Here is a 56679-nt window from a genome sequence, read left to right on the forward strand (position 1 = left end):
GGCAGGCTGCGGTTGATGCGCCTCAGCCTCGGCCAACATGCGGGCCATGAAGTCATCGCTGACCTGCGCCTCTGGTGCGTCTTTTGCCTCTGCGAACAGATCGTTTAGCAGGGCGTCCATATCGTTTTTCTCAGTCATCCGAATACCCTAGTTCATCTTTGCGTCCTGCCAAGATTTTGGCCAAGGCGCGTTTTCCTCGCGCGGTCAAACTTTCGACCGCTTCGACCCCGATGTCCATAATCTGAGCGATCTCGGGGTTGCTCATGCCTTCGATGTGCCGCAGCACCACCGCCTGTCTTTGCCGATCAGGCAGCTCCATCAGCGCCTCTTGCAGCGCCGCTTGCCGCGACTTTTGCTGCATCGCCTCAGCCGGGCTTTCTGCGTCATCCTCAGGTTCCGGGATCGCATCCAACGCTACCCCGCGACCCTTGCGCAGACGATCCGTGCAGAGGTTTGCCACCACCCGATAAAGCCAGGTTGTGACCTTGGCCTCGCCTTGCCGCCAATCGGTTGCTTGCTTCCAAAGACGGATCAAAGCCTCTTGCGCGACATCTTCTGCCTCGGCACGATCCCCCAGAACACGAAAGGCGTGCCCATAGACCTTAGGCGTCAGCCGCAGGGTCAAGGCACGGGCCGCGGATGCATCTCCGTTGGCATAAAGCACCAACAAAGCGTCATCGCTCACGTCCTGAAATGTGTCTCGCGGCATCTCCATGTCCCGTTTGGCCTAGCCGTTTCGCCCTTGTGAGGCAATCTTAATCCCATGCCCCCTAAGTCGAGCGGGGGGCATGGGCCTGATTAGGATCAGTTGTTTTCAGTCTCGGCGTCGCCGTCACGACCGCCCTTGCGCTTGCCTTTTTTCATAGAGGCAAACTCTTCTTCAGAGATCTGGCCGTCGCCGTTGTCGTCCAGACGGTCAAACATACGCGCGGCACGGTCGCCGTTTGGCTGCATTTCTTCCTGGCTCAGCAGGCCGTCGCCATTGGTGTCACGCTTTTCAATCATCTTTGCGACACGATCAGAAATGTCGCGATCTGCTTTCGCGGCAATTTCTTCGGCGCTCAGAAGTCCGTCACCGTTGGTATCGGTTTCTGCAAAGCGGGCCTGGCCCTGCGCTTGCAATTCCTCGATGGTCACAAAACCATCGCCATTGGCGTCAAGTTGCTCAAAGCTCACCCGTTCGCCACGGTGGCCACCACCTGGCTTGGCGGTTACGGAAGCTGCGGTCAGAGCCAGCGCGATTGCGGTGACACCAGAGATAAGTACTGCACGTTTCATTTTAGGTCTCCATTTTCTCAGTTTGAAACCGGTGTGTTGCCCGTTTTCATAAGGTCAAACGCGGGGGCGGAGCTTTTCCGTCGCGGAATTTGCATTTTTTTGCGAGAAACTTGGTTGCCCTTTGCCAAAGCCCTTAGTTTACTGGGAAAAATTGATGCGATAGGGGCCGAGATGACCGTAGACAAAACAGCAATCCGCGATGCGGCGACGGTCATTGTGGTGCGCGATCCCGAGACAAACCCGCGAATTTTGATGGGACAGCGGGGATCCAAAGCCGCCTTCATGCCCAATAAGTTCGTCTTTCCCGGAGGCGCTGTGGATGCTGAGGACTATGATGTGCCCCTTGCAACGCCGCTTTCAGATCAGTGCTGCGACCGCCTGCTGGATGACATGCGGCCTGAAACGCCAGACTCTGCGGTTCATGCGCTCGCGGTGGCCGCGATCCGCGAGCTTTGGGAAGAAACCGGCCTTATTTTGGGCGGCAAGGGGAATTGGGACATACCCCCAGCCGCGGATTGGACGGATTACGCCGCGACGGGCCATGTGCCTTCCGCGCAGTCTATGCAATTCGTGTTCCGCGCCATCACCCCTCCTGGCCGTCCGCGCCGTTTTGATGCACGGTTCTTCCTGATCAATGCCGATATTTTGTCAGGCGATCTCGACGATTTCTCTCGGGCGAGCGAAGAGCTGTCGCACCTTCAATGGGTCGGACTGAAAGATGCACGCAGCTTTGATCTGCCTTTCATCACCGAGGTCGTTCTGGCCGAGATCGAAGGGCAACTGCCTGACTTGTCCGCCCCTGCGTCTGTGCCATTCTTCAAAAACGACGACGAAGCCGGCTGGTTCAAACGCCTACATGGCCGCGCGCCAAGTGAAGCGGACTTGGGCGGCTAGACCCAGAGCACCAAACCCAGAACGCTTAGGCTGATAAATCCGATCCCGACAAACTCGCGCAGCGTGATCTTTTCTCGGAACACCAGTGTGGTCGCGATGATCGAAAAGATCAGTTCGATCTGCCCAACGGCCTTCACGTAGGCTGCGTTCTGCAAGGTAAAAGCCGTGAACCAGCAATAGGATCCGGCAATGCTGGTCAGGCCCACCAAGCCTGCGGTTTTCCAGACGCTCATAACTCGGCCGATTTCGGCGCGATCTCGCCAGAGCAGATAGATCAGCATGCCAATAAGCTGCATCGAGGTTACAGCCGCCAAAGTAATGAAGGCACGTTCAAAGGGATCAGGGGCTTCGATCATCAGGCTCGCCGCGCGATAGGTCGTTGCAGAAATCCCGAACAGAGCCCCCGCCGACAGACCCAGCAACGTCGCCGGGCTCGTGAGGCTCGCGCGCCAATTCGTGTCTTTGCCGATCGCGCCAGACAGCACAATGACGCCCGCAAAACCGATCACCATCGCGATGACGCCCATGCCTGTCACCGCTTCTCCAAAGAGGATAAGGCCGATTAATGCCGTCTGCAGGACTTCGGTCTTCTTGAACGTCACCCCGACCGCGAAATTGCGGTAGGCAAAGGTTTTAACTGTGCAGATCGTCGCCAAAACCTGCGCTGCACCACCCAAAGCTCCGTAGAGCCAGAACGTCGCCGATGGCATCACGAAGCTGCGGTCATTCACCTGCAAATAAATCGCGGCCAGCGCCACCACCAACGGCGCGGAATAGAGAAACCGCGCCAACGTCGCCCCTGTCGCCGTCAGCTTAGTCTGGCTTAGCTGTTTTTGCAGCATAAAGCGCAGCGTCTGGAAAAACGCAGCGGCGATAGAGAGAAAGATCCAAAGCTCCATGCCGCCTTATGACCATTCTTTAACGTTTTGGCCAGAGGGGGTGCGGCACCGGGTCTTTGGGGGTGAAAAAGTAGCGTTTCAGGATCGTCCAATACGAGCTGTAGTAATAGCCGTCGTTGCGTCCCAGATAGCGGTCGCGATTGTCTTTGAAAGCCACGGGCAGGCGATACCACGGCAGTTTCGGATGCATGTGATGCACCACATGCAGCGAATTATACAGGAAGAGCCATGCAAGCGGGCCGTGGTCTTCGATGATCACCGTACGGCCGCGATATTTTTCATGGGCTTGGTGCTCGAGGAAGGTGCGGATTTTAAGGACGCCATAGGCGATATAGGCGCAGATCAGATAGGCCCAGACGGGCATCGCCGAAACACTGGCGACAAACCAAAAGACCAAGGCGAGACCGGGGATATGCAACAGCCAGCCCGCTAGAACGCGGCGGTTGCCTTTCAGAATTTGCGTCGCGTCGCATTTCATGAACACGATCTGCCCAATCGCGGGCCCCAAAACGATCCGCCCAAAAAGCGTGTTATTGACCGTCAAAAGCGCCTTGCAGATGAAGCTCAGCTGGCTCCAGGCCTCGGGATCCATGTAGTTGCTTTCGGGATCATCATAGGGATCGGTCAGTTTGGAATCCTGATGGTGATCCAGATGCGTGTCTTTGAAGCGCAGATAGGGGATGAACACGCCAAGGACCGGAAACACCGTCGCCTCGCTGAGCAGCTGGCTGCGGAATGGATGCCCGTGCACCACTTCATGCGTCAGCGAGGAATGCAGCACAATCGCGATGGTCGTCACGGCCATGCCCAAAGGCAACCAAACCGAGCTCGCCCAGATCGTGCCTAGCGCAAAACCTGCGTAACAGAGGACCAACAGTAAAAACGTTGGCCACTCGATCAAAGGGCGACATTTACGCATGGCGGCCCCAGCTGACCTGCGCCCAGACCCGCTCGTAGATGACATAGCAGGTCAGACCGATCACTGCATTCACCACCGCCATGGCGCCACCGACTGTCAAGGAACCCGTCGCAACATAGCCCACAAAACACATCATCAAGAGGCCAATCATATTCCAGATGATCGCCTTAACGATTGATCTTGCTCGGGTTTCCATGTGGGGCTCCTTTTGTTTTTGTTGCTATCAAGCCCTAGTCAAAAACTGGCAGGAGGGGCATTCTGAATGTAATTAACATTTTTCACCAAATGTGATATTTCTCACATTATGAGTGATAAAATCGACAAACGCGCCCGATCTGAACGATTCCGTCAACGTCTGGACCAGGCGATGGGCACCAGCGGGATTAACCAAAGCGCCCTTGCGCGGATGACGGGCGTAGACCGCTCGACCATCTCGCAACTGTTGAAAGACAAAGGCGCGCGGCTGCCCAACGCGCAGGTGGTCGGGGAATGCGCCTCAGCCCTCGGGGTCTCTGCGGATTGGCTTTTGTCCCTGACAGACAACCCTGAGCGCGCCGAAGATATCGTCGCAAATGCGCTTACTCTGACTGAGGCCCCACGTGCCTTGGTCGATGAACAGATCTTTGCTTGGCACCAAGAGGCCGCGGGCTACAAAATCCGCCATGTGCCTGCTGGCCTGCCCGACATGCTCAAGACGCGCGAGCTGCTCAGCTGGGAATACTCCCCCCATTTGGGCCGTACGACTGAACAGGCCATCGGCGCCAGCGAAGACCGCCTGAATTGGATGCGCGACAGTTCTTCCGATTATGAAATCGCGTTGCCCATGCATGAAATGGCCAGCTTCGCGCGCGGCGAAGGCTATTACTCGGGCCTCCCGGACGACACGCGCCTCGCCCAGATCGCCCATATGCGTCAGCTAAGCGAACAGCTTTATCCGCGCCTCAGGCTCTATCTCTTTGATGCGCGACAGCTTTACTCGGCACCCGTCACAGTTTTTGGCCCCTTACTCGCGGTGCTCTATCTTGGACGCAATTACCTTGCCTTCCGCGACACAACGCGGGTGCAAGGGTTTACCGAACATTTCGATGCCTTGGTGCGTGAGGCGACTGTCACGGCGCGCAGCTTGCCTGATTACTTGGACAGCCTGACCTAAACCTTAGGGTCCGGGTTTTCAGTGTGCCCATCCACGGCAATCACCTGCCCCGACACCAGCCGCGCCGCATCAGAGCCTAAGAACACGGCCATATTGGCAATATCCTCAGCCGTCACAAAGGACCGCATCGATGTGCCCGCCGCATAGCCCGCATAAACCTCATCCCGTGTCATGCCTTTGATCGCGGCTTCGCGCTCTAACACGCCTTCCATCCGCGGTCCCTCCACGGCCCCCGGGCAGATCGCATTGGCGCGGATGCCCTCGGGGCCCAGTTCCATCGCGACGGTTTTCATGAGGCCAATGATGCCCCACTTCGCCGCAGCATAAGGCGCGCGATTGGGGTAGCCATAGATGCCAGCCGTTGACGACGTATAAACGATAGATCCCCGCCCCGACGCGCGCATCATGGGGCTCGCGTATTTCGTCGCCAAAAACGCGTCTTCAAGGTTTACGGACACACAACGCTGCCACTCCGCAAGGTCGATATCACCAATGGCATTGGTCGGCCCCGCGATGCCAGCGTTGGCACAGAGCACGTCCAGCCCACCCCACTCGGCTTCAATTTCGGCAAACAAAGCGGCCATCGTGGCCTCATCAGACACATCCGCACGGGTCTTGCGCCACGTGTCAGGACAGTCCGCCAATGACGCGCCGACAACATCCGTGATCCACACGTCATACCCGGCCGCGGCAAAGCCCTCGGCCATGGCGCGCCCGATCCCGGACGCGCCTGCTGTTATCAGAACCCGCCGGCTCAGCGCGGTTGCCCCACATAACGGCCAACGCCCTCAGAGGCTGGCAGTTTCGCATGGGCATCTTGCAACGCTGCGAGGTTGTCCATGATCTCTTGGCTCGGCTCGCTTGGGCGACGGGTTTCCAAGGACACATGCAACAAGAAATGCTCGCCGGTCGCCAAGAGGCGGTCGCCTTCATACATCTCATGCCACAGTTGCATCTTCTTGCCTTCGCCCTTCAGAACCCGCGTGCGGATCTCAACGACTTGGCCCAGATGCGCCTCGTCCAAGTAGCGGATATGAGTCTCTCCGGTGAAATAGCTACCACCGGTGGCGATGTACTCTTTGGTGCAACCAATGATCTCCATCAAACGATCGGTCGCCTCGGAAAACGCCGTGCCATAGCAGGCCTCATTCATGTGGCCATTGTAGTCCAGCCAATCCGCTGGCACCGCACGACGCCCAGTCACAACCAACTCATCTAAAGACGCGATATCAGACATTTTGCGCGGCAGATCGCTATTCGCAATCAGACGCTCGTCGTGCTTGTTCAGCACCTCACCCGCACCCCAATTATTGGCTTTCAACGCGCGCATCATACCGACACAGTTGTCGTCGCGAATACGTTCCAGCTCGCGGATCGAGAGGTGACCGGATTGTTCGTCCGACTGATCCGCAATCAGATCGACCAGCTCGTCGGTAAACTCAGGCACATCCATCAGCTTGGTCCATGGCCACTTCAGAGCCGGGCCAAACTGCGCCATGAAGTGCTTCATACCTGCTTCGCCGCCTGCAATCCGATAGGTCTCAAAAAGACCCATCTGCGCCCAGCGAATGCCAAAGGCCATGCGGATCGACTCGTCGATCTCTTCAGTGGTCGCGATACCGTCTTTCACCAGCCACAGCGCCTCGCGCCACACCGCTTCAAGGAAACGGTCCGCAATATGCGCATCAATCTCTTTGCGCACTTTCAGCGGGAACATCCCGACAGAGCTCAGGATTTCTGCAGCGCGCTCCACGGTTTCCGGCGCGTTTTTCTCGGTCGCAACCAGTTCCACCAGCGGCATCAGATAGACCGGGTTAAACGGATGCGTCACCACGATCTGCTCAGGACGGCTCGCGCAGTTCTGCAACTCTGACGGCTTGAACCCAGAGGTCGAAGACCCCAGGATCGCATCCTTCGGCGCATGCTCCTGCAGCGTCTGATAGACCTTCTGCTTCAGCTCAATCCGCTCTGGCACCGACTCTTGAATCCAGGTCGCGCCCTGAACGGCCTCTGACATGGTTTCATGAAAGCTCAGCTTGCCCTCTGGGGGCAAAGCCGTATCCGACAGGCCCGGCAACGAGCGCCGCGCATTGTCCAGAACTTCCCCAATCTTGCGCTCTGCCTCAGGATCCGGGTCAAACACCCGCACATCCCAGCCATTCAGCAAAAACCGTGCGGCCCAGCCGCCGCCAATCACACCACCGCCAACAATCGTTGCAATCTGCGTCACGATGCTCTTCCTTTTTCTCTTGTCAATAATATCCCGGGGGTCTGGGGGCTGGCCCCCAGTCCGCCTCGGAACACAGACTTACTTCGCGACCGGCGCGCGTTTGGTCAGACCCAGCTTCTCGCGCACTTCTTCAGGGCCAATCACCCGCGCACCCATGTTGGACACGATGGTATTCGCGCGCTCAACCAGCTGCCAGTTCTCGGCCAGAACACCTTTGTCGAGCCAGAGGTTGTCCTCAAGACCAACCCGCACGTTGCCGCCCGCCAGAACAGCCGCCGCCGCATAAGCCATCTGATCACGACCCAGCGAGAAAGCCGAGAAGGTCCACTCATCAGGAACCGCATTCACCATCGCCATGAAGGTGTTCAGATCGTTTGGCGCACCCCAAGGCACGCCCATGCAAAGCTGCACCAGAGCATTCGGCTCAAGGATACCTTCGGCCACCAGCTGCTTGGCGAACCACAGATGGCCTGTGTCAAATGCTTCGATTTCCGCCTTCACACCCAGATCGGTCATCATCTGACCCATCGCACGCAGCATGCCGGGCGTGTTGGTCATCACGTAATCGGCTTCGGCAAAGTTCATGGTGCCGCAATCCAGCGTGCAGATCTCTGGCAGACATTCCGCAACATGCGCCACGCGCTCGGTTGCGCCGATCATGTCGGTCGCGGCGGCATTCACCGGGAAAGGGTTTTCCGTGTCGCCAAAAACGATGTCACCGCCCATGCCTGCGGTCAGGTTCAGAACCACATCGGTGTCGCTGTCGCGCACGCGGTCGGTCAGCTCGCGATAGAGAGCCAGATCGCGGCTTGGCGCGCCCGTCTCTGGGTCACGCACGTGGCAATGCACCACCGCCGCACCTGCTTTGGCCGCAGCAATCGCGCTTTCGGCGATCTGCTTGGGCGAACGTGGAACATGCGGGCTGCGATCCTGAGTGCCACCAGAGCCGGTGACAGCGGCTGTGATAAAGACCTCGCGGTTCATGGACAAAGGCATAGCTGATTCCTCTATTTAGCTTTCATCCACTATGCCGCGCCTTGCGCAGAAATACTTTTCTCAATACGAAGTAAAATTGATGAAACCCGCGAGAGATCTCTTTCTTCCTGACCCAAAGCCGCTAGATACGGTGGTTCTGGTTCTGGACCAAAGCAACACGCTGTCCTTTGCGGCCGCGACCGACCCCATGCGCGCCGCCAACCGTAAATCCGGCGCGCCTTTGTTTCGTTGGCGCTTTGCAACAGCCGAGGGTACGGCAGCGCGACTGACAACGGGTCTCACTGTCGAAGGGCCTCCGATTGCCAGCATCGAGACCTGTGATCTGCTGATCGTCGTTGCGGGGTTTAACTTGCTAAACCACGCAACCCCGCGCCTATCCTCAAGCCTCAGGCGGCTGAAAAACCAAGACACCGGCATCATTGCGATTGACGGCGGCCCCTGGCTTTTGGCCAGCGCGGGCCTGCTGAACGGCCACCCGGCCACCACCCATTGGGAAGATCTCGACGAATTCGCGAGCCGCTTTCCCGAGGTCGAAACCCGCCGCGACCGCTATTGCCTCTCGCCGCCTTTTGCCACCTCGGGTGGCGCGTCGCCAGCGATCGACCTCATGCTACATCTGATTGCCAACCGCTGGGGCGGAGACCTCGCCCGCCGCACCGCTGGCGCCTTTCTCTATGATCCGGTTCCAGAAGGGCGCTGGCAAACCCCCAGCTCCCTGCCCCGCGATCCGCGCAGGCCACCCGTGGTGACTCAAGCGCTCGATCTGATGGCACAGACCTTGGCCGATCCGCTGCCGATTCAAGAGGTCGCCGAACAGACAAACCAATCCCCCCGCCGTCTGGAACAGCTCTTTGCCGAGCACGTCGGCCAGCCCCCGCAAAGCTATTACCTGCACCTGCGCCTCACCGAGGCCCACAGGCTTGCAACAGACACACCGATGCCCGTCAGGGACATCGGCTTTGCGACAGGCTTTGCTAGCCTGTCGAGCTTTTCACGTGCGTTTAAGGCGCAGTTTGGCCTATCCGTCAGTCGCCTCAGGCGAGGAAGCCATAATGAGGACGAGCGCCCCTAGGCTGCCTGCGACCAGCGAGGCGATGAGGATCGCGAGTTTGACGCTTTCCAGCTGCTCGCCCGAAAAGGCCGCCGAGCCGATAAAGATCGACATGGTAAAGCCGACACCGGCCAAAAGCCCCGCTCCGACAACCTGTGTCCAGGAGATCTCTGGCGACAGTTTCGCGAGCCCCAAACGCACGCCCAGATAGCAGATCAGGAAAATCCCAAGCGGCTTCCCGATCACGAGCCCTGCCATCACGCCCAGCACCTCTGGCGAGCCCAGCGCAAAGCTCGACCCGATGATCAGAATACCCGTGTTAAAGAAGGCGAACAAAGGCAGGATCAGGAAGTTCGACCAGCCTTCGAGTGCGTGCTGCAGGTGGAAACCTGGCTCGCGCAACCGCTCGACGGCAGACTCAAGCCGCGCCAATGCGCCAGCCCCGATAGCCGTGTTCGCGCGTTCCGCTTCAAAGACCGATGCCGCTTGTTCCGCTACGCCCTCAATGCTGGCCGAACGGCGAGAGGGGATCGCCAGCGCGGTCAGAACACCTGCGAGTGTCGCATGCAGGCCGCTTTCATAGACAAAGTACCAAAGCACCACACCCAACAGCAGATACGGCGTTCGCGAATAGATCCGCGCGCGGTTCAGAACCAACATGATCGCCAGAATGCCAACGCCGAAGAGGAAGGCGTCCATATGGAAGCCATGCCCATAGAAGAGCGCAATAACGAGGATCGCGCCAAGGTCATCTGCAATCGCGAGCGCAGACACAAAGATCTTGAGCGAGGTCGGCACACGGCGGCCCAGCAGAGCCATAATCCCGAGCGTAAAGGCGATATCAGTCGCCATAGGAATACCCCAGCCATGCAGCGTATCTGGGCTGTTCCAGTTGATCGCCGCATAGATCAACGCGGGCATAGCCATGCCTCCGATCGCGCCAAGGATCGGCAGGGCGGCGCGGGACATATCGGAAAGCTCTCCGTCGACCATCTCGCGTTTGATCTCGATCCCGACAATCAGGAAGAACAGCGCCATGAGGCCGTCGTTGATCCAATGCTCCAGTGACAGCGAAAATTTCGCGTCAGCAAAAAACAGGCCCATCTTTGTGTGGCGCAGATGTTCATAGGCTTCGTGGAAACCGACATTCACTACAATCAACGCCGCGATCGTTGCCGCCACCAGAACCATGCCCGCCGAGGCCGCCCAGTGGAAAAAGTCTTCGCTCGCCAAGCGCAACCGCAGACCGAGCGGCTTCTCGATTGCTTCAGTGACAGCGGCCTCATCCCAAGCGCCAACATATTGACGATTATCAATGAATACGAGCGGGCCGCCATGGGCATCCGAGGCAATCGCGCTGTCATGGTCGTCTTGCAGACGCTGCGTGGTCTCATCCGAGAACATATCGTCGCGCAGCTTGTCCTGATCCATATCAAGCGCTTCGGCAATCGCCATCACGACGCCAACCGTATAGCGCGGAGGACGCGAAAACAGCGCGTTGCGCATATCGTCAAACCGGCCCTGTGCCGCCGCCGCGATGGCTGCGCGCGCGGCGATGTCGGACCCGTTCTCATTGCCGACTGCGGGTAGGAACCGATAGGCGAAACTCACGTTTTCAGGCAAGGCCCGCAGCCGCGTGCGCCGCATGATATCGCGGATCCTGCGCATCCGTTCACTGGTGAAATCAATGTACCAGACAATCGAGACCCTGCCGTTCTCTTTGCCTTCGACAATGTCACGAGAGGTGTCGAGCGGGTGCTTTAGATAGCCATTCATGCGTAGGGTTCATCCGTTCTAAGGTCGCGCGCGATACTAGTGATAGTGACGCATTAGACAAGAGGCATCGAAACGTCCAACTAGGTACCCACATCGGCCTGCGCAACCGACACCGACTTAACAATCGCAAAGACCATCTGACCTTTGGCAAGCGCCATAGTTTTGGCAGACCGCTGCGTGACCCGCGCCAAGACATGGGCGTCTCCGCACGCCAGGCGCACCAAAACGCCCGGCCCCTGCCCTGCAAGGATGTCCTCAATGCGGGCTTCCATCACATTCAGCGCAGAGATGCCGTCTGGGCGGGTCAAAGACAACATGACATCGCTGGCTTTGATCCGCAGGCGCACATCATCTCCAACCGAGGCCATTACGCGTGGCAAATGAAGCTTTGTGCCCGCGCCGCTCAGTTCGGTGAGCCCATCCTCGTGATGCGCCGTGACCCGCGCGCGCAGTACCGCTCCGCTTTCGCGCAATCCCAATACGGCGGCGGAGCTTGTGTCAGAGAACACCTCCTCCACGGGCCCCGCCTTCGCCACCTTGCCATCTCTCAGCAAGATCACGTGATTTGCCAAACGCGCGACCTCAGACACCGAGTGGCTCACATAGAGGATCGGGACCTCCGCGTGGTCTCGAAGACGTTCGAGATAGGGCAAAATTTCCTCTTTGCGCGCGGCATCCAGCGCGGCCAGAGGTTCGTCCAATAGCAACACCTCGGGCTTGGCCAGCAACGCCCGCGCCAGGGCGACCCGTTGTTTTTCTCCGCCAGACAAGGCCTGAGGGCGGCGGCCCAGCAAGTGGTCAAGACCTAGCATCGTTACGATCTGCTCTTGATAGCCGTGATCCACAGCTTGCCCGCGCGCCTTGGGTCCGTAGGACAGATTGCGCACCACGCTTAGATGGGGAAACAGCCGTGCCTCTTGGAACACATAGCCGACGTTTCGCTTTTGCGGCGCAAGGTTGATCCCCGCTGTGCGGTCCAGCACTTTGCGACCCGACATCGTGATCTGCCCGTCGTCCGGCGTCAAAAGCCCCGCGACCGACTGGATGATCGAGGTTTTGCCCGCGCCAGAGGGGCCAAACAGCGCAGTCACCCCAGCCGGTGCTTGAAACGCTACATCCAGATCAAAGCCTTGGAAATGATGAGAAATCTGAACCTCGATGCTCATGACTCACCCCTATGCGCAGCCCGACGCGCGAGCAGTTCTGAGGCAACAAGGGCGATGACCGCGATCACGGTCGAGACAATTACCAGCCGAAAGGCTTGGGGCTCCTCTCCGGGGATTTGAAGCATTGCGTAGATGGCCGAGGGCAAAGTCTGGGTCTGGCCGGGGATGTTTGAGACAAATGTGATGGTGGCCCCGAATTCTCCGATGGCTTTGGCGAAGGCCAGCACCGCGCCTGCGATCACGCCCGGCACCATCAAGGGGAGAGTCACGGTGACATAGATACGCCAGCGGCTTGCACCAAGCGTGGCGGCGGCTTCTTCGAGTTTTGGGTCCACGTTTTCCAAGGCCAGCCGGATCGCGCGCACCATCAAGGGAAACCCCATGATCGCCGCCGCAAGCGCCGCGCCTGTCCAGCGGAACGCGAGCAAGAGACCAAAGGTGTCTTCCAAAAACTGTCCGACAGGCGCGCGTCGTCCGAAGGTCACCAACAAAAGATAGCCGGTGACAACAGGCGGCAAGACCAGCGGCAAATGCACCGCGATATTCAAAAGCTCTCGTCCCCAAAAGCGTTTGCGCACCAAAAGATGCGCCACCCAAAGCGCCAATGGCAGGCTAAGAGCCGTCGCCCAGAGGCTGACCCAAATCGACAGTCGCATGGCCGCAAAGCCTTCGGGGCCGAGATAGTCCGCAAGCCAGGTCATGGCGCGATGTCCTGAAACCCATGCGCTCGAAAGATGTCGCGGGCGGCGGGGCTTTGCAGAAGGTCAAGGTAGGCGTTTGCGGCTTCGCCCCTAGTCAATTGAGCGACGCGGTAGATGATTGGGCTATGGTCCTCTTCGTCAAAGCGATGCACCACGTGGACCGCCGGATCAGCAAGCGCGTCTGTTGCGTAGGTCACGGCAAATGGCGCTTCGCCCAGCGCCACAAGGCGGAGGGCGGCGCGGACATTGTCGGTCTGAATGATGCGGTCCTGAAGTACGTCCCAAAGACGTAGGCTGCTCAGGGCTTCTTTGGCGTATATGCCGGCGGGGACCGCCCGCGTGTGACCCACCGCAAGAAACCCATCGCCAAGAGTTTCGGGTAACGCCGTGATGTCAAAGTCTGGATCTGCCTCAGATGCAATCACCACGAGCTCATTGCGCAGGATATCCTGTGCGGTGAAGGTCTCTTTTACCGCTTGGTCGTCCAGCCACGTCGCCCAGAGTTGGTTGGCCGAGAAGAACACATCCGCAGGTGCTCCCTGAGCAATTTGACGCGCGAGTGCTGCGCTGCTGGCGTAGGAGGCCGTCACTTTGATCGGTGCGCTTGCGTGAATTTCATCCAAGACACCCCGCAGGCTCGCTGCCGCAAAGACCGTGATCTCGGCCAGCGCCACTGTCGGTACAAGGAAGAATATACAGGATAGAAAGCGCAGCATTTTGGTGTCCGAAGTTCGAAAGGACTATGGGCGAGCTCTGCGCCAGTGGCAAGCGTTCAGGGGGCCAGCCCCCGTCGCCCTGAAGGGCGCCTCCCCCGGAGTATTTTGGGCAAGATGAAACTAGCTCGCGGCGGCGAGAATGCCCTCAACGTCAAGATGTTCCTCGATGTGATCCGCGAGAGAGTCCAGAGTGGTTTCGACGGTTTGGTCGTAGCTGGTGTCTGATGCCTTGGCGCCAAGGCTTGCAAGAAACGCGGCGCGGAACGCATCGTCGCGGAACATGCCGTGCAGGTAACTGCCTTGGATTTTGCCGCTTTCGCTGGTTGCGCCTTCGGGACGGTTGTTGATCGAGGCAAAGGCGCGGGCACGATCGGGGCCGTCGGTGCGCCCGATGTGGATTTCGTAGCCCGTGAAATCGATGCCGGAGCTTGCGTGTTTGGCGTTCACTTCGGTCAGGCTCTTGTTTGGGGTCATCAGGGTCTCCACATCAAGGAACCCGAGGCCTTTGGTGTCGCCAGCAGGGCCTTCGATGCCTTCAGGGTCTGAGATCTTGGTGCCAAGCATCTGATATCCGCCGCAAATCCCGAGGACATGGCCACCACGCCGCACATGCGCTTGCAGGTCGATATCCCAACCTTGGGCGCGCAGGAAAGCGAGGTCTCCGATGGTGGATTTGCTGCCGGGGATGATGACGAGTATCGCGTCTGCCGGGATCGGCTGGCCTGCGCGCAGCATGGTGAGGCGAACGCCGGGTTCTTGGGCGAGAGGATCCAGATCGTCGAAATTCGCGATGCGAGAGAGGCCGAGGCAGACGATATGGATGTCGCCTTGGGAGTCGGATCCTTTGAGGTCGAGCGCGTCTTCGGCAGGGAGTTTCCAGGCGTCATAGAAATAAGGAAGCACGCCGAAGCCGGGCCATTTGGTCGTATCTTGGATCAGGTCGTAGCCATCATCAAACAGGCTGGGGTCGCCGCGGAACTTGTTGATCATGAAGCCTTTGACGAGGCTTGCGTCTTCGGGCGAGATCACCGCTTGGGTGCCGACGATCTGCGCTATGACGCCACCGCGGTCGATGTCTCCGGCGAGGATCACGGGCGTATTTGACGCCTGCGCAAAGCCCATATTGGCAATGTCACCTGCTCGTAAATTGACTTCGGCGGGGCTGCCTGCGCCTTCGACGATGACGAGATCGTGCTTCGATTTCAAATGGTTGAAACTCTCGAGCACGGAGACCATCAGTTGCGGTTTCAGCTTGGCATAATCGCGTGCTTTGGCTGTGGTCAGCCGTTTGCCCTGCACCACCACCTGAGCGCCAACGTCGGTTTCCGGCTTTAGCAGGACCGGGTTCATGTGGACCGTCGTGGGCAATTTGCACGCCAAGGCTTGCAAAGCCTGCGCCCGGCCGATTTCGCCGCCATCAGACGTGACGGCCGCATTGTTGGACATGTTCTGCGGCTTGAACGGCGCCACCGAAAGTCCGCGTCGCAAGGCCGCGCGACAGAGACCTGCCACCAGCATCGACTTGCCGACATTGCTGCCGGTGCCCTGAATCATGATGGCTTTGCTCATGGGCTACCCTTGTTTTGGCAGAAAGGCTTCGACCGCAGCGGTGGCGATGACGTTCACGGTGCCGTTGTCGGGGTTGGTCACGTCCATGCCGCCAAAGACAGCTTTTACTGTCGCTTTGCCGCGTGGCAGCACCTCGGCCAGGGCCGCGCAATCCACCTGTTCGGGTTTTTGCACACCGATCGTCACGGAAACGCGCATCTCTTCACTGGGGATGCCGAGCGTGCCGAACATCGGAATGCAGGAATGGCGGATCGCGTCTTCAATCGCGCGTTCTGCTGCCTTGGTATAGTCCTGACGGAAGAGGTTATTGCCCATGCCCATTTCCAGGATAAATCGTTGATCGCTCATGGCTTTACCTCCACATCCATCGCCACAGAGATCGCAACATTGGCGATAACGGTGGGATTGCCTTCGGGGCGCGGTACGTCAAGGCCACCTTTGACGGGGGTCACGGTGACCTGTCCGTAGGGGAAGATCGCGGCGATCTTGGCTTTGTCGATCTGCTCGGGCTGGGCGACCGCGACCTCGACGGTGATCTGCATCTCGGATTTGTCTTTGCCGAAGAGCTCCGCGAGGTTGATCGAATTGTGCCACAGCGCATCTTTGACGGCGCGGGTGGCGGCCTCGGTATAGTCCTGACGGCGCAGAGAGCTACCCATGCCGAATTCGGTGAGGAGACGTTTGAGGGGCATTAAAACTCAACCCCCTTCTGCGCCTTGATCCCGTCGCGGAACGGATGTTTCACTAAGGTCATTTCCGTCACCAGATCAGCCGCCTCTATCAACTCTGGCTTCGCGTTCCGCCCTGTCAGGCAAACATGCGTCATCATTGGTTTCTCGTTCAGCAGAAACTCCACGACCTCATCAATATTCAGATAGTCATTACGCAGCGCGATATTGATCTCGTCCAGCAACACAAAGCGATTGTTCTCATCCCGAATGAGCTGTTTCGCCAGCTCCCAGCCCGCTTCGGCCTTGGCGATATCGCGGTCGCGGTCCTGGGTCTCCCATGTGAACCCTTCACCCGAAACATAGAACTTACATTCATCCTTGAAATGCGTCTCAAGAAAGTCGCGTTCCCCCGTGGCCCAGGCGCCTTTGATGAACTGCACAACGGCTGTCTGCATGCCATGAGAGATACAGCGCATGATCATGCCGAATCCGCTGGAAGACTTGCCCTTACCCGGCCCCGTATGCACCATGATAAGACCTTTTTCTTCGGTCTTATTCTCCATCAAACGGTCCCGCGCGGCCTTGATTTTCTTCATTTTCTCTGTGTGACGTGCAGAGATGTCGGCATCTGTACTCATGGGGTCGTCCTCATAACTTGACTCGGGGGGCGGATAGGCGCATTCCCGTCCTGTTGGTTCCTGTATTTAGTGCAGGTGAAAAGGGAATGCGACATGGATTGCGACGCAATCCAAACCGCAGCCGCCCCCGCGACCGTGAGCGGAGAGGGTTTGGCAAGCCACTGGCGCAAGCTGGGAAGGGCCAAATCCGCCAAGGGAAACCTTGGGATCCGTAAGCCGGGAGACCTGCCAGCACCTGTGACTTTAACCGGACGGGGTGTTCCGGTGTCGGGACTTCGCATGATGCCCGCCCTACTCGCCCTTGTCCCTCCTGAAAGGAGAGACATGATGACTATGGAACCAGTCGAGGTTCTAGTGTGTTCGACCTGCCGTGCGGGCATGCCGACGGATATGGAAGGCCCGCGTCCGGGCGCACAACTGGCTGAGGCTTTGTTGGCCAAAGAGTGGCCTGCACATGTGACCGTAAAAACCACCGAATGCCTGTCCAATTGTGACAGCGGCTGTTCCGTCGCCGTGCGCGGCGGTGCGGATCGTTGGACCTATGTCTATGGCAATTTCACCGGCGCCGAGGATGCGGATCTCGCCCATGAGGGGCTTGTGAAATACGCAAGCACCGAGGACGGCCTTGTCCCCTGGCGCGAACGCCCCATTCACTTTCGTAAAAACTGTATCGCGCGGATCCCACCGCTGCGCCTGCCGGAGTAAGGCTTATGAGCACGCTTGAGAAACTTCCTGTCACTGTGATCACCGGCTTTCTGGGATCGGGCAAGACAACGCTGGTCAGCAAGCTGATGCAGAACCCGCAGGGCAAACGTCTGGCGGTTGTTGTGAATGAATTTGGCGATGTGGGCGTTGATGGCGACATTCTGAAATCCTGCGCCATCCCTGATTGCCCTGCCGAAAACATTATGGAGCTGGCGAACGGCTGTATCTGCTGCACCGTGGCCGATGATTTCATCCCCACAATCGAAGCGCTGATGGCGCTAGAACCCCGCCCCGATCACATCCTGATCGAGACTTCGGGTCTGGCGCTGCCGAAACCTCTGCTGAAGGCCTTTGACTGGCCCGATATCCGCTCCAAAATCACTGTGGATGGCGTGATTGCTCTGGCCGATGCAGAGGCGGTTGCGGATGGGCGTTTTGCGTCGAATGTTGCCGCCGTCGACGCCCAGCGCGAGGCGGATGAAGGTTTGGATCACGAAACTCCGCTGGCCGAAGTCTTTGGCGATCAGATTTCCTGTGCGGACATCATTTTGCTGACCAAACCTGATCTTGCAGGCGAAGACGGTGTCGCCAAGGCGAAGGCTTTGATCGAAGAAAACTCTCCGCGTCCGTTGCCGGTTGTGGAAGTGGCGGAAGGCATGGTCGATCCCCGCGTGATCCTTGGGCTGAATGCGGCAGCCGAGGACGATCTGGACAGCCGTCCAAGCCACCATGAGGATCATCACCATCATCATGACCACGATGACGATGACGATCATGATCACGACCACCATCACCACCATGACCACAGCCATGATGATTTCGACAGCATCGTCGTCGACATCCCCGAACAGATCGACGCCGCAACCTTCGCCGCCAAGGTCGAAGCCATGGCGAAAGAGCAAAACATCCTGCGCGTCAAAGGCTATGCGGCCGTCGAGGGCAAACCCATGCGCCTTCTGGTGCAAGCGGTCGGAGCGCGGGTGCGTCACCAGTTCGACCGCCCTTGGAAACCAGATGAGGCGCGCCAAGGCAAAATGGTCGTCATCGCGGAACATGACAACGTGAACCGCGCAGCCATCGAGGCGGCTTTCGCAAGCTAACCATGCACGTCGTCTTTCGCGAAAGCCACGGGCTCGAGGAAACGGAAACGCCCTTTGACGTCGGACAGACTCCGGCGGATCTGGTGGTATTGTCCTATTCCGACAGTGACCTTGGGGCGTTCGCGGCGGGCTGGCATCGTGGGAAAGATGATCTGCCGTCGCTCAGGCTCGCGAATATCTCGGCGTTGAAACATCCGCTGTCTGTGGACACCTATGTCGAGAACACGCTTGAGGGCGCGAAGGCCGTTTTAGTGCGTTTGATCGGCGGCATCCCCTATTGGTCCTACGGCATCCAGCAATTGCAGGATCTGGCGCGGCGTAAGAGGATTGCCCTGGCCGTGCTGCCTGCGGATGGGCGGCCTGATACGCGGCTGGACGAAGTCTCGACCCTGCCCAAGTCCACGCTGCAACGCCTTGCGCATCTTTGTGACACTGGCGGAGCCGTCGCGGCGCAGGCCGCTTTGGCGCAATTGGCGATTGCGGCGGGGATCTATGCGAAACCTGTGGCCGGATCCAAACAGCTGCCAGACTTTGGCGGCTGGACACCGGAAACCGGAGTCTGTGACGCCCTGCGCACGACAGACAAACCGCTCGTCGCGCTGACCTTCTATCGCAGCTACGTCAGCTCGGCTGATCTGGCCCCGATTGAGGCCATGTTCACCGCCCTCAGAGCGCGCGGTTTTGAGGTGATGGGACTTTTCGCGCCCACGCTCAAACAACCAGAGGCGGCGGCGTGGATTGCGCAGACTTTGCAAGAGCTTGCGCCTGCAGCCGTCGTGAATGCCACAGCCTTTTCCGGCAAAGGCAGCGATGGCACCTCGCCTTTGGATGCCACAGACGCGCCGGTCTTTCAGATCGCTCTGGCGACCTCGCGCAAGAAAGCCTGGGCTGAAAGTGAACGCGGCCTCGCACCAGCAGACCTTGCCATGCACGTGGTTTTGCCAGAGGTCGACGGGCGGCTTTTCGCAGGCGTGGCCTCTTTCAAAGAGCCCGGCAAGAAAGACCCAGACCTGCAATATTCCCGCTTTGGCCACCGCGCCCATGCGGATCGGATCGAGGCCGTGGCCGACAAAGTCGCGGCATGGGTGAAGCTTTCTGAAACGCCAGTGTCCGAAAAACGAGCGGCGGTGGTTTTATCGACTTACCCCGGAGCCGATTGGAATATGGCGCATGCTGTGGGGCTGGATGCTTTAGCGAGTGCTGAGGCCATTGTGGAGGATCTCGCGTCCGAGGGTTTGAGACCCACGGCGGGCGACGCGGGCTGGCTCGGCGCGGCGCTCGGCACTCAGTCCCTGCGTTTCTCGCTGGCAGACTACTCCGAGGCCACAGGCGATCTGCCTCCAGAGCTGCGTGACGATTTAACAAAGGTTTGGGGCGCTCCCGAGACCGATGCTCTGGTCAAAGACGGAGCCTTTGAATTCACAGCAATCCAGAGTGGCAATGTCACAATCGCCCTGCAACCTGAGCGCGGATCCGAAGACGTCCGCGAGGACGAATACCACGACCTCGCCCGCACCCCGCGCCATTCCTATGTGGCCTTTTACCTATGGCTGCGGAAAAGCTTTGGCGCAGATGCGCTCATCCACGTGGGCGCACACGGCACGCTCGAATGGCTGCCCGGCAAATCTGTCGCCTTGTCGAACACTTGCTGGCCCGAAGCACTAACGGGCCATATGCCCGTCATCTATCCGTTCATCGTCAACGACCCCGGCGAAGCCGCCCAAGCCAAACGCCGCATCGGAGCCGTGACCTTGGGCCATGTGCCGCCTCCCCTGAAAGAAAGCGCCGCCCCGCAGAAGTTCGCCCACTTGGAAAGCCTCTTGGATGAGTTCTCCAATGCTGACGGCCTAGACCCGAAACGCAGAGATCGCCTGCAGGACGGCATCCGCGACGAGGCCGAGGCTCTGGGACTAGCCGCGCAACTGGGACTAGACGGCGCCACCTGTCTCGCCGAAGCCATCACCCGCATTGACACTTTGGTCTGTGACATCAAAGAAAGCCAGTTCGGCGACGGGCTGCATGTCTTTGGTCGCGCTCCAGAAGGCCAAGAGGCCTTTGACGCGGCACCTTCTGCGACGTCGGAACGCGCGGCCTTAGCTCGCGCGCTACAAGGCAAACGGATCGAAGCCGGCCCCTCTGGCTCTCCCTACCGAGGCCGTACTGATGTGCTGCCTACAGGGCGCAATCTGTTCACTACGGACCCGCGGTCCGTCCCCACACGCTCAGCCTATGCGCAGGGTGTCAAACTGGCCGAAGAATTGGTCCGCCGCCACCTTCAAGAAGAAGGCGACTACCCCAAAAACCTGATCGTCGACCTCTGGGGCTCGGCCACCATGCGCACGGCGGGCGAAGAATTTGCGATGGCGCTCCATCTCTTGGGCGCGAAGCCCGTGTGGGATGAAGGGTCTGAGCGGGTCTCTGGCGTTGAAATCCTGCCGATCGCCATGCTGGACCGCCCCCGCATCGACGTGACATTGCGCGTCTCGGGCCTGTTCCGCGATGTGTTTCCATCTCTATCCGCGCTCTTTTCTCAAGCCGTACGTGCATTGGCAGCCCGCGAGGAGTCCCGCGACTGGAACCCTTTTGCTGGCGACACCCCTGCTCCGCGCGTCTATGGCCCAGCGCCGGGCAGCTATGGTCTAGGCATGGGCCACTTGACGGACTACGGCACCGAGGGCCGCACGCGCGCTGGCGAGGCTTGGTTGTCGGCCTCCTCTTGGGCCTTGGATCAGGACACACCGCACCAAGACCAATCGGGCATCCGCGACCGCGTGGCCGCAGCGGATAGTTTTGTGCATGCCCAAGACCTGCCCGAAACCGATATCCTCTTGGCCGTCGATTACGCGAGCCATGAAGCAGGCTTCGCCGCGGCGCAATCTATCACCGGCGGAGAGGCAAACCTCTACCACCTCGACAGCACCAACCCCGACCGTCCCCGCGCCCGAGCTTTGGACGAAGAGGTCGCCCGCGTTGTCCATGCTCGCGCGACCAACCCGGAGTGGCTCGCAGGCATGATGCGGCACAGCTTCCGAGGCGGGGCCGAGATCGCGGCAACGCTCGAACATATGGCAGCCTTTGCGCATCTCGCCGACGCGGTGCATCCGCAGCTTTTTGACGCCTACCATGATGCGACCCTTGGGGATGACGCCATCGTGGCCTTCCTGCAAGAGCACAACCCGCAGGCCCTCGAGGCGATACGGGCGCGGTTTGCCGAGCTTTATGAAGCAGGTCTCTGGCAAACCCGCCGCAACTCGATCCTCGCGGATCTGGAGCGCATCGCGTGAGCCGTCCTGTTGCCAAAGGCTGGTGCCCCGGTGCCTATAGGCCGATGATGTCGGGCGACGGGCTTGTGGTGCGGATCCGGCCCGTTTTTGGGCGCATGACGCGCGATCAGGTGATTGGCCTGTGTGACGTGTCACAACGTTTCGGCTCGGGGGTCATCGACCTGACCAGCCGCGCAAATGTGCAGATCCGAGGCGTGTCAGAGCGCGATCACGAAACGCTTTTGGAGGCACTAAACGGTCTAGACCTCTTGCCTGATGATCCAGACCTTGAGGCCCGCCGCAATATTCTGCTGCCCTTTGACTGGCGCGCTGGGGACGCGAGTCATGTGATTGCGCGAAACCTCATGGCCCGCTTGCATGAATTGCCAAACTTGCCCGCCAAGTTCGGAATGGCGATTGACGCAGGTCCCGCCCCCATCTTGACGAAAGCCTCCGCTGACATCCGTGTAGAAGCTGCTGACACGGGCCTCATCCTCCGCGCTGATGGAGCTGCGACTGGCAGGCCTGTTACAGTCGATTCCGCGGTAGATGCTATTATTGACCTCGCGACGTGGTTCGCTGGCCATGCAACGGGCGAAATGCGCCGCATGAAGTCTCTGTTAGCCACTCAAGAGCTCGCTTCAGTTTGGCAGCAAGTCGCGCCACGTGCAACGCGTATCAAAGACACGCCGGGCCCTTACGCCTATGGGCAGATAATGGGCGCTCCCTTTGGTCAGATTGACGCCAACGCCCTTCGCGATCTCATCGAGACCAACGGGGCAACCGCACTGCGCACGACCCCGTGGCGGCTGTTTCTTCTGGAAGACGCAGTGCCCTGCGAGACCACGGATTTCATCACATCCGCTGACGATCCACGCCTGACTGTGGACGCATGCCCGGGGGCTCCGATGTGCCGTTCGGCCTCGGTTCAGACCCGCGACCTCGCCAGCTCACTCGCCGGCATGACCAACAAACGCATCCACATCAGCGGCTGTTCCAAAGGCTGCGCCCGCGCGCGACCCTCTGGCCTGACATTGGTGGGCCGCGACGGCATGTTTGACCTTGTGAAAGACGGCCACGCATGGGATGCCCCGACCTTAACGGGCCTCAGCCCTGACGACCTAAAGACCCGCATCGGAGAGTTTTGATGCCTTACGAATACGAGAAAAACGGCCAAGCCATCTATGACGAAAGCTTTGCCACCATCCGCCGCGAGGCCGCCCTTGATGGCTTTGACAAGGACGAAGAACAGGTCGTCGTGCGCATGATCCACGCCGCTGGCATGGTCGGGCTAGAAAAACACGTCAAATTCACCCCCGGCATGGTCACCGCAGCCCGCACTGCGATGGAAGGTGGCGCGCCGATCTTTTGTGACGCACGCATGGTCTCTGAGGGCGTGACCCGCCCGCGCCTGCCCGCGGACAATGAGGTGATCTGCACCCTGCACGCAGACGGCATCTATGAGCTCGCCAAAGAGATCGGCAACACCCGCTCCGCTGCAGCCCTTGAACATTGGCGCGACCGCTTGGGCGGCGCGATTGTGGCGATTGGCAACGCGCCGACGGCACTCTTCCACCTCCTGAACATGCTTGAAGACCCGACCTGCCCGCGCCCTGCCGCCATCATCGGTTGCCCCGTTGGCTTCATCGGAGCCGCCGAGTCCAAAGACGCGCTTTGGAATGACCAGCCGGTACCCTGCATGATCGTCGAAGGCCGTCTGGGTGGATCCGCCATGACCGTCGCCGCGATCAACGCCATCGCCAGCCGCAAGGAATAGCGCCATGACAGGAACCATCTATGGCATCGGCCTTGGCCCGGGCGATCAGGACTTGATGAGCGTCAAAACCGACCGCCTCTTGCGCAACGCGCGCCATGTGGCCTTCTTCCGCAAAGCGGGTCGCAAAGGCCAAGCGCGCCAGATCGTTGAGGGCATGATCCCCGAAGGCGCAACCGAGTTCCCAATGGAGTATCCGGTCACAACCGAGATTCCTCTGACCGACCCGCGCTACAATGAGATCCTCTCAGCCTTTTACAAAGAGATCACCGACCATCTGATCGCGTTGGCGCAATCGGGCGAAGACGTGGTGGTGCTCTGCGAAGGTGACCCGTTCTTCTATGGCTCCTTCATGCATATCTACACGCGCGTCAAAGACGTGGTCCCTGTCGAGGTCGTGCCTGCGATCACCGGAATGTCCGGCGCTTGGACAGCCACTGGTGCGCCGATCACATGGGGTGACGACGTTCTGACCGTGATCATGGGTACCCATTCCGAGGAAAAACTGGTCGAGCATATCCAGCTGACGGACGCCCTCGTGATCATGAAGATCGGCACGAATTTCGACAAAGTGGTGCGTGCGCTGAAAGCAGGTGGCAAATACGACGACGCCTATCTGGTGCAATTCGCGACCATGCCGAAACAGACGGTCTGCAAACTCTCTGAGATGACGGAAAAGGTCACGCCCTATTTCTCGATCATCATCGTCCATGGTCAGGGTCGCCGCCCATGAGCGGATCTGTCGTGATCGCGGGCCTCGGGCCGGGCAATGATGCGCTCGTGACGCCAGAAGTTACCGAGGCGCTTGCCAAAGCCACTGATATCGTCGGCTATATCCCCTATGTGGCGCGTGTGGCGGAACGCCCGGGGCTGACCCTGCACCCGTCGGACAATCGCGTCGAGATCGACCGGTCTCGGCATGCCTTAGAGATGGCATCCGAGGGTAAGCACGTGGTTGTCGTGTCCTCTGGAGATCCTGGCGTCTTCGCCATGGCTGCCGCCGTTTTGGAAGCGGTCGAACACGGAGAGCCCGCGTGGCGCGACATCGATATTCAGATTCTGCCCGGCATTACGGCGATGCTCGCGGCGTCGGCAGCCTGCGGCGCGCCTTTGGGGCATGATTTCTGCGCAATCAACCTCAGCGACAATATGAAACCTTGGGACTTGATCGAAAAACGCCTGCGGCTGGCGGCGGAGGCAGATTTCGCGATGGCTTTCTATAATCCGCGCTCCAAATCGCGGCCCGAAGGCTTTGGCAAAGCGGTCAAGGCGCTCCAAGAAGCCTGTGGCGACGACCGTCCCATGATCTTTGCGCGCAATGTCAGCCGTCCGGATCAGACGATCAAGATCGTGCCTTTAACCGAGGTCACTGAAGATATGGCCGACATGCGCACGGTCGTCTTGCTTGGCAACTCGCAAACCCGATTGATTGAACGCTGCAACGCGGACCCGCTGATCTATACGCCGCGTTCGGTCGAGGGTTAGACACCCGTGTTAGCTTTGCGCCAACCACTCCAACACAGCCTCCACAGTCGCGCCCTCTCGGCGCGCTGGGAGCGCAGGTCTATCAATCATCACAACCGGCAGACCCAGCGCCCGCGCGGCATGGATTTTGGCTTCAGCCCCAATGCCGCCCGCGTTTTTGCAAACGACGATGTCGACGGCGTGCTCTTTGAACAAGGCGATGTCGCCTGCCACATCAAAGGGGCCTCGCGCCACGACAACGCTGTGACTGGGCAAGCTCGGTGCGACACTCGGCGCATCGACCAAACGCAACACATAATGATGTTGCGGCTGGGCCGCAAAGTCCTCAACATGCATCCGGCCCAGCGCCAGCATGATCCGTTTGGGCGCCCCTTCCAACGCGGCAACCGCGCCAGAAATATCCGGCACATGGGTCCATTGGTCTCCCGCCGCGGCTCTCCAAGCCGGGCGCGTCAAGGCCATCAACTCCACGCCAGCCTCTGCGCAGGCATGAAAGGCGTTCCAGCTCATTTGCGCGGCAAAAGGGTGCGTGGCATCAACGACATGGGTGATGTTATGCTCTCGCAGGTAGGCCACCAGACCCGCCACGCCACCAAAGCCTCCGACACGCTGCGGGATCGGTTGGGTCTTGGGCTTGTCCACGCGGCCCGCATAACTGAAGGTCGCGGGGATGCCTGCCTCGGCCACCGCACGCGCCAATGCGCTCGCCTCGGTGGTGCCGCCCAGAATAAGGAGATGTGTCGACATGGCTGACGCGAAACCTTGGTTGACCATTGTGGGTTTGGGCGAAGATGGCCCTGAAGGGCTGTCTGCGGCAAGCCTTGCGGCTTTGCAAGAGGCCGAGGTCATTATGGGCGCGAAACGGCATTTGGGTTTGCTGCCGGACGTCTCCGCAGAGCTGGTTGAATGGCCGGTGCCCTTTGCCGATGGCCTTACGATTTTGCATGGGTTCAAGGGCCGCCAGACGGTGGCCTTGGCCTCGGGCGATCCGTTCTGGCACGGCGCAGGCAGCGCGATCACCCGCGCACTTGATCCAAGCGAATGGCGCGCGCTGCCGGGCAACGGGATGCTCTCTTTGGCAGCGGCACGGCTGGGTTGGCCTTTGGAAACCACGCCGAGTTTCGGCCTGCATGCTGCCCCTTGTGCACGGCTCCGCCCGCATCTGGCATCCGGTCAAAAGATCCTCGCGACGTTGCGGGACGGGGACGCTGTGAACCAACTGGCGCAATGGCTCACGGACCAAGGCTTTGGCGCAACGCAGATTCATGTGCTACAGGCGCTCGGCGGCCCTCGCGAACGGGTCTTCACCGTCCGCGCCGATGAAGGCACCAATGAGGCCGTTCACCCCGTATCTGTTGGTCTTGAAATTGCGGGCAACGGCGCGTCGATCCCGCTCGCCTCTGGCCGCCCAGACGCTTTGTTTGACAACGACGGCCAGATCACCAAACGTCCCGTCCGCGCGCTGACCCTATCGGCCCTTGCGCCTAAACATGGCGAGCATCTCTGGGACATCGGCGGCGGGTCGGGCTCGATAGCGATTGAGTGGCTGCTAAGCCATCCATCCCTTTCGGCCACCACGTTCGAAATCAATCCAGACCGTGCAGCGCGGATCAAAGAGAACGCGGGCAGCTTTGGCCTAACTCTGAACGTAGTTTCAGGCGCAGCCCCGAAGACGCTTGAAGGACAAGACGCGCCCGATGCCATCTTTATCGGCGGCGGCATTTCCGAGGAAATGCTCACGTGGATCTGGGGCAATATCCCAGAAGGCACCCGCCTTGTCGCCAACGGTGTCACGCTCGAAGCCGAAGCTCTGATCGCCAAATGGCATGCCGACAAAGGCGGAGACCTCATGCGTATCGAACTTGCCCAATCCAACCCCTTGGGCACCAAACGCGGCTGGAAATCCAGCTACCCCATCGTGCAATGGAGCGTCACCCTATGATCGTCGCAGGTTTCGGTTTCCGCGCAGGGGCTACGAAAGCCAGCCTGAAAAACGCCTATGACCGCCTCGGCGGCGGCGCGGATCTTTTGGCCGTACCGCAGGACAAGGCTGGCGCGCTTTGCATTCGCCAACTGGCCGCAGAGCTTGACCTCAAGGTTCTGCCCATCGATGCCGAAGCGATGCAGGCCATAGAAACCCCGACACAAGCCGCCCGCGTGATCGAAAAACGCGGCACCGGCAGCGTTGCCGAGGCTTGCGCTCTGGCGGCGGCTGGCGCAGAAGGGCGGCTTATGGCGCAGCGCCATATTTCAGAGGACCGCATGGCCACATGCGCCCTCGCCATCAAGGACGACGCGACATGACCGTGCATTTTATCGGCGCAGGCCCGGGGGCCGCAGATTTGATCACCCTTCGGGGCCGCGATCTGATCGCTGCCTGCCCTGTGTGCCTTTACGCGGGATCTCTCGTGCCAGAGGCTCTGTTGTCCCATTGCCCAGAGGGCGCACGGATTGTGAACACCGCGCCGATGGATCTCGATGCGATTGTGGCCGAGTGCAAAGCGGCGACTGAGGCAGACCAAGACGTGGCGCGTCTCCATTCCGGAGACCTCTCGGTTTGGTCCGCCATGGGCGAACAACTGCGCCGACTGCGCGCCGAGGGCATTCCGGTTTCTGTCACCCCGGGTGTGCCGAGTTTCGCGGCCGCCGCGGCGGCTTTGGAAACAGAACTCACGCTTCCGGGCCTCGCGCAATCGGTGATCCTGACCCGCACGCCGGGCCGCGCCTCGACCATGCCCGAAGGGGAGACTCTCACGAATTTCGCAGCCACCGGCGCGACATTGGCGATCCACCTGTCGATCGGCAATCTGGACAATGTGATCGCAGACCTCACCCCCGCCTATGGCGAGACCTGCCCCGTTGCCGTGGTCTATCGCGCCAGCTGGCCCGATCAACAGATCATCCGCACCACATTGGCAAGCCTCAAGGCGGATGTCCCTGAACATGTCAGCCGCACGGCGCTGATCCTTGTCGGCCCAGCACTCGCAGGCGAAGGCTTTGAGGAAAGCTGCCTCTACGCCCATGATTACGACCGCCGTTACCGTCCCCAGACCGCTGAAAGCCCCTGGGCCAGCTGGCAACATGGCGATGATTGAACAAAGAACGAAAGGCACTGAGTGATGAGTTTCGTCCCCGGATTGATGATTTCCGCGCCCTCCTCGGGCACCGGCAAAACAACCGTGATGCTCGGCCTTTTGCGTGCCTTGGCTGAGGATGGCCTTAAGGTGCAGCCGTTCAAATCCGGTCCTGACTACATCGACCCGGCTTTTCACCGCGCCGCCGCGCATCGGCCCAGCTATAACATCGACACTTGGGCCATGCCCGAAAGCCTGATCGCAGGGTTATCCGCGCAATCTGACGGCGCAGAGATCATCGTCGCCGAAGGCTCGATGGGGCTGTTTGATGGTGTCGCAACACGCGGCGAGTCTGGCTTTGGGTCCTCTGCCGAAACGGCCCTGATGATGGGCTGGCCCGTGGTTTTGGTGATCGACGTGGGTGGCCAAGCACAATCTGCCGCCGCCACCGCGCTCGGGTTCAAAATGTACAATCCGAATCTGCCCTTCGCCGGCGTGATCCTCAACCGTTGCGCCAGCCCGCGGCATGAACGTCTCGCGCGCCTTGGCATGGATCAGGCGGGCATCAACGTTCTGGGCGTCTTGCCCCGTCGCGGAGACCTCGCCCTGCCGGAACGCCACCTTGGTCTGATCCAAGCGGTCGAGCATCCCGATCTTGAAGCCGCCATCGCGGGCTATGCTGCGTTTTTGCGCGAGAACGTCGACCTGGAGGCAATCAAGAAAGCCGCCTTTGAGCATAGTGGCCCCTGCCCGCCCACAGGAGACGCCTCCCTCCCCAAACCGCCCGCACAGAAGATCGCCATGGCGCAAGACGCGGCCTTTTCTTTCACCTACCCGCATCTTGTCACTGGCTGGCGCGCAGCGGGCGCGGAACTGGTGCCATTTTCTCCGCTTGCCGACGAAGCCCCTGCCGCCGATGCCGATCTTGTCTGGCTGCCGGGCGGCTACCCAGAACTCCACGCAGGCAAGCTCGCCGCAGCAACCACCTATCAGACCGCCCTGCGCAAACACGCTGAAACCAAACCCGTCCATGGCGAATGCGGGGGCTACATGGCCTTGGGCGATGTTCTAATCGACAAGTCAGGCGAGAAACACCAGATGGCGGGCCTCTTGGGTCTTGTGACCTCTTTTGAGAAACGCAAGTTCCACTTGGGCTATCGTCAGGTCTCGCTCAAAGCGCCAATGCTTGGCTATGAAGCAGGTCAACGCCTGCGCGGGCACGAATTCCATTACACAACAATTCTAGAAGAACCCGACGCGCCACTGGCCGAGGTCGCGGATGCCGATGGCAATCCGGTGCCGGAAACCGGATCCATCAAGGGCAATGTCACGGGCACCTTCTTTCACATGATCACGGAAGCTAAGTCATGAGTGGTTTTGTCAGTTTCGTCAGCTCTGGTCCCGGAGACCCCGAGCTTTTAACCTTGAAGGCGGTGGACCGCTTGGGCAAAGCCGATGCCGTCCTGTTTGACGACCTTTCTGCAGGCCCCATCCTTGAACACGCGCGCAAGGACGCCGACCTTGTGGGCGTTGGGAAGCGCGCCGGTCGGCCTTCGCCGAAACAGCATCACGTCAGCCAGCTTTTGGTCGACTACGCTAGCCAGGACGCCCATGTGGTGCGCCTGAAATCCGGCGACAGCGGCATCTTTGGCCGCCTTGAAGAAGAGATTACCGCCCTCAAAGAAGCTGGCATCGAGTACGAAATCATCCCCGGCGTGACCTCGGCCTCGGCCGCCGCAGCCGCTGCTGGCATCCCCCTGACCCGCCGCCTTGTGGCGCGGCGTGTGCAGTTTGTAACGGGCCACGACGTGGCAGGTGCCCTCCCAGGAGACCTGAACCTGCAGGCTCTCGCCGACCCAGGCGCGACCACCGTTTTGTTCATGCCCAAGCGCACCTTCCCTGAACTGGCCGAAAAACTTTTTGCCAGCGGGTTGCGCCGCGACTGTCCGGCCCTTTTGGCCGAGAGCGTCAGCCATCCGGAACAGACCCTGCAGCGCAGCACCATGGAAGAGCTGGCGGCTCAGCTCAAAGAAGAGATCTCGACCGCGCCCGGCCTGATCCTGTTCGGCGAACTGGCGGAGGCCTAGATGATCGAGCTGTCTCTGGTCGGCATCGGCTCGGGCAATCCCGAGCATCTGACGCTGGAAGCGATCCGCGTGTTGGAAGAGGCCGACCTGATCCTATTGCCGCGCAAAGGAGACGAAAAGACAGAGCTTGCGGACCTGCGTCGCGATATCGTTGCCGATATCTTGAAAACAAGGCCCAAGGTCGTGGAGTTCGACTATCCAGTGCGCGATGCCAAGACGCCGAAATATCTGGATGGTGTGAACACTTGGCACGATGCTTTGGCCGAGATCTGGACAGGGTTGATCGAAGAACATGGCAGTTCCAACGCCAAAGTCGCCCTCATGGTCTGGGGGGATCCAAGCCTCTATGACAGCACGCTGCGCATTGCCGAACGCGTCGCAACGAAGGGTATCAGCCTAAACACCCGCGTCGTGCCCGGCATTACGTCTTTGCAAATGCTGACCGCTGCCCACGCGATCCCGTTGAACACTTTGGGCGCTCCGGTGCAGATCACGACTGGTCGCCAGTTGCGCGATCATGGCTGGCCAGAGAGCGTGGATACTTTGGCAGTCATGCTGGATGGCGAATGTTCGTTTCAGCATGTCTTGGACGTTCCCGCGACGATCTATTGGGGTGGTTATGTGGGCATGCCGCAGCAGATTCTGCGCTCGGGAGAGCTGTCGGATCAATGTGACGAGATCATTGAAACCCGCGCAAAAGCCCGTGCTGAAAACGGCTGGATTATGGATATTTATCTATTGCGTCGCACCGCCTAGCGCGCGACCCGAAGAACCACATCCCCGCCTTGATCAAAATCACGCCACAGGCGACTACGGATCGTCAAAACACGCCACTAATTTTCGTCAAACCGTTGACCGAACGGCACAATCGTCCGTTTGCCACTTGCGCTGATTTTCAAATTACAGCAGTCTCTCTGGATCACGCGGCATGAGGGTAAGCCCGCGTGGCAAGACGATGAGGGGACCTGCTTGCTCGATAATGCTCCTGCGCTGATCGCAGAGGATATCCATATGAGCTTCGGCGATTTGGAGGTTCTCAAAGGCGTATCGCTCACCGCCCATGAGGGTGATGTGATCTCTATTCTTGGCTCTTCGGGGTCGGGAAAATCCACCTTCCTGCGCTGTATCAATTTCCTGAACGTGCCCGACAAAGGCCGCGTCGTACTTGAGGGCGAAGAGGTCTCGGTGCGTAAAGACGCAAAGGGCAATATCATCGGCGCGGATGCGAAACAGATCCAACGGCTGCGCAGCCAGCTGGGGTTTGTGTTCCAGAGCTTTAACCTCTGGTCTCATATGACCGTTCTTCAGAACGTCATGGAGGGACCGGTTCAGGTCTTGGGGCGCCCCAAAGACGAGGTGCGCGAAGAGGCGCTTAAGGTGCTCGACGAAGTGGGCATCGCGCAAAAGGCCGACGCCTACCCAAGCCAGCTTTCCGGCGGCCAGCAACAGCGTGTCGCCATCGCGCGCGCCTTGGCGATGAACCCCAAGGTTCTTTTGTTTGATGAACCGACCTCGGCGCTCGATCCGGAACTGGTCGGCGAAGTGCTGCGCGTCATGCGCCAATTGGCCGAACAAGGGCGCACCATGGTGGTTGTGACCCACGAGATGGGCTTTGCCCGCGAAGTCAGCAACCGCGTTATTTTCCTGCACAACGGCCGCGTCGAAGAAGACGGCCCGCCCGAGCAGGTCTTTGAAAATCCGAAATCAGAGAGATGTAAGGCCTTTCTGGCCAGCATCCTGTGACCAACCAACTAAGAAAACAAAAACTTAGGGAGTAAACTATGACAACTTTTCTGAAACTCGCAGGCGCGGCCACGCTGGCAGCGACCTTCGCGGCCTCTGCTCTGACCGCAGAGACCATCCGCATGGGCACCGAGGGCGCCTACCCTCCGTATAACTTCATCAACGATTCCGGCGAGATTGACGGTTTTGAGCGTGAAGTGGGCGACGAGCTGTGTAAGCGCGCAGGTCTGGAGTGTACCTGGGTCACCAACGAGTGGGACAGCATCATCCCGAACCTCGTATCCGGCAACTATGACACCATCATCGCGGGCATGTCCATCACAGCAGAGCGTGACGAAGTCATTGACTTCACTCAGGAATACTTCCCACCAGATCCATCTGCTTACGTGGCGCTGTCCGGCGCGGGCATGGACGTGAAAGGCGGCGTAGTCGCGGCGCAAACCGCGACCATTCAGGCGGCTTATGTGGCTGAATCCGGCGCAACGCTGGTTGAATTCGCAACCCCAGAAGAGACCGTCGCGGCGGTACGTTCCGGCGAAGCAGACGCGGTTCTGGCGGACTTTGCCTACCTCAAGCCAATCGTTGACGCATCCGGCGGCGAGCTGACCATCGTTGACGACAGCGTCTCGATCGGTGGCGGTGTAGGTATGGGCATCCGTGAATCCGACGGCGAGCTGAAGGCGAAAATGGACGCAGCGATTGCGTCGATGAAAGCAGACGGCACCCTGTCCGATCTGATCGCCAAGTGGTTTGACGGCCGTATGGTCAAGTTCTAATCCATTGATCTAAATCTCAAGGCTGCCTTCGGGCGGCCTTGCAGCGATTGTCCCCCTGATGTTTGAATTCTGCGCTGATCCTAAAAGTCTTGAAGGCTTTGTCTGGTGGTCCTGTTACCTGACCAACGGCAAGCATATGGCGTTCTATTTCAGCTTCATCACGGTGCTGTCGCTCTTGCTGTTTACCGTCCCGCTGATCATGGCGCTTGGCTTTGCAGGCGCGCTTGCGCGCCGTTCGCAGATCGCGCCGGTGCGGTGGTTTGGCTGGATCTACACCTCGATGGTGCGCGGCGTGCCCGACATCATCTTTTTCCTCTTCGCGCTGATCGCTTTGGATCAGGGGATCGAATATCTGCGCCACGTTGCGCTCTGTCCCGACTGGTCAGAGCCCATCCGCCAAGGCAATGATTTCCGCGTCTGTCCCGAGGCCAAAATGCCGCTTGGGACCGCTCCGCAATGGATCCACGAAATCTATGGCTTTGTGTTGGCCGCCGTCGGCTTTGGCATCGTTTTCGGAGCCTTTGCCGCCAATACGCTCTATGGCGCCTTAAACGCTGTGCCGCACGCCCAGCTTGAGACGGGCGTCGCTTATGGCATGTCCCCGCGCCAGATTTTCCGCCGTATTCACCTGCCTCAGATGTGGGTCTATGCCTTGCCCGGCCTATCCAATCTGTGGATGATCCTGATCAAAGCCACGCCACTTTTGTTCCTGCTGGGCGTCGAGGACGTGGTCTATTGGGCACGCGAACTGGGCGGGTCGAAAACCGCGATCTTTGACTATCCGCATGGCGACTGGCGGCTTGGTTACTTTATGGTGCTTTTGGTGTTCTACCTGTTGCTAACCTGGGTCAGTGAGAAAGCCTTTGGGCGCATCACCAAATGGGTCAGCCGTGGCCAGGCCACCGTCGGAGGCACCACATGAGCTGTTTTGAGACGCTTCAGGATTATGGTTTGCGCGCGGTGGGTATCGGCGAACGGCTGCTCCCTAAGACCGATTTCACGCTCTGCGAGCACGTAGTGCTGATCGGATCCGGCATGATCTGGAACCTCTATTTCGCGTTTTTCGCGCTGTTGCTGGGCTTCTTTTTGGCGATTGGCCTCGCGACCTCTCGTGCCTCGGCGAACCCATGGTTGCGCCTGCCTGCCCAGAGTTTCATCTTCGTGATCCGAGGCTCGCCGCTGTTTATCCAGTTCTTCATCGCCTATGAGACCTTCGTTCTGATCCCAAAGCTCGGCTATGATTTGAACCTTGGGTTCATCGAGATCACTGTCGAGACCCGCTGGCTGACGAAGGCCTGGTTGGGTGCACTGATTGTTCTGTTCCTGAACACCTCGGCCTATACGGCGCAGATCTTTTACGGTGCGCTTCAGGCGATCCCTCGCGGCGATATCGAGGCCGCAGACGCGATCGGCATGAGCGCGCGGACCAAGTTCCGCCGGATCATTTTCCCGTCCATGCTGCGCTTGGCTTGGGAGAGCTACACCAATGAGGCGATCTTCCTATTCCACGCGACGGCCCTGGTGTTCTTTGCCAGCTTCCCTGCATGGCGGCAGAAAGGCGATGCGCTCTACTACGCGAACTACTTTGCGGACAAGACCTTCAACCCTTTTGTGCCCTATCCGATTATCGCCGCCTATTTCATATTCTTCACACTCGTGCTGATCCTCTTATTCACAGCGGTCGGACGAAGGCTAAACCGGCACGTCAAAAAAGCATGACACCGCAATTTGGCCTAAAGTCACACGCAAAAATACACGTTTTCATTGACTAAACCTGAGATTGTATCCATATTCGTGTAGTTTTTTTGGATAGATTTTATACGCATGTACAAAAACAAGACGGACGCCCCATACGTCGGCACGCGCATCGAAGAGCTTTGTCGACATAAGAAGATTACCCTAAGGGCGCTTTGCCACGCGGCCGGGCTAAAGTATCAGACCTTGCATGCGCAGATCTCAAACCAGCGGCATATTCCCTTTGAGTCCATGCGCAAAATCTCAGAGGCGACGGACACTTCCCTAAGCTGGTTTGCAAGCGATGAGCCGCCTTCCCTTCTCACGGAAAGCGACGTCACACCTTTGTCGGATGCGCTGTTTGATCAACTCTTGCAGACCACAAAACTGCGACATGCACAGGATGAAAAGGTTCTGGACGCCCATTCCCTGGCGCTGATCTATTATCGCTCTGGCGGGCTGTTGAGTGGGCTGGAGCCCTACATCGAACAAGTCGACATCTTTCATGCGCCGCAACATGGTGACACGCGGCTACGCGTGTTCCGCATGGGCAAAGAAAGCCTGACGTCCAAAACGTTGAAACGCACCGACATCGAGCAATTGCAGGCATCCCTAGATGCAGCGCCTCCACAGCTTCGGATGCGGTTTCTGGCTGACTATCAGCAGGCGGCCAAAGGTGAATTTCTATACACAATCGAAACCCTGAATGCCGCCGCGGTTGATCATGGCGAACGCATTCGGATGGACTACTTGCGGCTTTTGATCCGGTTTGACTCTGAGGACCACGGGCCCCTTATCGTCAACCTGTCAGAGCTTCTCCGGTGAGTCTGTCAAGAGCTTGGCATAGTAGCTAAAGTACTTCTGACTCACAAAAAAACAGGCGTCGTCATCGCGATGGTATTTGGGGGCATTTGACCAAGTCTGGGCGTTGTGAATGACAGTGTTGAACCCATAGAATTTCATCGCGCCACGACCTGCGTCCTTTTCTTTGACAAAGGCGTAAACAGAAGACGGGTCGAATTTGAGCATCGCAAAAGCAATCGCGAAATGCGTAAAGCGTTTCAGCACGCGCCCTGCCTTCGCACCGCGAAATTCTTCATGCACGATCAGATCGCCGAAATATGCCAGTCGACCAGAGAGATAATCGTCCACTGGCGGTGCCACATGTACCACAGCCCCTCCAGTACGCTCGTAATGGCGCGCTACGCAATTGCGCCAGAACTGGCTGAGTTTCATGCTGCCCAGATCGTCAAACCGGCAACCACCTGCGGCAACGGTTTCGTCGCCTCGGGTCAGCAGCAGCCAGAAACAATTGTTCGGGGTGAAATCATTCAGAAAAGGCGACAGGCGCGGCGTCAGATAGGGTTTCCCTAGGATTTCGACAAGGTCTCGAATTTTGGTAAGGTCTTCCACGTGCAGGATCTCATAACCATCGTCCTTTAACCGCTGACGACACTCTGACGCCAAAGCGTTGAAAATAAAGTCACTCAAGTCACGGCCCCACAATAGTCAGAGGATGGAAGTGCGACGCTTTTGGAGCTTCTCACAAACACCCCAAACGCCGCATTAACCTTTGCCCCACAAATCGAGAAAATATCAATGCATATCTACAAAATGCGCATCCACAAATGCAGATTGCGTCTGTCGCACGCCTATTGAGGTCGCGCGCCGCGCCTATTCCAGATCGCAGTTTGGCTTAGTAGATGAAGTTCATGACCGTCAAAGAGACCAGCAGGAACAAGACCGTCATAATGCCGCCCGTTCGCATAAAGTCTGTCACCTTGTAGCCGCCCGGCCCCATGATCAGCGCGTTCACCTGATGGGTTGGGATCAAGAACGAGTTTGAGGTCGAAATCGCAACGGTCAGCGCAAAGATCGCAGGGTCCGCCCCTGCCGCCACTGCGATCGAGACCGCCAGCGGTACCAAGAGAACCGTGGCCCCGACGTTAGACATCACCAGTGTAAATCCGGTCGCAAGCACCGCAAGCCCCACTTGCAACGCCCAAATGGGCCAACCGTCCAATAGACTCAGAATCTGAAAGGCGATCCACTCCGCAGTGCCGGTATTTTGAACGGCCTGCCCCAAGGGAATTAGGCTGGCTAAGAGGAATACAGTCGACCAGCTGACGGCTTCATAGGCTTCGTCGATGCGCAGAACATTGGTCGCGATCATGCCCGTCGCACCAACCAACAACGCAATAGACAGGCGCAGATCGGTAAAGAGGATCAGCCCCAACGCGATGAGGAAAAACACGAGAGCCCAAGCCACCTTATGCGGACGCAGTTCGTCTCGTGGGTAGTCTGAAGTCACGACCACCAAGTCGCGTCCTCTAGAGATGCGCGTCAGGTTATCCCAAGCCGTGAAGGCGACCAGAGTGTCACCCGCCTGAAACTCCACTTGCCCCACATTCGTGGCCTCGTGCTCTTCGGTTTCAACAAGACTAAGGGTTTCGCCGCCGCGGTGAATGGCCAATAGCCCTAGGCCATAGGTTTTGCGCATCGCCAAACTGCGTGCGGTTTGGCCGATCATATTGGAATCGGGCGGAATAACTGCCTCGGCGACGCCTGATACGGTGGGTGCATACGTCTCGGCAAAGATGTCCAGCTCTGGCAGAACCTCTAGCCCATAATCATCCGCCATTGCCTGAATAACCTTACGCCGCCCAAGCACAGCCAGACGACAGGGATCCTCAACTTCGGTATCCAAGGTTGGCGTAAACCATTTCTGACCACGGTGATAAGAGCCGATGATATAGAGGTTATGGGCCAACATGATATCCGAGAAACTATGCCCCCGCAGAATTGAGCCCTCGGGCACGACGACCTCCACAAGGTCGGACTTTAGCCCGTAGATCTTTTTCAGATAGTCACGCACAGACTGGCCGCTGCCCGCTTCGGATTTCATCGCGCTGCCCGGCAAGACCCACCGCCCAAGCAGCATAAAGTAAAGGATGCCCGTTACGATCAGGCAAACACCGATTGGTGTTACAGAAAAGAGAGAAAAACTCTCCATCTGCTGGTCCGCAGGCAGCACCGCATTCGAGGTCACCAGCAGGTCATTCAGCAAAATCAAGGGTGACGAGCCGACCATTGTCATCGTCCCACCGAGGATCGCGCAAAAGCCCATAGGCATCAAAAGCCGGCTCATGGGGATTTCCGTGCGGACCGAAATTCGGCTGACGACCGGCAGGAAAAGGGCTGCGGCACCGACGTTTTGCATAAAGCTGGAAATCACGCCGACTGTGCCGGAAACGATTGGAATTATTCGAAATTCCGTTTTTCCACCATACTTCAAAATCGCGGCGGCCACTCGGCTCATCAGACCGGTTTTATCGAGACCGGCGCCGATAATCATAACCGCTATGATCGAAATAACGGCATTGGACGCAAAACCGTCAAACAGCCTGGTCGCATCAGCAAGGTTTCCCAACCCGGGAAATTGCGACAACAGCCCAAGAGAGACCATGACAAGGATTGCGGTGAAATCGATCCGAAAGAGTTCGGTGACAAATAATGCAATCGTGACGCCCAAAATCGCGAGAACGACACCCATTTCATACGTTAGTTCTACTGGCAAAACACACCTCACTTGCCGCCAAGATGTCACAGAAAAAGCGTGTCTGGCTAGAAGTTTATCTGTCAGATGCAGGATTTCGGAGAATTTGAATTGGTTCTCATAGGCCCAGCCCAGTCACGTGCTGCTAAGCGCACTCTGAGGAGTCCCACCGAAGACCGCTCAAAAAGCCATTGAAAGGCTCGCGCCCAGAGACGATTGTTTCAAATCGCCAGCCTCTGCATACCCAAAGCGCACCCCGTAATTTAAAGACCCACTCTGGTTTGAGGCTTCCATACTTAGATTGAGTCCCAGACCGCAGTGTTTGCTGGTTTGCGTTGAACTGGTTTGGCGACGACACATGGTACTCGGCTCAACATTGAACTGGGCATCCACGTTGGGACTTAGAGCCACGGGAAAGATCACTTTTGCAGACGCGGCGAGCTCGGCAATCGTGACTTGGCCCAGGTCGCTTGTCGCAAGGGCAGTTGTCCCGAACCCCGCGGTATTGAACCCGACGACACCAACGTCCGTCTGCCCAAAATCAAAAGAGAGTGCCGGTCGAACTTCAACCTTTCGCATCGTGTGACTGCCTGAAAGTTCCAGCCCGGCGTAGTAAGACTCACTATCGTAACTTGCATCAAAAGTCGTCAGGCCAGAGCCGCCGGTTGAAGCCGTACTCCCCGAAAAGTCGCTCCAGGTTTTGCCAACGCCAAGATAGGCCGTCGCAAACAAGTTGTCGGCAAGGCGGTTCAGGGCATATCCACCGCCAACAAGCCCGACACTATCAACATCCCCAGAGATCGTGCCTTTAACGTCGGACCGCGCAACCGAACCGCCGATGAAGACCCCCAGCGAAAGCGTCTCAGACCGCTCATATTCCCAACTCACGCGTCCTGCCGCTTGCCCAGTCATAGAACCTGACTGGTCCTCAACGAGCGCAAAATCCCCGAATGCATGGCGGCTTTTGCCCAAGCCCGGTGTGGTCGACAGGTCGTGAAAACTGCCCTCCATCCGCGATGCGAGCTCGTTGATATTAAATTGCAAAAAGCCGCCCAGATCATTGCGCGTGCCCGCGTTGCCCGACGCCATGTCACGCCCGATGAAACGATCCAAAGCCATGCCCATCATTGCCGTATTTGTCGACATTTCGGTCACGAGCATGCGGCGCGCGTCAGACTGAATGACGTTTTGCAACTCTGCTTCATTCGCCTGAAACTCTGACAGAGCATTGCCAGACAACACAGAATAGCTCGCCACATTATTTCCATTCCCTGCCCCATCAACGAGCGCATTTGCAGGAACACTGACGGATACTGTTTGACCAAACGTCGGAGAGACCAGAACCGAATAGGACGACGGCGCGGATGCGGTATCAAAATCAGACAAAGCCGCGTTTGTCGCAACAAGATCACCCAAAGTGAGGGCAGCCGTCGTTCCGCTTACGTTGATCGTGACCCTGAAATCAGAAGACTGAACATCGCTTGGCCCCGATATGGCAACCACAGGTCCGGTACCATCAAAGGTCCAGCCAAGTTGCGTTGCAGCCGTGTTCCCGTTGGCGGATCCATCTGTCGCGGAATTGGCTAGGACGTCTACGGTAACCGCCCCATCTGAATTCGCCGTAACATCAAAGGTGAAAATCGGGTTGAGCGTATCGTTGAAGTTGCTCACGGTTGCATTGGACGACACCACAATATCGCCGGCCACAAACCCCGTGACCGCCTCACTAAAGGTTGCTGTCACGGTGATCGTACTCACATTCGTGGGGTCTGCCGTCACGGATCTGCTTAGTGACACAGTTGGGTCCGTCACATCCACGCCGGTCCCCTGCAAGGCAAAGGTATATGGATCGTTGGTCGGATCATTTGAATTGATCTCAAGAACCGCATTCCGGGTCCCTGCAACCGTCGGGGCAAAAGACACGGTGAAAGTCGTCGTGCCCCCATTTGGCGCGGTATTCGTGGCGGGTGCAGCGGTCACGCTGAACTCTGACGCAGCATCGCCGGAAAACGTTATGCTTGAAATCGTGAGCTGACCGGTGCCGGAGTTTGCAATGGAAAAATTCTGCGTTGTAGCTGTGCCACCAATATTTGCCGCACTCAGAATTGTCCCATCCGCCGCGCTCGGCGTTGTATCTCCGGAAGGGATTGCAATGAGGTTGCCGCTTACAGCAAGTGCCGGAGATGTACCTGCCGCTGCCCCACCATAGGCACCGCCGGAAATCGTGCCGGCGGTCATAAAATAGTCACCGCCAACGCGCGAAATTGTGGACCCGGAGAGCCCATAAGTCCCGCCACCGATCGCGGGGGCCAAGGCGGTCAACACGCAGCTGGCACCATCAGCGAGGATCACCTCTCCCAAGGTTGTACCGACACCCGTAATCGAGGTCGCACCGGGGCATGTGAGCGTTGAAATATTGTTCGCCGTCTGAGTCGTGCCTTCTGCGAAAGCAACGCGCATACCATTTGTGTCCGTCGCCGCAACATCGCCGTCGTGTGGCAAAGCAAGGCACAAGGCATCAGATGTTCGTCTGCCAGCTACAAAACGCGCCTGAAAGGCACATTGGTTGGGCAGGTCACTGTATTCAGAGACAAAGATCGACGCGGTGCTTGCGTTGCAACTATTTCCATCCGCCGTAAAAACGCCTGGCAATGCATTGTCGCCCGGGATCCCCCCACCGATGGTTGTTGTCGGGCAAGCAAGCTGAGCTTGTGCGTCTTCCGTGCTCGCCAACAGCAGTAACGCGGAAACAACCGCCAAAAAACCTATCAAGAGCGCTTGCCGAGCCAGCATTCGGAAATATCCCTACCAATGAGCTTGAAAGCTAACAAGGGTAACTGCTTGGTTCTATAGACCTTTTGTTTACTGAAGCCAGATTCGGTGGTGAGGCTGGCTTTCAAGTAACAATTTCAATTCATTGAGGTTTTGGTTTTCGTGAGCAGGCTTTGGCCCTTTGCCCTTGAGGGTGTGAGCCTGAGGATGTGCAGACGTTAATCGATTGATGCTGTGTATCGATTGTATTCTGAATGTGGTTTGTTTTTGTTATTCGACCTGGTTGCGGGAGTAGGATTTGAACCTACGACCTTCAGGTTATGAGCCTGACGAGCTACCGGGCTGCTCCATCCCGCGTCAAGGTCGAATAGATATACACATCATCGTTTTTGAGAGATATAACTGTTTGTTTTACAGGTTAGGGTTTGGCGATGCCCTACTCTCCCACACCTTAAGATGGTAATTATCGGCAACGGTGCTTAACTTCCGGGTTCGGGATGGGACCGGGTGTTTCACTCGTGCTATGATCACCAAACCGAGTAAAAACAAACGTTAAGTTTCCAAGTCAGTACACTGAGGTGTGTATGGCTTTTGGATCGCAGTGATTGAAGACAGATGTCTATCTATTACTGGATCAAATCAAGCCTATCGGACCATTAGTACCGGTCAACTGAACGCATTACTGCGCTTACATCTCCGGCCTATCGACGTGGTGGTCTACCACGGTCCTCAGGGATACCTTGTTTTGAGGGGGGCTTCCCGCTTAGATGCCTTCAGCGGTTATCCTGTCCGATCATAGCTACCCTGCACTGCTGCTGGCGCAACAACAGGTCCACCAGTGGATCGTTCACCCCGGTCCTCTCGTACTAGGGCAAACTCCTCTCAAGTATCCTACACCCACGGCAGATAGGACCGAACTGTCTCACGACGTTCTAAACCCAGCTCACGTACCTCTTTAAATGGCGAACAGCCATACCCCTTGGGACCTGCTCCAGCCCCAGGATGAGATGAGCCGACATCGAGGTGCCAAACACTGCCGTCGATATGGACTCTTGGGCAGTATCAGCCTGTTATCCCCGGCGTACCTTTTATCCGTTGAGCGATGGCCCTTCCACTCGGGACCACCGGATCACTATGGCCGTCTTTCGACTCTGCTCGACTTGTCAGTCTTGCAGTCGAGGCAGGCGGCGCCATTGCACTCAACGAGCGATTTCCGACCGCTCTGAGCCAACCTTCGCGCGCCTCCGTTACGCTTTAGGAGGCGACCGCCCCAGTCAAACTACCCGCCACACAGGGTCCCGGATCCGGATAACGGACCGCGGTTAGACATCAAGCAATGCAAGGGTGGTATCTCAAGGGAGGCTCCACCGGAACTGGCGTCCCGGTTTCAATGCCCACCACCTATCCTGCACATGCATGGCCTGATGCCAGTGTGAAGCTGTAGTAAAGGTGCACGGGGTCTTTCCGTCTAACCGCGGGAAGCCTGCATCTTGACAGGCAATTCAATTTCGCTGAGTCGATGTTGGAGACAGTGGGGAAGTCGTTACGCCATTCGTGCAGGTCGGAACTTACCGAACGAGAATTTCGCTACCTTAGGACCGTTATAGTTACGGCCGCCGTTTACCTGGGCTTCAATTCGGAGCTCTCACCCCTCCTTTTAACCTTCAGGCACCGGGCAGGCGTCAGACCCTATACGTCGTCTTGCGACTTCGCAGAGCCCTGTGTTTTTAGTAAACAGTCGCCACCCCCTGGTTTGTGCCCCCAGCCAATACTTGCGTAGAAACTGGGCCTCCTTCTCGCGAACTTACGGAGGTATTTTGCCGAGTTCCTTCAACATCGTTCTCTCAAGCGCCTTGGTATGCTCTACCAGTCCACCTGTGTCGGTTTAGGGTACGATCTCATGATGGAGCTATTTCCAGGAACCGATTAGCGCCCCTCCAATCCGATAAGGAGGAACAACCGTCACGATCCGTCACTTCCATCTGGCCCAGGAATATTAACCTGGTTCCCATCGACTACGCCTTTCGGCCTCGCCTTAGGGGTCGGCTTACCCTGCTCAGATTAGCTTTAAGCAGGAACCCTTGGACTTTCGGCGAGAGTGTCTCTCACACTCTTTGTCGCTACTCATGTCATCATTCTCACTAGTGATCTCTCCACGGGATCGCTCACGCGCCCGCTTCATCGAAAGCTCCAAATATCCTCCATGCGGTGCCCGAAGGCACCAAAGAGGATAGGAACTATGTCACACTACGCTCTGCTACCGTGCATTACTGCACCCTAGACTTCGGCTCATGGCTTGAGCCCCGTTACATCTTCGCCGCAGGACAACTTATTTAGACCAGTGAGCTGTTACGCTATCTTTAAAGGATGGCTGCTTCTGCCAACCTCCTGGTTGTTTTGGTCGTCCCACCTGCTTTCCCACTTAGCCATGAATTGGGGGCCTTAGTCGTAGGTCAGGGTTGTTTCCCTCTCCACTACGGACGTTAGCATCCGCAGTGTGTCTGCCATCTAGTACTCCCGGGTATTCGGAGTTTGGTTAGGATCAGTAAGCCTGTGGGGCCCCATTACCCATCCAGTGCTCTACCCCCCGGGGTATTCGGATGACGCTCTACCTAAATAGATTTCGCAGAGAACCAGCTATCTCCGAGTTTGATTGGCCTTTCACCCCTAGGCACAACTCATCCCGACCTTTTCAACAGGTGTGGTTCGGCCCTCCAGTAAGTGTTACCTTACCTTCAGCCTGGTCATGCCTAGATCACTCGGTTTCGGGTCTAATGCATCTAACTCAATCGCCCTATTAAGACTCGCTTTCGCTGCGCCTACACCTAACGGCTTAAGCTTGCTAGATACACTAAGTCGATGACCCATTATACAAAAGGTACGCTGTCAGCCCTCAAGGGGCCTCCAACTGATTGTAGGCGTTCGGTTTCAGGTACTGTTTCACTCCCCTTGTCGGGGTGCTTTTCACCTTTCCCCTCACGGTACTGGTTCGCTATCGGTCAGTAAGGAGTACTTAGCCTTCGAAGGTGGTCCTCCGATCTTCAGACAGAATTTCACGTGTTCCGCCCTACTTAATACATCCCTCAAAGCTTCCTATACGGGGCTATCACCCGCTATGGCTGCGCTTCCCAACGCATTCTAGTCACTCATCAGGCTTGGCTGGTCCCCGTTCGCTCGCCGCTACTAGGGGAGTATCAATTGATTTCCTTTCCTCCGGGTACTTAGATGTTTCAGTTCCCCGGGTTTGCTCTTAAAACCCTATGTATTCAGGTTAAAAGTACCTAATTCAGCACATTATAAGCAGCACCGAAGTGCTATTATAACGAACTGTTAGGTGGGTTCCCCCATTCAGAGATTCATGGATCAAAGCTTATTCTCAGCTCCCCATGACTTATCGCAGAGTATCACGTCTTTCATCGCCTCTTACTGCCAAGGCATCCACCAAACGCCCTTCTCGCGCTTGATTTGATCCAGAAAGAGAGAGACATAAGTCACTCGCGATCCCAACAGCTGGCAAGCAAGGGATCCTGTTTCTGAACCAAAAGTCATACTTTCCCGCTCTTTATCCTGGAACCCAAGCTGCCGATGTCGGTCGGCCCCGCTTGGAGGACAAAGAACAAAATGAGCAACCGCTTGGTTGCTCGGGTTAGTGTACTTGACTTGGACAACTCTGTTCGTTTCAGCCGGCAGACCCTTGGAAGACCGAGGAAACAGTCTTGATCAAAGGCTCGCATCACCCAAGAAGGGATCAGCACCAAACTGAGATCCACCTCTTACTCAAGGGGATCAAACAGTGTTGATTTGTAGTTTTAAGACTAGTCTTAAAACTACTTTGTATCTCTCTAAACGATGTCAAAAACGTCCAGAATGGACGGTTGCAGAACCAAGTGGTGCTTAACGATCAATTCGTAACAGACTGAAGCGAAGAATGGTGGAGCCTAGGAGGATCGAACTCCTGACCTCCTGAATGCAAATCAGGCGCTCTCCCAGCTGAGCTAAGGCCCCATTGTTTGCCAACAGATTTGGTGGGTCGAGGAGGACTTGAACCTCCGACCTCACGCTTATCAGGCGTGCGCTCTAACCACCTGAGCTACCGACCCAAAACAGACCGGCAGGTCTGTGACTTAACGAAGAGATATGAGGACGGCCTGGCCGAGTTTGACCAACTATTGTTGATCTATATGTCCATATTGGACTGCTAAGTGTTCCACGACGTTGGACAAGTCCAATGTTCTAGGAACATCCTTAGAAAGGAGGTGATCCAGCCGCAGGTTCCCCTACGGCTACCTTGTTACGACTTCACCCCAGTCGCTGATCCTACCGTGGTCCGCTGCCTCCAAAAGGTTAGCGCACGGCCGTCGGGTAGAACCAACTCCCATGGTGTGACGGGCGGTGTGTACAAGGCCCGGGAACGTATTCACCGCGTCATGCTGTTACGCGATTACTAGCGATTCCGACTTCATGGGGTCGAGTTGCAGACCCCAATCCGAACTGAGATAGCTTTTGGAGATTAACTCACTGTCACTACCATTGTAGCACGTGTGTAGCCCAACCCGTAAGGGCCATGAGGACTTGACGTCATCCACACCTTCCTCCCGCTTATCACGGGCAGTTTCTCTAGAGTGCCCAGCCGAACTGCTGGCAACTAAAGATGTGGGTTGCGCTCGTTGCGGGTTAACCAGTAACATCTCACGGCATGGGCTGACGTACTGCCATGCAGCACCTGTCGCTGCGATCCATTGCTTCGAAGAACACTCCATCTCTGGAGTTAGCACAGGATGTCAAGGGTTGGTAAGGTTCTGCGCGTTGCTTCGAATTAAACCACATGCTCCACCGCTTGTGCGGGCCCCCGTCAATTCCTTTGAGTTTTAATCTTGCGACCGTACTCCCCAGGCGGAATGCTTAATCCGTTAGGTGTGTCACCGAATAGCATGCTACCCGACGACTGGCATTCATCGTTTACGGTGTGGACTACCAGGGTATCTAATCCTGTTTGCTCCCCACACTTTCGCACCTCAGCGTCAGTATCGAGCCAGTAAGCCGCCTTCGCCACTGGTGTTCCTCCGAATATCTACGAATTTCACCTCTACACTCGGAATTCCACTTACCTCTCTCGAACTCAAGACTACCAGTATCAAAGGCAGTTCCGGGGTTGAGCCCCGGGATTTCACCTCTGACTTAATAGTCCGCCTACGCGCGCTTTACGCCCAGTAATTCCGAACAACGCTAACCCCCTCCGTATTACCGCGGCTGCTGGCACGGAGTTAGCCGGGGTTTCTTTACCTGCTACCGTCATTATCTTCACAGGCGAAAGAGCTTTACGACCCTAGGGCCTTCATCACTCACGCGGCATGGCTGGATCAGGCTTGCGCCCATTGTCCAAGATTCCCCACTGCTGCCTCCCGTAGGAGTCTGGGCCGTGTCTCAGTCCCAGTGTTGCTGATCATCCTCTAAAACCAGCTATAGATCGTAGACTTGGTAGGCCGTTACCCCACCAACTATCTAATCTAACGCGGGCCGATCCAAATCCGATAAATCTTTCCCCCGAAGGGCGTATAAGGTATTACTCACCGTTTCCAGTGGCTATTCCTTAGATCTGGGCACGTTCCCACGCGTTACTAACCCGTCCGCCGCTCCCTCCGAAAAGGGCGCTCGACTTGCATGTGTTAGGCCTGCCGCCAGCGTTCGTTCTGAGCCAGGATCAAACTCTCAAGTTGAAACGATGTTACCATCGTATCCTTAACGTCTGAACCTCTGCACATCACTGACATTCCCCTCGTCACAAGAGGAATGGCAATCCAACCTTCCCGGCAGGAAAAGTTGGAATAAACTGTTTGTGTACTTCAGTTTCCAAAGAAACAAAAAGTCCGACAAACAGTGAAGCTGTTAATTCCATCATCGAGCCGAAGCCCTAGGAACCAGATATACAGAAGTCCGTCTGTCGATTACAAACCAAACCGCCCGCATATCTCTTCGATATCATCACAATGTCAAAAAACGTGGCCAGCCAAAAACCAACCGAAGAGACAAACAAGACCAGATGCGCCCTAACTTCCGGCGCGCCCCGCCTCAAATTCCCTAGATGACCAACCAAACAGCGTCGCTGCCCCGTCGGTGAAGCGGGTTCTATGCTTAGTGCCGAGAACCCGCAAGCGGTTTTTTCACCTTTTTGACTCTTTTTTGAATTTTTTACGAAACCCTATACAAAACAGCACCTTACAACCCGCTCAACCTCAATCATGCATATAAATGCCGTCTCCCGCTCCTGCTGGATCACAAATTGATGCGGCATCGCGGCGTTATCCACAGACTCGCCCAGACAGCCGCCGGGTCGATCCCAAAACTCGGCACTCCCCAAATGCGACAGAAAGCATTAGCCTGCCCTCAAGACACTCAAAAAGCGCGGCGCAGAATGGCAGTCACAGGCTTCAATATACTTATTATAGGTCAATCCGGTCGCCTGACATTTGAGGCGATACTGCTGATCGCGTCCCTGCGCATGAATTCACCCAGTTTCGATGGAAAACTCTATGTGGCCGAGCCCGCACCTGGCCCGCTCTGGCCTCGCGCGCGCGGGATCACTAACGCCAAGCATCGAGAGATCCTGACCGAACTGGGCGCCGAGCTTATCCAATTTGACAGCACGCAGTTTGGGGCGGACTATCCCTATGGCAACAAGATCGAAGCGCTCAAGGCCCTACCCAAAGGCGAACCCTTTCTGTTCCTAGACACGGACACCTTGATCCTAGGTGATCTGACCAAGGTGCCCTTCGACTTTGACGTGCCCAGCGCGTCGCAGCGCGTGGAAGGAACCTGGCCAACACCCGAACTCTACGGGCCTGGCTACACTGATATCTGGAAGTCCCTCTATGATCGCTTCGGCCTCGACTTGGAAAGCTCCCTCGATCTGAACCAGCCTGACGAATACTGGCGGCGCTATCTCTATTTCAACGCGGGGTTCTTCTATTACCGTTGCCCACATGAATTTGGCACGCGGTTCCTGGAGTATGCGGTAGAGATCCGCGACAACCCGCCCAAGGAACTTGTCTGCCAGTCGCTGGATCCTTGGCTGGACCAAGTCGCCCTGCCCCTTGTTATTCATTCCTTAGGCGGCAAGCGCGACGCCTTGCCCAAGGGATTGATGGATGAAGAGATCACCTGTCACTACCGCATGTTCCCGCTGCTCTATGCCAAAGAAAGCGACCGTGTGGTTGAGGTTCTGGAATCAGTTGCCAAAGACAAAGCGCTTAAACCGATCCTGAAGCAATATGATCCAATCAAATTCATGGTCTATCACGGGCGCGGTCATAAGGTGCGCGCCATGTTTGATCGCGAGAACCTGCCGCGCAAGGAAAAGGCCATCCGCAACAAGATCCGCAAAGCTGGATTTTGGATGCGCTAGGCCGCGGATTTGACGCAACTCAGACCTGCCCCTAGTCTGTATCAATCCAGACCGGAGCCCGCCCCATGTCCCGCAGCAAATGGAACCATGTCCCTGACGCCCTGCCCTTAAAGGTGAACCCTTTGTGGCAGTGGCCGCTGAACCTGCGTGCGGCTTTTGACTGGTGGTGGCGAGGATGGTTTCCCATGACCGTCAGCTTGATGATCGTGGGGCTATCCATAGCTCTGTGGATCTTTGCCAGCCCGGGCCTAGACACAGCAACGACACCCGGCCTTTGGATCTTCGGCATCTGGCTGCGCAATCTGGTGATCGTCGCGCTTCTGGCGCAGGGCCTGCATCTGGTACTTTATCGCTGGAAATGGCAAGGCAGCGCCAGGAAATACGACCCGCGTCCCTATCCCCGAAAGGGGCGGATGTTCACCTTTGGCGATCAGTATCTCGACAATGTGTTTTGGGCGCTCGCCTCTGGCGTCACGATTTGGACGATGTTTGAAGCGCTCATCCTTTGGGCCATGGCAAACGGGCTGGCGCCGATATGGTATTGGTCGGATGGGCCGATCTGGTTCATCGCGATCCTTCTGCTGATCCCACCGTGGGAGAGCCTCTATTTCTATGGCATCCATCGCCTGCTACACAGCCGCCTGCTCTATCGCTTTCATGCGCTGCATCATCGCAATACGGATGTCGGGCCGTGGTCGGGGCTGTCGATGCATCCGGTGGAACACCTGCTCTATTTCGGCACGGCTTTGATCCATTTTATTGTGCCGACGCATCCGGTGCATGTGATCTGTCACCTTATGTTCTTTGGGCTTTATGCCATCGTGACCCATTCGGGGTTTGAGGGCCTCTGGCGCAACGGCAAAAAGCGGCTGCATTTGGGGAACTTCCATCACCAGATGCACCATCGGTTCTTTGAGGTGAACTATGGCACGCTTGAGATCCCGATGGACAAGCTCTTTGGTACGTTTCACGACGGCACCGAAGCGGGAGACGCGATGATGAAAGAGCGCCTAAAGACCCGCAAGCGTCCTCTGGACTAAGGCGTCGTGCCGTAGCGCGGCAAACAAGCCATTGAAAGCCCGCGCCCTGCCGCCTACACATTTACCAACAGTTTTTGGAGGATGACGATGACCGACGGACCTACCTACGGTTTTGATACTTTGCAAATTCACGCAGGCGCGCGGCCAGACCCTGCGACAGGGGCTCGGCAAACGCCGATCCACCAGTCCACGGCATTCGTGTTCCGCGATTCTGACCACGCAGCGGCGCTGTTTAACCTACAAGAAGTGGGGTTCATCTATTCCCGCCTGACCAACCCGACAATTGCAGTTCTGCAAGAACGCATTGCGACGCTGGAAAACGGTGTCGGTGCGGTCTGCTGTTCTTCGGGTCATGCGGCACAGATCATGGCGCTGTTTCCGCTGATGCAACCGGGCTGCAATGTTGTGGCCTCCAACCGTCTTTATGGCGGTACGATCACCCAGTTCAGCCAGACCATCAAACGCTTTGGCTGGAGCGCGAAATTCGTTGATATCGATGACACAGAAGCGCTGGCTGAGGCGATCGACGAAAACACCCGCGCGGTCTTCTGTGAGTCTATCGCCAACCCCGGTGGCCATATCGCAGATCTTCCGGCCATTGCAGCGGTTGCGGATAACGCGGGCATTCCTCTGATCGTGGATAACACCACCGCGACGCCGTACCTGTGTAACCCAATCAGCCTTGGCGCGACCTTGGTTGTGCATTCCACCACCAAATATCTGACCGGCAATGGCACCGTCACCGGCGGCTGCGTGGTGGACAGCGGGAAATTCGACTGGTCTGCCAATGACAAATTCCCGTCGATGTCCACACCAGAGCCCGCCTATCACGGCCTGAAATTCCACGAGACCTTTGGTCCTCTGGCCTTCACGTTCCATTCCATCGCGATCGGGTTGCGCGACCTTGGCATGACGATGAATCCGCAAGCGGCGCATTATACATTGATGGGGATCGAGACGCTGTCCCTGCGGATGCAGCGCCATGTGGAAAACGCGACAGATCTGGCGGAGTGGCTCGAGGGTCATGACGCGGTAGACTATGTGACCTATGCCGGTCTGAAATCGTCGCCCTACTATGACCGTATGGCCAAGATCTGCCCGAAAGGTGCGTCCGCCCTGTTCACGATTTCCCTGAAGGGCGGCTATGACGCCTGTGTCAAACTGGTCGATAGCCTCGAAATCTTTAGCCATGTGGCCAACCTTGGTGATGCGCGCTCGCTGATCATTCACCCGGCGTCGACCACGCACCGTCAGTTGACCGTCGAGCAACAGACCGCAGCGGGCGCAGGTCCGAGCATTGTGCGTCTGTCTATTGGTATTGAAGACATCCAAGACCTCAAAGGCGATCTGGACCGCGCGCTGAATGCCGCGGGCAAGTAAGCCGAGCACAGCGCCGGTCCGGTGGGTCGGCGCTGTAACGTCAGTTATAGACACTTAATAGTGGCAAAATCCGTCGGGCATTCTTGAACGGCAACCAAGTTGCCTAAGCGCCGGCCCTTCGGGACCGGTCCGGCGCTGTGCTCGGCGGGCCTTTGGCCCTTGTTCCGAGCACCAGTCCTTACTCTGCAATCTCAAAAGTGATCGTGACCCGCGACGAGGTCGAGACCTCTCCCTCGGCAATCGGAACGGCATCTGACATGACCATCGCCGAGCGCTCCATAAACATCGGCTGCGGCGAAGACGTCACCCCATCCGTCAGCTCAATAATCTTGCCTAGCGAAACGCCTGCTGCTTCCGCATAAAGCTCAGCCTTGGCGCGCGCATCGGCAACCGCACGGCGACGTGCCTCGTTTTTGGCGTCGGTGGAATCCTGCAGTCCAAAGCTCAAACCGTTGAACGTATTGGCCCCATCCTCAACCACCTGATCCAGCAACCCACCCAGCTTGTCCAAATCGCGCACGCGAATATGCACCGTATTGCCCGCAGAATAGCCGCGTATGTTGCGCCCACCGTGGCGGTTATAACTGTCGTCCCACACTGGGTTCAGGTAGAGCCCGCTGGTCTGCACGTCTTTCGCCTCTACGCCCAACTCTGCCAAGGTCGCCAAAACCGTCGCAGTCGCCTCGCTCACCTGATCCAGCGCATCATCCGCCTGTTTCGCCGCAAACTGCGAGCCAAGTGTGATCGTTGCCATATCCGGCGCCTGCTCGACCGAGCCCTGCCCCTGCACAACAATCTCGCCCGCCAAACCAAAGGACGGCACGGCAAGTGCCAAAGCGAGAGCCCAAGAGTGAATTTTCAACATATGATTGCCTCCAAGTAACCGAAGCATCCCCGATCGGCATTGCAACGCGCATTGCGCCGCAGATCAACCGCTTTTGCTTTGCCTCGGCGGCTTCCTGCTGTAAAGTTTGCGCGTAGACCCCATACCCTCGTAAGTTTAGGTCCAGTACTTAGTTATGAAGCCCGATTTTGCCTTATCCCTTTCCATGGAAGGCATCACGTTGCTGTGTCGCGCAGAAACGGGGTGGCATTTGTTGGGCGATGTGCCTCTGGATCACCGCGATCTGGGCGGAGCATTGGCCGAATTGCGCGCAGAAGGCGAAGCATTGGTCGACGGCCCGGCGGCCTGCAAACTGATCCTGCCAAATGATCAGATCAAATACCTGAGTGTCGCAGCCACTGAAGAAGACGCCGAAGCCCAAGTCGCGGCCGCACTGGACGGAGCCACGCCCTATGCCGTCAGCGAACTGTCTTATGACTTCACCGAGGTCGATGACATCTTTCAGGTGGCCGCTGTCGCCATCGACACTCTGCGCGAAGCCGAAGCTTTTGCTGTTGAACACGGGTTTGCGCCGGTCAGCTTTGTCGCTGTTCCTGACGGTGACGAATTTGACGGAGAGCCGTTTTTTGGCGCAACCGGTGTCGCAGGACAATTCCTTGAGGCTGATGAATATCCAGAACCTGATATCCTCGCCGTTGAAATTTCTGGTGCAGGCGCTCCATTTGATTTCAAACCGCTCTACAGCAAACCCGCGACTTTTGACGAAGCTCCGTCATTTGCGTCGCGTAGACGTCCTAGCCAGGAAGAGCCCCTCGCTCCGCTAACGCCCATCGCAGACCCAGTCGCGCCCACAGAGGCGGCCCCATTGGTCACGCAAGACACGATTGTTGCCCCTCCGACCACGCCTGCCGCGACACCAAACCTGTCTGACAAAACCCCGCGCTTTGATCCGGCCACTTTGGCCGCCGGGCTAAAAGCGCATCCAAAGGGCGCCATGGTTCCGGCCCTTGAGGTCGCAAATCCCGCACCTAAGGTACGGCAAGAGTCGTTTGTGGGCGTAACATCCCATCCCATGTCAGACCTGCCGCGGCACAAGGTGATCTCTCTTTATCTGATCGCTTTTTTCGTCGTGATTTTGGCAGCAGCCGTCACATGGGCTGCCCTGTTCACAGAGGACGGAGTCGCAACGCTCTGGCAAGGCCAGGAAACAACTCAGGTTGCAGCCCAGCCAGACCCTGTGGTCGACACGCAACCTCTCGCGCCGGTTTCGCCCGAAACAATCACCGACAGCGCAGAGATCGAAGCGCTCGAAGACGATGGCATCTATGATCCCGTTGAAGCGGCGATTGAACCCTCGCTTGAGGCCGAAGCGCGCTACGCCGCCACAGGCATCTGGGATTTCGCACCCCGTCAACCAAGCCTGCCAGTGACGGAAGGGACAGAGGGAATTTACGTTGGCTCTTTTGAGGTCTCCCAGCAGACCCACGATGCCATTGCGCTGCCAAAGATCGAAAGCTTTGAAAGCGATCTGAGCCTGCCAGTGCAATATGATCCGCTGCCAGCAGGTACCCAAATCGAATTCGATGATCGCGGGCTGGTTGTAGCCACGCGCGAAGGCGCTTTGACGCCGGAATGGATCACCGTTTTCGCAGGCAAGCCAGCGGTCGTCCCCGCGTCCTTCCCCAGCCGTGATGCTGTCGTTGTTGTCACGCCGGAGCGCGCAGAAGATCCCGCGCTTCTGCAACTGGCCAGCCTGCGACCACAAGCGCGTCCCGGCGATCTGGTCGAGCAAAACGAACGCGCCACTTTGGGTGGCAGCACCCTTTCCGAGCTTGCAGGCTTGCGGCCACGCTTGCGTCCCGACGATCCCGCGTTGGAAGCCGCTGCTGCTGTGGTCGCCTCTATCGATCCAACCGATCTTGAAGGCGCAACCAACCAAGCTGTCCTTTCCAGCCTGCGCCCCGCTTTGCGTCCAAATGGGTTTGAAGCCAAAGCCGCGAAGGTTCAGGAACAACTCGCCGCTGTTGCGGTGCCACCGGCTCAGGTCACAACCCCGTCGATCCCGAGCTCGGCTTCTGTCGCACGGTCTGCCACACAGACCAATGCGATCAACCTGCGCAAGATCAATCTGATCGGCGTCTATGGCACGTCCAGCGACCGCCGTGCCTTGGTACGCCTGTCGACTGGCCGCTATAGAAAGGTGAAAGTCGGAGATCGGCTGGATGGCGGACGTGTGTCAGCCATCGGCGAAAGCGAGCTGCGGTACGTGAAAGGTAGCCGAAGCATCGTATTGGCGCTGCCAAAAGGCTGAAATCGCCGCCGCCTGTTTCGGGGGGAAATCTAGCGCATCTTTTCCCGTTTTTGCTAATAGTCATGAATCTAAGGTTCCCAGGGAAACGCAGCGCCCTATGGCCTGCCCAATAGAGGGAATACCATGGAACTCATTATCAGCCTGATCGCAGGCGCTATCGGTGGCAATGTCGCGGGCGGTGCCATCAAGAACATCAACCAAGGAAGTGTTATCAACTCGATTGCCGGGATCCTCGGCGGCGGACTTGGCGGCTCTATTCTGTCAATGGTAGGCGCTGGCGCCCTTGATGGAGGCGGCGGCATGGACCTTATGTCGATTGTAGGCCAGCTTGTCAGCGGCGGCGTTGGCGGTGGCGTGGTGCTGGCCGCGGTGAGCGTAATCCGCAATGCTCTAGGCAAGTAATGATACGGCCCGCGTCCTAGTCAGACGCGGGCCGTTTCTGCATGCTAAGCGAGATCGGGCTTACTCTGCCACCAACTCGCCAGTGTCGATCTGCTCTTGTTCGATGCTTTCAAACAGAGCTTTGAAGTTGCCTTCGCCAAATCCGTCGTCGCCTTTGCGCTGAATGAATTCAAAGAAGATCGGGCCGATCACAGTTTTGGAGAAAATCTGCAGCAGGATCTTGGTCTCTCCGCCGTTTAGAACGCCTTCGCCGTCGATCAGAATGCCGTGCTTCATCATGCGGTCTTTGGGTTCGGTGTGATCCTTCACGCGCTCATAGGACAGATCGTAATAGGCCTCGTTCGGGCCAGGCATGAACTTCAGACCTTTGTCCGCGATCGCATCAGTTGAGCTATAGATGTCGTTCGAGCCAACAGCGATGTGCTGAATGCCTTCGCCTTTGTACTTCTTCAGATAGCTGACGATCTGACCGGTCTCGCCGCGATCTTCGTTGATCGGGATACGGATCTTGCCGCAAGGGCTGGTCAGCGCGCGCGAAAACAGGCCGGTGAATTTGCCTTCGATGTCAAAGAAACGGATTTCACGGAAGTTGAACAGATCGCCGTAGAATTTGAACCAAACGTCCATATTCCCTTTGAAGACATTGTGGGTCAGGTGATCGAGATAGAAGAACCCGTCGCCCTCAGGCTTGGATTGCGTGGTCCAGTCGAATTCTTCGTTGTAAGGCGATGTGTCGTAATACTGATCGGTGAAATAGATCAGAGACCCGCCGATGCCTTCGATTGCAGGCCAATCGACAGTTTTGTCATCTGCGTCATATGGCTTGGCACCTTTGGACACAGCATGCTCATAGGCTTTTTGTGCATCCACAACGCGCCATGCCATCGCCGAGGCACAAGGGCCGTGCTCGTCGGCGAAACGCGCAGCAAAGCTGTTGGGTTCGTTGTTCAGCACATAGGTGATGTCACCCTGCTGCCAAAGTTCGATGGCTTTGGTCTTGTGGTTGGCCACATGGGCATAGCCCATGCGTGCAAACAACTCGCGCAGTTCCTGCGGCTCTGGGTGCGCAAATTCGACGAACTCGAAACCGTCGGTGCCAGCCGGGTTAAAATCAGAGATCTCGGCGCGGGGGGCGTCATGTGGGAAAGGACCCATGGGGCAGCTCCATATATTGCGTGTTAAAGGTGTTTCATCCAATCTACGCGCATGCCAGAGCGCAAAATCCGCAAAATTGCGTACAATATTTACATTCTTCGCGTATCATTTAAATAATTCCGCAAAATTACGCGCAAAATTCGCATTATGCTTGATCAAACCGACAAAAACCTGCTGTCCGCTCTGCAAAACGACGCTCAATTGACGGCGCAGCAGTTAGGAGAGCAGTTGAACCTCTCGACAAGTCAGGCAGGCCGTCGCAGGCAGAGGCTTGAGGCAGAAGGCTATATCCAAAACTATGCGGCCAAGATCGACCCGATCCGTGTCGGCCTGACGGTGCAGGCCTTTGTGCAGGTGCAACTGTCCACCCATGGCCCGAACCAAAGCACCTCAATCAATCGCCTGTTTTCCCTAAGGCCTGAAATCACAAGCGTCTGGACCCTGACAGGAGACGCAGATTACCTGCTGCGCGTCTATTGCGAAGACCTCTCAGCCCTAAACCGCCTGATCCACGAGGTGCTCTTGCCGCATGAGGCCGTCAGCCGCGTGCAAAGCCAGATCGTCATGGACCAACTCAAACGCGACGCGCCCTTGCCTACTTAAAGAAAGCCCATCATGGACGTATTTCTCTACCAAGCCACGATCTTCCTTGTTGCGATGGTGATCGCTGTACCGCTGGCCTCGCGCATGGGGCTGGGGTCGGTTCTGGGATACTTGATGGCGGGGGTTATGATTGGCCCCGTACTGGGTTTGATGGGCAGCGACGAAACCCAAAGCCTGCAGCATGTCGCCGAATTTGGCGTAGTGATGATGCTGTTCATCATCGGACTTGAACTGGATCCTCGCGCGCTTTGGGACATGCGCCACAAGCTGCTTGGCCTTGGAGGTCTGCAGATCACCCTTACGACGGCGGCTGTCTGGGTACTGTTCAGTCAATGGGGCTATGCTTGGTCAATTGCGCTGGCCGTTGGCTTGATCTTTGCCCTGTCGTCCACAGCAATTGTCCTTCAAACACTCGACGAAAAAGGGCTGATGCAAACGCCCGGAGGCCGCTCGACCTTTTCAGTCCTCTTGATGCAGGACATCGCCGTGATCCCGATGCTGGCGCTTTTGCCGCTGCTGGCGCTGCCCGTTGTCCCCGAGATCGCCGCAGATGGTTCTATTTCGCTGGGAGGTCATCACGACGATCACCATGCGACCCTATCCATAGTCGAAGGCCTGCCGAGCTGGGGCGTCACGCTTGTCACCATCGGAGTGGTGGGCGGCGTAATCCTTGCAGGCATTTACCTCGTGCGTCCCATGTTCCGCTTCATCGACAAGGCAGGCCTGCGCGAGATGTATACGGCTCTGGCCCTTTTGATCGTGGTCGGCATTGGATTCTTGATGATGCTTGTAGGGCTATCAGCGGCGCTCGGAACC

Annotated in this window: 51 protein-coding genes, 3 tRNA genes, 3 rRNA genes and 1 riboswitch (2 of these 58 cut by a window edge); of the genes, 28 read left to right on the forward strand and 29 right to left on the reverse strand. The window is 57.6% G+C overall.

Annotated elements, in window-relative coordinates; translation table 11 throughout:
• The 3 genes from HZ995_RS01085 to HZ995_RS01095 form a co-directional block, all read right to left on the reverse strand.
• Window positions 1-138, reverse strand: partial view of a hypothetical protein gene (locus HZ995_RS01085; RefSeq protein ID WP_209356859.1) — the start only. 234 nt of this gene lie to the left of the window's left edge; the window shows 138 of its 372 coding nt (coding positions 1-138); its start codon is at window positions 136-138; its stop codon lies off the left edge, out of view.
• Window positions 131-715 carry an RNA polymerase sigma factor gene (locus HZ995_RS01090; RefSeq protein WP_209356860.1) on the reverse strand — a complete coding sequence of 195 codons (585 nt, stop codon included), beginning with the start codon at window positions 713-715 and terminating at the stop codon, window positions 131-133. Before HZ995_RS01090 ends, HZ995_RS01085 begins: the two co-directional genes overlap by 8 nt.
• Before the next feature lie 89 nt (window positions 716-804).
• The gene (locus tag HZ995_RS01095) at window positions 805-1278 is read right to left on the reverse strand and encodes an EF-hand domain-containing protein (RefSeq protein ID WP_209356861.1); all 474 of its coding nucleotides are present in this window, start codon (window positions 1276-1278) and stop codon (window positions 805-807) included.
• A gap of 171 nt (window positions 1279-1449) precedes the next feature.
• Between HZ995_RS01095 and HZ995_RS01100 the strand changes: the two genes are divergently transcribed.
• Window positions 1450-2172: an NUDIX hydrolase gene (locus HZ995_RS01100; RefSeq protein ID WP_209356862.1), complete on the forward strand. Its 723-nt coding sequence runs from the start codon at window positions 1450-1452 to the stop codon at window positions 2170-2172.
• On the opposite strand, the gene HZ995_RS01105 is transcribed toward HZ995_RS01100, so the two are convergent.
• Genes HZ995_RS01105 through HZ995_RS01115 form a run of 3 tightly spaced genes read right to left on the reverse strand, consistent with a single transcriptional unit; the run spans window position 2169 to window position 4186 of the window.
• Entirely contained in the window at window positions 2169-3071 is a 903-nt protein-coding gene (locus HZ995_RS01105) for a DMT family transporter (RefSeq protein WP_209356863.1), read from the reverse strand. The two genes, HZ995_RS01100 and HZ995_RS01105, sit on opposite strands and share 4 nt — an antisense overlap.
• Window positions 3072-3090: 19 nt before the next feature.
• Complete coding sequence (locus HZ995_RS01110) at window positions 3091-3990, reverse strand: fatty acid desaturase (protein ID WP_209356864.1); 900 nt, start codon at window positions 3988-3990, stop codon at window positions 3091-3093.
• Window positions 3983-4186 (reverse strand): DUF2061 domain-containing protein, encoded by a 204-nt coding sequence (locus HZ995_RS01115; protein WP_209356865.1) that lies wholly within the window; start codon window positions 4184-4186, stop codon window positions 3983-3985. The genes HZ995_RS01110 and HZ995_RS01115 overlap by 8 nt, the downstream gene beginning before the upstream one ends.
• Before the next feature lie 108 nt (window positions 4187-4294).
• Between HZ995_RS01115 and HZ995_RS01120 the strand changes: the two genes are divergently transcribed.
• Window positions 4295-5143 carry a helix-turn-helix domain-containing protein gene (locus HZ995_RS01120; protein ID WP_209356866.1) on the forward strand — a complete coding sequence of 283 codons (849 nt, stop codon included), beginning with the start codon at window positions 4295-4297 and terminating at the stop codon, window positions 5141-5143.
• Here HZ995_RS01120 and HZ995_RS01125 read toward each other — a convergent pair.
• The 3 genes from HZ995_RS01125 to HZ995_RS01135 form a co-directional block, all read right to left on the reverse strand.
• On the reverse strand, window positions 5140-5850 hold the full coding sequence (locus HZ995_RS01125) for an SDR family oxidoreductase (RefSeq protein ID WP_245168700.1): 711 nt from the start codon (window positions 5848-5850) through the stop codon (window positions 5140-5142). The genes HZ995_RS01120 and HZ995_RS01125 overlap by 4 nt on opposite strands.
• Before the next feature lie 47 nt (window positions 5851-5897).
• A complete protein-coding gene (locus HZ995_RS01130) occupies window positions 5898-7373 on the reverse strand; it encodes a carnitine 3-dehydrogenase (protein WP_209356867.1) in 1476 nt (491 codons plus the stop codon).
• A gap of 78 nt (window positions 7374-7451) precedes the next feature.
• Window positions 7452-8369, reverse strand: coding sequence for a 3-keto-5-aminohexanoate cleavage protein (locus tag HZ995_RS01135; RefSeq protein WP_209356868.1), 918 nt, complete (start codon window positions 8367-8369; stop codon window positions 7452-7454).
• A 79-nt stretch (window positions 8370-8448) separates the two neighbouring features.
• Here HZ995_RS01135 and HZ995_RS01140 point away from each other — a divergent pair, with 79 nt between their 5' ends.
• Window positions 8449-9441 carry a GlxA family transcriptional regulator gene (locus tag HZ995_RS01140; protein WP_245168701.1) on the forward strand — a complete coding sequence of 331 codons (993 nt, stop codon included), beginning with the start codon at window positions 8449-8451 and terminating at the stop codon, window positions 9439-9441.
• Here the strand turns inward: HZ995_RS01140 and nhaA are convergent.
• The 8 genes from nhaA to cobO all read right to left on the reverse strand — a co-directional run bounded on the left by nhaA (window position 9388) and on the right by cobO (window position 16657).
• Window positions 9388-11196, reverse strand: coding sequence for a Na+/H+ antiporter NhaA (nhaA, locus tag HZ995_RS01145; protein ID WP_209356870.1), 1809 nt, complete (start codon window positions 11194-11196; stop codon window positions 9388-9390). The two genes, HZ995_RS01140 and nhaA, sit on opposite strands and share 54 nt — an antisense overlap.
• 80 nt (window positions 11197-11276) lie before the next feature.
• Complete coding sequence (modC, locus tag HZ995_RS01150; RefSeq protein WP_209356871.1) at window positions 11277-12362, reverse strand: molybdenum ABC transporter ATP-binding protein; 1086 nt, start codon at window positions 12360-12362, stop codon at window positions 11277-11279.
• A complete protein-coding gene (gene modB, locus HZ995_RS01155; protein WP_209356872.1) occupies window positions 12359-13063 on the reverse strand; it encodes a molybdate ABC transporter permease subunit in 705 nt (234 codons plus the stop codon). Before modB ends, modC begins: the two co-directional genes overlap by 4 nt.
• Window positions 13060-13779, reverse strand: a complete 720-nt coding sequence (gene modA, locus HZ995_RS01160; protein WP_209356873.1) for a molybdate ABC transporter substrate-binding protein — start codon at window positions 13777-13779, stop codon at window positions 13060-13062. The genes modB and modA overlap by 4 nt, the downstream gene beginning before the upstream one ends.
• Before the next feature lie 120 nt (window positions 13780-13899).
• On the reverse strand, window positions 13900-15348 hold the full coding sequence (locus HZ995_RS01165) for a cobyric acid synthase (protein ID WP_209356874.1): 1449 nt from the start codon (window positions 15346-15348) through the stop codon (window positions 13900-13902).
• A 3-nt stretch (window positions 15349-15351) separates the two neighbouring features.
• Window positions 15352-15696, reverse strand: coding sequence for a Lin0512 family protein (locus HZ995_RS01170; protein WP_209356875.1), 345 nt, complete (start codon window positions 15694-15696; stop codon window positions 15352-15354).
• Window positions 15693-16040, reverse strand: coding sequence for a Lin0512 family protein (locus tag HZ995_RS01175; RefSeq protein ID WP_209356876.1), 348 nt, complete (start codon window positions 16038-16040; stop codon window positions 15693-15695). The genes HZ995_RS01170 and HZ995_RS01175 overlap by 4 nt, the downstream gene beginning before the upstream one ends.
• On the reverse strand, window positions 16040-16657 hold the full coding sequence (cobO, locus tag HZ995_RS01180; RefSeq protein ID WP_209356877.1) for a cob(I)yrinic acid a,c-diamide adenosyltransferase: 618 nt from the start codon (window positions 16655-16657) through the stop codon (window positions 16040-16042). The genes HZ995_RS01175 and cobO overlap by 1 nt, the downstream gene beginning before the upstream one ends.
• A 37-nt stretch (window positions 16658-16694) precedes the next feature.
• Window positions 16695-16904, forward strand: a riboswitch (cobalamin riboswitch).
• Window positions 16905-16984: 80 nt separating this feature from the next.
• Here cobO and HZ995_RS01185 point away from each other — a divergent pair.
• The 7 genes from HZ995_RS01185 to cobJ are packed head-to-tail and all read left to right on the forward strand — an operon-like array spanning window position 16985 to window position 24984.
• On the forward strand, window positions 16985-17362 hold the full coding sequence (locus HZ995_RS01185) for a DUF1636 family protein (protein ID WP_209356878.1): 378 nt from the start codon (window positions 16985-16987) through the stop codon (window positions 17360-17362).
• Window positions 17363-17367: 5 nt separating this feature from the next.
• Window positions 17368-18462 carry a cobalamin biosynthesis protein CobW gene (gene cobW / locus HZ995_RS01190; RefSeq protein ID WP_209356879.1) on the forward strand — a complete coding sequence of 365 codons (1095 nt, stop codon included), beginning with the start codon at window positions 17368-17370 and terminating at the stop codon, window positions 18460-18462.
• 2 nt (window positions 18463-18464) lie between these two features.
• Complete coding sequence (cobN, locus tag HZ995_RS01195) at window positions 18465-21746, forward strand: cobaltochelatase subunit CobN (protein WP_209356880.1); 3282 nt, start codon at window positions 18465-18467, stop codon at window positions 21744-21746.
• Window positions 21743-22873 carry a precorrin-3B synthase gene (cobG, locus tag HZ995_RS01200; RefSeq protein WP_209356881.1) on the forward strand — a complete coding sequence of 377 codons (1131 nt, stop codon included), beginning with the start codon at window positions 21743-21745 and terminating at the stop codon, window positions 22871-22873. The genes cobN and cobG overlap by 4 nt, the downstream gene beginning before the upstream one ends.
• The gene (locus HZ995_RS01205; protein WP_209356882.1) at window positions 22873-23502 is read left to right on the forward strand and encodes a precorrin-8X methylmutase; all 630 of its coding nucleotides are present in this window, start codon (window positions 22873-22875) and stop codon (window positions 23500-23502) included. The genes cobG and HZ995_RS01205 overlap by 1 nt, the downstream gene beginning before the upstream one ends.
• A 4-nt stretch (window positions 23503-23506) precedes the next feature.
• On the forward strand, window positions 23507-24232 hold the full coding sequence (gene cobI / locus HZ995_RS01210) for a precorrin-2 C(20)-methyltransferase (RefSeq protein ID WP_209356883.1): 726 nt from the start codon (window positions 23507-23509) through the stop codon (window positions 24230-24232).
• The gene (cobJ, locus tag HZ995_RS01215; protein WP_209356884.1) at window positions 24229-24984 is read left to right on the forward strand and encodes a precorrin-3B C(17)-methyltransferase; all 756 of its coding nucleotides are present in this window, start codon (window positions 24229-24231) and stop codon (window positions 24982-24984) included. Before cobI ends, cobJ begins: the two co-directional genes overlap by 4 nt.
• Before the next feature lie 9 nt (window positions 24985-24993).
• On the opposite strand, the gene HZ995_RS01220 is transcribed toward cobJ, so the two are convergent.
• The gene (locus tag HZ995_RS01220) at window positions 24994-25731 is read right to left on the reverse strand and encodes a cobalt-precorrin-6A reductase (RefSeq protein WP_209356885.1); all 738 of its coding nucleotides are present in this window, start codon (window positions 25729-25731) and stop codon (window positions 24994-24996) included.
• On the opposite strand from HZ995_RS01220, the gene cbiE reads away from it, so the two are divergent.
• The 11 genes from cbiE to HZ995_RS01275 all read left to right on the forward strand — a co-directional run bounded on the left by cbiE (window position 25730) and on the right by HZ995_RS01275 (window position 35223).
• A complete protein-coding gene (gene cbiE / locus HZ995_RS01225) occupies window positions 25730-26926 on the forward strand; it encodes a precorrin-6y C5,15-methyltransferase (decarboxylating) subunit CbiE (RefSeq protein ID WP_209356886.1) in 1197 nt (398 codons plus the stop codon). The two genes, HZ995_RS01220 and cbiE, sit on opposite strands and share 2 nt — an antisense overlap.
• Entirely contained in the window at window positions 26923-27288 is a 366-nt protein-coding gene (locus tag HZ995_RS01230) for a cobalamin biosynthesis protein (protein WP_209356887.1), read from the forward strand. Before cbiE ends, HZ995_RS01230 begins: the two co-directional genes overlap by 4 nt.
• Window positions 27285-28079, forward strand: coding sequence for a precorrin-4 C(11)-methyltransferase (cobM, locus tag HZ995_RS01235; protein ID WP_209356888.1), 795 nt, complete (start codon window positions 27285-27287; stop codon window positions 28077-28079). Before HZ995_RS01230 ends, cobM begins: the two co-directional genes overlap by 4 nt.
• Before the next feature lie 24 nt (window positions 28080-28103).
• Window positions 28104-29429, forward strand: a complete 1326-nt coding sequence (locus HZ995_RS01240) for a cobyrinate a,c-diamide synthase (protein WP_209356889.1) — start codon at window positions 28104-28106, stop codon at window positions 29427-29429.
• The gene (gene cobA / locus HZ995_RS01245; RefSeq protein ID WP_209356890.1) at window positions 29426-30145 is read left to right on the forward strand and encodes a uroporphyrinogen-III C-methyltransferase; all 720 of its coding nucleotides are present in this window, start codon (window positions 29426-29428) and stop codon (window positions 30143-30145) included. Before HZ995_RS01240 ends, cobA begins: the two co-directional genes overlap by 4 nt.
• Window positions 30146-30901, forward strand: coding sequence for a precorrin-6A synthase (deacetylating) (cobF, locus tag HZ995_RS01250; protein WP_209356891.1), 756 nt, complete (start codon window positions 30146-30148; stop codon window positions 30899-30901).
• Window positions 30902-31156: 255 nt separating this feature from the next.
• Window positions 31157-31888 (forward strand): ABC transporter ATP-binding protein, encoded by a 732-nt coding sequence (locus HZ995_RS01255; RefSeq protein ID WP_209358112.1) that lies wholly within the window; start codon window positions 31157-31159, stop codon window positions 31886-31888.
• A gap of 38 nt (window positions 31889-31926) precedes the next feature.
• Window positions 31927-32664, forward strand: a complete 738-nt coding sequence (locus tag HZ995_RS01260; protein WP_209356892.1) for a transporter substrate-binding domain-containing protein — start codon at window positions 31927-31929, stop codon at window positions 32662-32664.
• Between the two features lie 58 nt (window positions 32665-32722).
• Entirely contained in the window at window positions 32723-33586 is an 864-nt protein-coding gene (locus tag HZ995_RS01265; protein WP_209356893.1) for an ABC transporter permease, read from the forward strand.
• Complete coding sequence (locus HZ995_RS01270) at window positions 33583-34383, forward strand: ABC transporter permease subunit (protein WP_209356894.1); 801 nt, start codon at window positions 33583-33585, stop codon at window positions 34381-34383. Before HZ995_RS01265 ends, HZ995_RS01270 begins: the two co-directional genes overlap by 4 nt.
• Window positions 34384-34488: 105 nt before the next feature.
• Window positions 34489-35223 carry a helix-turn-helix domain-containing protein gene (locus HZ995_RS01275; RefSeq protein WP_209356895.1) on the forward strand — a complete coding sequence of 245 codons (735 nt, stop codon included), beginning with the start codon at window positions 34489-34491 and terminating at the stop codon, window positions 35221-35223.
• Here the strand turns inward: HZ995_RS01275 and HZ995_RS01280 are convergent.
• The 9 genes from HZ995_RS01280 to HZ995_RS01320 form a co-directional block, all read right to left on the reverse strand.
• The gene (locus HZ995_RS01280) at window positions 35206-35889 is read right to left on the reverse strand and encodes a hypothetical protein (protein ID WP_209356896.1); all 684 of its coding nucleotides are present in this window, start codon (window positions 35887-35889) and stop codon (window positions 35206-35208) included. The two genes, HZ995_RS01275 and HZ995_RS01280, sit on opposite strands and share 18 nt — an antisense overlap.
• Before the next feature lie 205 nt (window positions 35890-36094).
• Entirely contained in the window at window positions 36095-37951 is a 1857-nt protein-coding gene (locus HZ995_RS01285; RefSeq protein ID WP_209358113.1) for an SLC13 family permease, read from the reverse strand.
• Window positions 37952-38134: 183 nt separating this feature from the next.
• Window positions 38135-40747 carry a choice-of-anchor D domain-containing protein gene (locus HZ995_RS01290; RefSeq protein WP_209356897.1) on the reverse strand — a complete coding sequence of 871 codons (2613 nt, stop codon included), beginning with the start codon at window positions 40745-40747 and terminating at the stop codon, window positions 38135-38137.
• A gap of 259 nt (window positions 40748-41006) precedes the next feature.
• Window positions 41007-41083 (reverse strand) — tRNA-Met (locus HZ995_RS01295).
• Between the two features lie 66 nt (window positions 41084-41149).
• Window positions 41150-41261 (reverse strand): 5S ribosomal RNA (rrf, locus tag HZ995_RS01300).
• Between the two features lie 100 nt (window positions 41262-41361).
• Window positions 41362-44192: ribosomal RNA gene (locus HZ995_RS01305) — 23S ribosomal RNA — on the reverse strand.
• Between the two features lie 463 nt (window positions 44193-44655).
• Window positions 44656-44731 (reverse strand) — tRNA-Ala (locus HZ995_RS01310).
• An 18-nt stretch (window positions 44732-44749) separates the two neighbouring features.
• Window positions 44750-44826: transfer RNA gene (locus HZ995_RS01315), tRNA-Ile, on the reverse strand.
• Between the two features lie 149 nt (window positions 44827-44975).
• Window positions 44976-46443 (reverse strand): 16S ribosomal RNA (locus HZ995_RS01320).
• The 16S, 23S and 5S rRNA genes sit together here with 3 tRNA genes alongside, the layout of an rRNA operon.
• A gap of 695 nt (window positions 46444-47138) precedes the next feature.
• Here HZ995_RS01320 and HZ995_RS01325 point away from each other — a divergent pair.
• The 3 genes from HZ995_RS01325 (at window position 47139) to HZ995_RS01335 (ending at window position 50548) form a co-directional block, all read left to right on the forward strand.
• Entirely contained in the window at window positions 47139-48128 is a 990-nt protein-coding gene (locus HZ995_RS01325; RefSeq protein ID WP_209356898.1) for a hypothetical protein, read from the forward strand.
• Between the two features lie 65 nt (window positions 48129-48193).
• Window positions 48194-49168, forward strand: coding sequence for a sterol desaturase family protein (locus HZ995_RS01330; protein WP_209356899.1), 975 nt, complete (start codon window positions 48194-48196; stop codon window positions 49166-49168).
• An 87-nt stretch (window positions 49169-49255) separates the two neighbouring features.
• Window positions 49256-50548, forward strand: a complete 1293-nt coding sequence (locus tag HZ995_RS01335; protein ID WP_209356900.1) for an O-acetylhomoserine aminocarboxypropyltransferase/cysteine synthase family protein — start codon at window positions 49256-49258, stop codon at window positions 50546-50548.
• Window positions 50549-50726: 178 nt separating this feature from the next.
• Here the strand turns inward: HZ995_RS01335 and HZ995_RS01340 are convergent, their stop codons facing one another.
• Complete coding sequence (locus HZ995_RS01340) at window positions 50727-51413, reverse strand: SIMPL domain-containing protein (RefSeq protein ID WP_209356901.1); 687 nt, start codon at window positions 51411-51413, stop codon at window positions 50727-50729.
• A gap of 154 nt (window positions 51414-51567) precedes the next feature.
• Between HZ995_RS01340 and HZ995_RS01345 the strand changes: the two genes are divergently transcribed.
• Both HZ995_RS01345 and HZ995_RS01350 read left to right on the forward strand, forming a co-directional pair.
• Window positions 51568-53703: a hypothetical protein gene (locus HZ995_RS01345; protein ID WP_209356902.1), complete on the forward strand. Its 2136-nt coding sequence runs from the start codon at window positions 51568-51570 to the stop codon at window positions 53701-53703.
• A 123-nt stretch (window positions 53704-53826) separates the two neighbouring features.
• Complete coding sequence (locus HZ995_RS01350) at window positions 53827-54105, forward strand: hypothetical protein (protein WP_209356903.1); 279 nt, start codon at window positions 53827-53829, stop codon at window positions 54103-54105.
• Window positions 54106-54165: 60 nt separating this feature from the next.
• On the opposite strand, the gene hppD is transcribed toward HZ995_RS01350, so the two are convergent.
• Window positions 54166-55260 (reverse strand): 4-hydroxyphenylpyruvate dioxygenase, encoded by a 1095-nt coding sequence (hppD, locus tag HZ995_RS01355; RefSeq protein WP_209356904.1) that lies wholly within the window; start codon window positions 55258-55260, stop codon window positions 54166-54168.
• 147 nt (window positions 55261-55407) lie between these two features.
• Here hppD and HZ995_RS01360 point away from each other — a divergent pair, with 147 nt between their 5' ends.
• A complete protein-coding gene (locus HZ995_RS01360) occupies window positions 55408-55863 on the forward strand; it encodes an Lrp/AsnC family transcriptional regulator (RefSeq protein WP_209356905.1) in 456 nt (151 codons plus the stop codon).
• A 12-nt stretch (window positions 55864-55875) separates the two neighbouring features.
• Window positions 55876-56679, forward strand: partial view of a cation:proton antiporter gene (locus HZ995_RS01365; protein ID WP_209356906.1) — the 5' end (the start) only. The gene runs 1062 nt beyond the window's last position; 804 of the gene's 1866 nt are visible here — the first part of the coding sequence; it begins with the start codon at window positions 55876-55878; its stop codon lies beyond the right edge, outside the window.

Source organism: Cognatishimia activa, assembly GCF_017798205.1.
GTDB classification, from domain to species: domain Bacteria; phylum Pseudomonadota; class Alphaproteobacteria; order Rhodobacterales; family Rhodobacteraceae; genus Cognatishimia; species Cognatishimia activa_A.

What these genes read in the sequence shown, in the direction of transcription:
- cobW (WP_209356879.1), top strand. Translation starts at nt 17,368, where the DNA reads ATGAGCACGCTTGAGAAACTTCCTGTCACTGTGATCACCGGCTTTCTG.
- cobA (WP_209356890.1), top strand. Translation starts at nt 29,426, where the DNA reads ATGAGTGGTTTTGTCAGTTTCGTCAGCTCTGGTCCCGGAGACCCCGAG.
- HZ995_RS01325 (WP_209356898.1), top strand. Translation starts at nt 47,139, where the DNA reads ATGGCAGTCACAGGCTTCAATATACTTATTATAGGTCAATCCGGTCGC.
- HZ995_RS01330 (WP_209356899.1), top strand. Translation starts at nt 48,194, where the DNA reads ATGTCCCGCAGCAAATGGAACCATGTCCCTGACGCCCTGCCCTTAAAG.
- HZ995_RS01340 (WP_209356901.1), bottom strand. Translation starts at nt 51,413, where the DNA reads ATGTTGAAAATTCACTCTTGGGCTCTCGCTTTGGCACTTGCCGTGCCG.
- HZ995_RS01205 (WP_209356882.1), top strand. Translation starts at nt 22,873, where the DNA reads ATGCCTTACGAATACGAGAAAAACGGCCAAGCCATCTATGACGAAAGC.
- modB (WP_209356872.1), bottom strand. Translation starts at nt 13,063, where the DNA reads ATGACCTGGCTTGCGGACTATCTCGGCCCCGAAGGCTTTGCGGCCATG.
- HZ995_RS01360 (WP_209356905.1), top strand. Translation starts at nt 55,408, where the DNA reads ATGCTTGATCAAACCGACAAAAACCTGCTGTCCGCTCTGCAAAACGAC.
- HZ995_RS01095 (WP_209356861.1), bottom strand. Translation starts at nt 1,278, where the DNA reads ATGAAACGTGCAGTACTTATCTCTGGTGTCACCGCAATCGCGCTGGCT.
- cobO (WP_209356877.1), bottom strand. Translation starts at nt 16,657, where the DNA reads ATGAGTACAGATGCCGACATCTCTGCACGTCACACAGAGAAAATGAAG.
- HZ995_RS01260 (WP_209356892.1), top strand. Translation starts at nt 31,927, where the DNA reads ATGACAACTTTTCTGAAACTCGCAGGCGCGGCCACGCTGGCAGCGACC.
- HZ995_RS01170 (WP_209356875.1), bottom strand. Translation starts at nt 15,696, where the DNA reads ATGAGCGATCAACGATTTATCCTGGAAATGGGCATGGGCAATAACCTC.
- HZ995_RS01120 (WP_209356866.1), top strand. Translation starts at nt 4,295, where the DNA reads ATGAGTGATAAAATCGACAAACGCGCCCGATCTGAACGATTCCGTCAA.
- HZ995_RS01350 (WP_209356903.1), top strand. Translation starts at nt 53,827, where the DNA reads ATGGAACTCATTATCAGCCTGATCGCAGGCGCTATCGGTGGCAATGTC.
- cobI (WP_209356883.1), top strand. Translation starts at nt 23,507, where the DNA reads ATGACAGGAACCATCTATGGCATCGGCCTTGGCCCGGGCGATCAGGAC.
- HZ995_RS01285 (WP_209358113.1), bottom strand. Translation starts at nt 37,951, where the DNA reads ATGGGTGTCGTTCTCGCGATTTTGGGCGTCACGATTGCATTATTTGTC.
- HZ995_RS01290 (WP_209356897.1), bottom strand. Translation starts at nt 40,747, where the DNA reads ATGCTGGCTCGGCAAGCGCTCTTGATAGGTTTTTTGGCGGTTGTTTCC.
- cobM (WP_209356888.1), top strand. Translation starts at nt 27,285, where the DNA reads ATGACCGTGCATTTTATCGGCGCAGGCCCGGGGGCCGCAGATTTGATC.
- HZ995_RS01270 (WP_209356894.1), top strand. Translation starts at nt 33,583, where the DNA reads ATGAGCTGTTTTGAGACGCTTCAGGATTATGGTTTGCGCGCGGTGGGT.
- cobF (WP_209356891.1), top strand. Translation starts at nt 30,146, where the DNA reads ATGATCGAGCTGTCTCTGGTCGGCATCGGCTCGGGCAATCCCGAGCAT.
- HZ995_RS01240 (WP_209356889.1), top strand. Translation starts at nt 28,104, where the DNA reads ATGAGTTTCGTCCCCGGATTGATGATTTCCGCGCCCTCCTCGGGCACC.
- hppD (WP_209356904.1), bottom strand. Translation starts at nt 55,260, where the DNA reads ATGGGTCCTTTCCCACATGACGCCCCCCGCGCCGAGATCTCTGATTTT.
- cobJ (WP_209356884.1), top strand. Translation starts at nt 24,229, where the DNA reads ATGAGCGGATCTGTCGTGATCGCGGGCCTCGGGCCGGGCAATGATGCG.
- HZ995_RS01115 (WP_209356865.1), bottom strand. Translation starts at nt 4,186, where the DNA reads ATGGAAACCCGAGCAAGATCAATCGTTAAGGCGATCATCTGGAATATG.
- HZ995_RS01125 (WP_245168700.1), bottom strand. Translation starts at nt 5,850, where the DNA reads ATGGCCGAGGGCTTTGCCGCGGCCGGGTATGACGTGTGGATCACGGAT.
- HZ995_RS01335 (WP_209356900.1), top strand. Translation starts at nt 49,256, where the DNA reads ATGACCGACGGACCTACCTACGGTTTTGATACTTTGCAAATTCACGCA.
- cbiE (WP_209356886.1), top strand. Translation starts at nt 25,730, where the DNA reads ATGGCTGACGCGAAACCTTGGTTGACCATTGTGGGTTTGGGCGAAGAT.
- HZ995_RS01185 (WP_209356878.1), top strand. Translation starts at nt 16,985, where the DNA reads ATGACTATGGAACCAGTCGAGGTTCTAGTGTGTTCGACCTGCCGTGCG.
- nhaA (WP_209356870.1), bottom strand. Translation starts at nt 11,196, where the DNA reads ATGAATGGCTATCTAAAGCACCCGCTCGACACCTCTCGTGACATTGTC.
- HZ995_RS01105 (WP_209356863.1), bottom strand. Translation starts at nt 3,071, where the DNA reads ATGGAGCTTTGGATCTTTCTCTCTATCGCCGCTGCGTTTTTCCAGACG.
- modC (WP_209356871.1), bottom strand. Translation starts at nt 12,362, where the DNA reads ATGAGCATCGAGGTTCAGATTTCTCATCATTTCCAAGGCTTTGATCTG.
- HZ995_RS01345 (WP_209356902.1), top strand. Translation starts at nt 51,568, where the DNA reads ATGAAGCCCGATTTTGCCTTATCCCTTTCCATGGAAGGCATCACGTTG.
- cobN (WP_209356880.1), top strand. Translation starts at nt 18,465, where the DNA reads ATGCACGTCGTCTTTCGCGAAAGCCACGGGCTCGAGGAAACGGAAACG.
- HZ995_RS01135 (WP_209356868.1), bottom strand. Translation starts at nt 8,369, where the DNA reads ATGCCTTTGTCCATGAACCGCGAGGTCTTTATCACAGCCGCTGTCACC.
- HZ995_RS01265 (WP_209356893.1), top strand. Translation starts at nt 32,723, where the DNA reads ATGTTTGAATTCTGCGCTGATCCTAAAAGTCTTGAAGGCTTTGTCTGG.
- HZ995_RS01100 (WP_209356862.1), top strand. Translation starts at nt 1,450, where the DNA reads ATGACCGTAGACAAAACAGCAATCCGCGATGCGGCGACGGTCATTGTG.
- HZ995_RS01255 (WP_209358112.1), top strand. Translation starts at nt 31,157, where the DNA reads ATGAGCTTCGGCGATTTGGAGGTTCTCAAAGGCGTATCGCTCACCGCC.
- HZ995_RS01230 (WP_209356887.1), top strand. Translation starts at nt 26,923, where the DNA reads ATGATCGTCGCAGGTTTCGGTTTCCGCGCAGGGGCTACGAAAGCCAGC.
- HZ995_RS01165 (WP_209356874.1), bottom strand. Translation starts at nt 15,348, where the DNA reads ATGAGCAAAGCCATCATGATTCAGGGCACCGGCAGCAATGTCGGCAAG.
- HZ995_RS01220 (WP_209356885.1), bottom strand. Translation starts at nt 25,731, where the DNA reads ATGTCGACACATCTCCTTATTCTGGGCGGCACCACCGAGGCGAGCGCA.
- HZ995_RS01275 (WP_209356895.1), top strand. Translation starts at nt 34,489, where the DNA reads ATGTACAAAAACAAGACGGACGCCCCATACGTCGGCACGCGCATCGAA.
- modA (WP_209356873.1), bottom strand. Translation starts at nt 13,779, where the DNA reads ATGCTGCGCTTTCTATCCTGTATATTCTTCCTTGTACCGACAGTGGCG.
- HZ995_RS01110 (WP_209356864.1), bottom strand. Translation starts at nt 3,990, where the DNA reads ATGCGTAAATGTCGCCCTTTGATCGAGTGGCCAACGTTTTTACTGTTG.
- HZ995_RS01090 (WP_209356860.1), bottom strand. Translation starts at nt 715, where the DNA reads ATGGAGATGCCGCGAGACACATTTCAGGACGTGAGCGATGACGCTTTG.
- HZ995_RS01175 (WP_209356876.1), bottom strand. Translation starts at nt 16,040, where the DNA reads ATGCCCCTCAAACGTCTCCTCACCGAATTCGGCATGGGTAGCTCTCTG.
- HZ995_RS01140 (WP_245168701.1), top strand. Translation starts at nt 8,449, where the DNA reads ATGAAACCCGCGAGAGATCTCTTTCTTCCTGACCCAAAGCCGCTAGAT.